Raw genomic sequence first — 43,477 nt, forward strand, 5'->3', positions numbered from 1 at the left:
ATTTCCAGCGCCCCGTATAAAGAACCATGCCCGCCCTTTGCCGTGATTGCTTGACCACCTTCGACAGCGAAACCCGCTGCCCGACCTGCCGCAGTCCACGGGTGACACGGCACCCGGAACTTTGCGACCTGACCATCGCCCACATGGACTGCGATGCGTTCTACGCCTCGGTCGAGAAACGCGACAATCCTGCATTGGCCGACAAGCCCGTCATCATCGGCGGCGGCAGGCGGGGCGTCGTATCCACCGCCAGCGATGTGGCGCGGATCAAGGGCGTCAAATCTGCAATGCCGATGTTTCAGGCGCTTAAACTCTGCCCCGAGGCCGTGGTCGTCCGCCCCCGCTTTGAGGCCTACACAAAAGCATCCCGCGCGATCCGGGCGATGATGGAGGAACTGACACCCGTGGTCGAACCCTTGTCACTGGACGAGGCGTTCATGGACATGACCGGCACCGCCCGCCTGCATGGCGCCCCGCCTGCCGTGATGCTGGCGCGGCTGATCAAGCGGATGAAGGACGAACTGGGGCTGACCGGCTCGATCGGGCTGTCACACAATAAATTTCTGGCCAAAGTGGCATCCGATCTGGACAAGCCGCGCGGGTTTTCGATCATCGGCAGAGCGGAAACAACCGCATTTCTGCGCCCAAGATCCGTGCGGCTGATCTGGGGGATCGGCCCGGCGGCGCAAGCGAGCCTGAACGCGGCGGGCATTCGCACCTTTGATGATCTGCTGCGGTGGGACAGGCGCGACCTGCACGACCGTTTCGGCGGCATGGGTGAAAGGCTCTTTGGTCTGGCACGCGGCGAAGACGCGCGCCGTATCTCGGCGCATACACCGGTCAAGACCCTGTCCAACGAAACCACCTTTCACGAAGATACGGGCGACACCGACATTCTGGACGGGCACATCTGGCGCATGGCCGAAAAAGTCAGCGCGCGGGCCAAGGCCAAGGAAAAGGCCGGGTGCGTCGTAACACTGAAACTGAAGACATCGGATTTCAAGCTGATCTCGAAACGCCAAAGCCTGCGTCACCCCACCCAATTGGCCGATACGATCTATCGGACGGCACGGGCCTTGTTCGATCAGGCGGGCCCGCAAGGCCCCTACCGTCTTTTGGGTGTCGGTCTGTCGGAAATCACATCGGCCAGAGATGCAGACCGCGAAGGCGATCTGCTGGACCCCGATGCAGGCAAACGGGCACGGGCCGAAAAGGCCGCCGACTTGATCCGGGAAAAATACGGTGCAGACGCGATTATCAAGGGCCGCGCACTGCGCTAGCCCAAAGGGTGGTCCACCATCTCCCCTACTCGGCGGCGACCTGCTGTTCGCCGATGTGGCCGATTGCAGCCAGATCGGCAATCACTCCGTCCAGCAGGGCCTTGAAGGCGGCATACCCGTCATGCGGCGCCAACGTGCGTTCATTCATATAAAGGGCACGGTCGATTTCAATCTGAATGGCGTGCTGATTTTTGGCAGGGCGACCATAGTGCTGGGTGTTATAGGCCCCGGCAAAAGGCATGTTTCGCGCCACCCGCAACCCTGCTTTGGCAAAGGCGGCCTCGACCTGTTCAATTACGTCGCCGGACGCCGCAGCGCCAAAACGATCGCCCAACACCACTTCGGGGCGGACCCCGCCCATGGCGCCCACGTTTTCCAGCGCCTCATGCGGCATCGAATGGCAATCGATCAAGATGGCCTGCCCAAAGGCATTGTAACTCTCGTCAAGCAGCGTCTGCAGCATATCGTGATAGGGCCGCCAAGACGTCGCGATACGGTTGTGCGCCTCGGCCAGAGTGATCTTGCCACGATAAATCTGGCGGCCGTTGGCCACGACCCGCGGCACGACACCCAAACCGCTGGCGACACGCGGATTGTGCGGCGTACGGCGCACACCTGCGATCAAGGCCGGATCCAATTCATCCGGCGCGCGGTTCAGGTCAAGATATGCGCGCGGCGCAGTCGCGGTAAGCAAAGGGGCACCGTGATTCGGCGCCGTCGCGAACAGTAAATCTACAAAAGCATCCTCGGATGACCGGATTTCACGTGCATCCAGGACGGCCTGTCCAAGAAACGACGCGGGGTAGTCGCGCCCGCTGTGCGGCGAGGCAAAAACCACGCTGGTCGTGCGTGTGCCGGGGCGAACAAGATCATAAGATGAATGCGACAACTGCGGCTCCTTCCCGATCATAGATAGCGCATAATATGAAATTACCAAAAGCCCTTGATCCCCGTTCCGACTCCTTTTATACACCGCACACCTGACGCGGTTCGCCCCGCGTCCTGTTTCGTTATAGGGCGTGTGGCGAAAAGTGTTGGACATGGATGATTAGCTCAGCGGTAGAGCACTTCGTTGACATCGAAGGGGTCACTGGTTCGATCCCAGTATCGTCCACCATGCATTCGCGGGCCCCTCGGGGTCCAGACATAAACCCAAGGCGCAATCCGCGCGCCGCGACATGAAGGACACGCGACATGAAAGTCCGTAACTCCCTCCGCTCGCTCAAGCAGCGCCATCGCGATTGCCGCGTCGTGCGCCGTAAGGGCCGCGTCTATGTGATCAACAAGACGCAACGCCGGTTCAAGGCCCGTCAGGGCTGAACCTGCGCATCAGCAGCAGAAAACAAAGGGTCGTGCCGGTGGCGCGACCCTTTTTCGTTGCGCAAGGCCTTTTGCTGTCACTGCCTCCGGCAGAAAGTTGACAGGCATCTGCCGTCGTTGCACCGCTTCGGTATGGCCATGATGCAGGCATTGCGCCTACGATAGCGTAATGCTTTCGCACAATACGAAAAGGACCGTTTGACCATGATATTTCGCGCCTTGAAACCGGTAACGCTCGCAATGACGCTCACCCTGTGCGGCTCTGCCGCGTTGGCCCAAGACGCAATTTGCGACGGTGCGGGCCGCAATGGGCAATGGATCGGCGGGGACGAAGCGGGTTCGGATATCGCGACCGTCGGCAATTACCTTGAACAAATGGCGCTGGTGATGGGCGGCAACGAATATGTGTCTCTCTTCACGCTGACCCAAGTGACCGACGTCAGGGTCGAGGCGGCAGGCCGCGGTGCAGGTGATCCGATCATTGATCTGCTTGACAGCACTGGTGGCGTCATCCTGTCAGATGACGATTCAGGCGGCAGCGCGGCATCGCGCGCGGAAACCACCCTTGTGGCGGGAACCTATTGTATGGCCCTGCGCAGTTACGACGGCGGTCCGATGACCGCATTTGTGCGGATCGGCCGGACCGAACATGCCCCCCTTACCGAGGGGACCAGTGCCAATGTCGCGGGCGACGATCTTGGCAGCTGTGAAACAGCCACCTCACTGGGGGGCATTGGCGCAAGCGCCACTGGCTCTGTCGATGAGATCCCCTATTGGGCTTTCACCCTTGAACGTCCGACCGCTGTCAGCATCCGCGCAGAAAACCAGGATGCCGATCCGGTGCTGACCCTATACGGACCGGATGGTGCGCTTATCGCCGAAAATGATGATTTCGACGGGCTGAACCCGCAGCTTGACATGACCGAGCCGCTGGCCGCCGGCACCTATTGCATCGGGGTCACCGCGCTGAACGACACCGCACTGCCGATCTCGGTCAGTGTCAACGCCTATGATCCCGAGACTGCGCTGAACAGCCTTTATGCCCGCGGAGAGGCCGCACCCCCACTTGACGGCAGCGTCGCGTTCACTTCGCTTGGGACACTACAGACACGTCTGCGGCAGGATGTGCAGGCCGCCAGCGACGTGACATGGTTTACCGTGGATGTGGCTGAAAGCAGCCTGTTGCTGGTCGAGGCCATCGCAGCGGGCAATAGTGACCCATGGCTGATCGTTTACGATGATCTGGGGCGCGAGATCGGGCAGAATGACGATTACGGCGACGGCTTGGACAGCATGGTGATCGGCCGCGTCCAGGAAGGCACATATCTTATCGGCGTCAAACGGTATGAAGACGGTCAAGGGTTCATCCGGTTGCTGGTTGAACGGTATGTGCGCGCGACCGAATAGGACGCCCGCATAACCAACAAAAGCCCCCGCCTGTCACATCATGCGGGGGCTTTGCGTCATGGCGACCGGTGGCAACCCAGCGCGCGGATTTTACCGCCCCAACGTATCGGCCAGCAGGCGCGCCAGCGTTGGCTGGTTCAGATAGCCCGTGGCCGGCAGGTTGCGCCGGGTCTGATAGCGGGCGATGGCACTGCGCGTATCGTTGTCAAACTGCCCATCGACCCGGCCCGGATCAAACCCCAGCTGGTCCAGCCTGCTTTCGATCAGCCGCGCCAGAATAGGGTTGATGTTCAGGGCCTCTTCCTCGGAGCGGGCCAGATCGTTGCCTTGTGATTGATCGCGCGGCGGCTCTTGCGGCACGTTTAGTGCCTCGCGCGCTTCTTGGGCGAACAGACCTTCGGGGTATCGGTCCAGGTAGATGCGATAGCCTGCTTCATCCCCCTGCGCGCCGGTTTCCTCCCAAAAGGCACGGTCAAGCCGTTCCGCAGTGGCACGGGCTTCGGCCTCTTCCGCGGCAATTTCGGCTTCGCGCCTGCTGGCCTGCCCGTCAATGCGGCTGATCTGTTCAGCGGTCAGATACCCTGTCTGCGCAAACCCGTTGGTCTGCTGCCAGTTGCGGATCGCACCGCGGGTGCCGGGGCCGAATATGCCATCGACACCGCGTGTGTTGTAATCCAGCAGAGTCAGGTTTTGCTGGATCGCGCGGCGTTCGTTGCGCGAAAGGTTTAACGCATCCTCTGCCAGTTCGGCCATCCGCACAGGGTCGTTTTCGATTTCGTCCAGACGCCGACGTGCCTCGGCGGCATAGGGGCTATTCGGATAGGTAAAGAGGAAATTGCGATAGCTGTCGGCGGTATTCGTCTCTTGGGCGCTCTCCCAGAAACCCTGTGTTGGATCAACGACAGGCGCCTGCACCACAGGGACATCATCAGGTTGAAGGATCAGGCTTTGCGGCACATAACCCTGTGCGGAAAACCGGCGATTGTCGCGCACATAGCCCATGACATTGCGACCGGGGCGGGCGATAGCATCTGACAGAACATCATCGGTCTGGTTGGGCGGGCTGATCACCACAGTCACCCCCTGTGGAATATCCAGTTCACCCAGCCCTTCGCGCAGGTAATCACCCTGCGCATCATTCGCCCCTGTATCAAGGCCCAGCACCAGCACCGCCTGCCCCGGCACGCGCGCCAACACAGCCATCAGGCTGTCCAGCGACACTGCTGTGTTGCCCATCGTGAACAGGTCGGGCTGATCCGCATCGGCGGTCAGGAACCATGTGCGCCCGCCATCGGTGACAAACCGCCCCGACAGGCCCACGACCAGCCGGTCGGCATCGTCCACCTCGGCCAGAAAGTCACCCAGCACGCGCCGGGTATCTCGGGACGATCCGTTCGTCAGCGCGGCAACGACATAGCCGGCATCGCGCAGATCGTCATCCGCCCGGGTCACATCGGCACCACCCGACAGGCGGCGCAATTCCTGATAGCGTTCCACCCCGATCAAAAGGGCCGCATCATCAGCCAGCGCAGGCACGCCCAGCGCCATCAGGGCCGTTGTCAGAAACACGTTTCGCATCAGGGTACTCCTTCGTTCAGGTCTCGTATGTCCGGCGGTCCTCGATCACGAGGCCGTCGCGCGGCAATGTTCCGGGGGCGCAGCATTGCACATCCCCTTTCAGCTTCAGCACATCCTGCACCGCCACAGCGATGGCAGTGGGGTCAAGCCCGTCACCTTCAACCTGCACGATCATCGTATCAGCGTCGCCTGCACGGTCGGCGATCACGCGCGCACGGCCCGCACCGGTTTTCGCAACCAGGTCGGCCACCTGTTCGGGGCGCACGAACATCCCCTTGATCTTGGTGGTCTGGTCGGCCCGTCCCATCCAGCCCTTGATGCGCATATTGGTGCGCCCGCAAGGGCTTTGCCCAGGCATCGCCGCGCTCATATCGCCTGTAGCAAAGCGGATCAGCGGGTAATCGGGGTTTAGCGATGTCACCACAACTTCACCCACCTCGCCCACCTCAACCGGTGTGCCGGTGCCGGGGGTCACGATCTCTACGATCACGCCTTCGTCCACGATCATCCCTTCACCGGGCATCGTTTCATAGGCGATATGGCCCAGATCGGCAGTGGCATAGCATTGCAGGCATGTGATGCCACGATCCGCATAAAACTGGCGCAGCTGCGGAAACAGCGCGCCACCCGACACGGCGGCCTTGGTAATCTGCAGGGTCACGCCCATTTCAGTGGCCTTTTCCAGAATAACCTTCAGGTAATCCGGCGTGCCCGCATAGGCGGTCGTGCCCACATCAACGGCTGAACGCACCTGCAATTCGGTCTGGCCCGTGCCCGCAGGCAACACGGTGGCCCCCACGGCCCGCGCGCCATTTTCAAACATCGTCCCCGCTGGTGTCAGGTGATAGCCAAAGCAGTTCTGCACGATATCGCCCTTGCCGATGCCACAGGCATGCAGGAAACGGCCAAAGCGCCACCAGTCATGGCTGGATCCGCCCGGTTCATAGATCGGACCGGGGGATTGAAAGATATGACTGGGGTGCGTCACAGCCATACCACCGAAAGGGGGGGCCGCTTTTTGAAGTTTGGCCAGATCCGATTTGCGCAGCACGGGCAACAGCGCCAGATCAGCCAGCGATTTAATTTCGACATCCGGCAGGTCAGACTTTTCAGTCGCGCGCAGGCGCAACAACTGTTTTTGCAACAAGGCCATTTGCCGGGATTCACGGCTTTCTGCGGTCTGCGTTTCCAGATCGTCGTAGTGGGTCATCATTGCATTCTCCTGTCCGTCATCATGGCAATTCGGACAAGCAACGCTAGACCCCGCACCGCCTGCTATTCAATAACCAGTCTTGAACTGCCCACACAACGCTTACGCCAGCCAGCGCTTGCGGCGGCGATAGCTGCGCACATCGCGAAACGATTTGCGGCCCTCGTCCGACATGCCCAGATAGAATTCCTTCACATCCGGATTCTCGCGCAACTCGGCTGCCGGTCCTTCCATCACCACGCGCCCGCTTTCCAGAATGTATCCCTGATGGGCGAAACGCAGGGCAACATTGGTGTTTTGCTCGGCCAGCAGAAAGGACACCCCTTCATTTTCATTCAGGTTTTTCACAATTGTGAAAATCTCTTCGACCAGCTGCGGCGCCAGACCCATCGACGGTTCGTCCAACAGGATCGTTTCAGGGCGGGACATCAGGGCGCGCCCAATCGCGCACATCTGCTGTTCACCACCCGAGGTATAGCCTGCCTGGCTTTTGCGGCGCTCGCGCAGACGCGGAAAGTAATCATAGACCATCTCAAGGTCGGCACTGACCGCCCCGGTGCCGTCGCCACGCGTGTAGGCGCCGGTCATCAGATTTTCCTCGATGGTCAGATGCTCGAAACAATGGCGGCCTTCCATCACCTGAATGACACCCTTTTTCACCAGATCGGAGGGCGACAGATGCTGCACCTTTTCACCGCGATAGATGATGGACCCTTTGGTCACTTCACCCCGCTCGGATTGCAACAGGTTCGAAATCGCCTTGAGCGTCGTGGTCTTGCCTGCGCCATTGCCACCCAGCAGCGCGGTAATTCCGCCTTTGGGCACATTCAGCGACACGCCTTTAAGGACAAGGATGACGTGGTTGTAGATCACCTCGATATTGTTGACCTCAAGTAAGGTCTCGGTCTTGGCGCTGTCCAGCATCTTGGCCTCTCTTGGCTATGTCATCTTGCCAGAAATTCTTGGAATACGGGCGGCCGCCAAGGGCCGCCCGCCATGGTCAAATCACAGGCAACCCGGTGTGATGTTGTTTTCCGCTGCAAAGGCGGCGGAATCCTCGGCGATCAGCGGGTCGATCACACTGTCATCTGGCGCGATGAAATCGGTCAGCGGCACCCAGACACCGTCAGCCGCGTTCCACTGCTGCACAAGCCCCTGACCGGACCCACCGTGGTTTTCGCACGAAACCGAGAAGACCGGTCCGATACCACCCATACCCAGTTCTTCCATCCGGGCCTCGGTGATGTCCAGCGCCTCCATGCCGTCGCGAACCATGGTTGCGGTCACTGCGGAAACGCCATGGATGTCCTGTGCATTTGCAATCGCCTCGGCAGCCAGCATCGCGGCATACATGCCCCGCACATATAGCACCGAACCAAGGTTGCTGCCGTCACCCGCTGCATTACCTGCATCGTGGACCAGCGTCTTGATTTCCCCCAGCACGGGATAGTCCTGCACACGGTTCATGTTCAGCGACTTGTAGCCATCAGCGGCCATGCCCGCAGGGGTCACGTCATGTTCGGCACCGGCCCACCAGTTACCGATGAAATTTTCCATCGGGAACCCAATGTTCGCAGCTTCCTGCACAGCAACCTGGTTCATCACGCCCCAGCCCCACATCACAACGTAATCGGGACGTTCGCGGCGAATTTGCAGCCACTGCGATTTCTGTTCCTGGCCCGGGTGATCCACGGCCAGCTGGGTCAGTTCAAACCCGTGCTTCGCCGACAGCTCCTCCAGCGTGCGGATCGGTTCCTTGCCGTAGGCAGAGTTGTGATAGACCAGCGCGATCTTCTTGCCGTCCAGCGATCCACCGTTTTCATCCAGCAGATAATTCACGGCCACAGATGCGGCATCCCAATAGTTCGCAGGATAGTTGAAAACCCAGTTGAACACTTCGCCATTGGCAGCGGACGTGCGGCCATAGCCCATCGTGTGCAGGGGAATGCCATCCGCCGTCGCCTTGGGGATCAACTGATAGGTGATGCCCGTAGACAGCGGTTGATAGATCAACGCGCCTTCACCCTTGGTCGCTTCGTAGCATTCAACGCCTTTTTCGGTGTTGTAGCCGGTTTCGCATTCGATCAGCCGGATCGCTTCACCGCCAATGCCCCCGTCACGGGCGTTCAGCAGGTTGAAGTAGTCCTGATAGCCGTCCGAAAATGGCGTGCCGCCCGCCGCATACGGGCCGGTCCTATAGCTGAGATCAGGAATGACCAGTTCGGCCATCGCAGGTCCGGCGGCCATTGCCCCGGCCAGGGCCATTGCGGCTAGTGTCTTGAGTGTCATCGGTTCTTTCCTCCCATTGGTTGATCCGATTTGTCGTGAACCGGGGTTCGGCCCCGGCTTTTTGCTAATAAGGAAACGGCCAAAGCCGTAGTTTTTCCTTTGTCAAACGCCATATCTGCGCCAGACCATGCGGTTCCTTGATCAGGAAAAACATGATCAGCCCCCCCACGATGACCAGTTGCAGGTGCGCGACAAGATCAGTGGGCCAGCCCAGCAGGTCGACGCCGATCACCTTGAGGGCGACCGGCAGCAACACCAGAAATGCCGCCCCCGCGAAGCTGCCAAAGATAGACCCCAGCCCGCCAATAATTACCATGAACAGCACCAGAAACGACTTCTGGATGCCGAATGCCTCGCCCACCTCGACCGCGCCCAGATAGACGGCAAAGAACAACGCCCCTGCAATCCCGATAAAGAACGACGACACCGCGAATGCGGTCAGCTTGGCCTTCAGCGGGTTCACCCCGATGATTTCCGCCGCGATATCCATGTCACGGATCGCCATCCACGAACGGCCGATCGTGCCCCGCGTCAGATTGCGGGCCAGCAAAGCACAGGCCGTCAGAAACACCAGACAGATCATATATTTCGCCGGAGCAGATGTATTCGCCCCGGTCACTGCAAAACCCCCGACAAACCGTTCGGGCGCATTGATCTGGCCGGATGCAGAGTAATTGTAGAACCAACTGACCTTGTTGAACATCCAGACAAGAAAGAACTGCGCGGCCAGCGTGGCCACCGCCAGATAAAATCCCTTGATCCGCAGTGATGGCAACCCAAACGCCGCCCCGACCGCAGCTGTGATCACCCCGGCAAGCATCACATGAATGACGATGGATACATCGGGAAAGCTGGTCATCAGCTTGTAACAGGCATAGGCCCCCACCGCCATGAACCCTCCCGTGCCTAGACTGACCTGCCCGCAATAGCCCACCAGAATATTCAACCCGATGGCCGCAATCGCATAGATCAGAAACGGTACGAAAATCGCATTGGCCCAATAGTCGTTGATCAGGAACGGAATGACGCCAAAGGCAATCGCCACGACCACCCAAAACCCGATCCGGTCGAACCTGATCGGAAAAGTCTGGCTGTCCGTCTCATAGGATGTCTTGAAATCACCTGCTTCACGATAGAGCATTAGGGCTTGTTCCTTCTCAAAAACAGAGTGACCACAATAACTGCTGCAATGCCGACGGCTACTGAAAGCCAAACTGTCGCCCATGCATCAGAACCCTGAGCGCTGCCAAACCCTCGAAAACGCAAATCGGCATAAGCAACGAATCCAAGCACGACAGCGGCAATCGCTATACACCCGCCGGTGATCAATGCTGCGATGTCAAACCCTCTCAATGATCTTCTCCCCAAACAGCCCCTGCGGACGGAACACCAGAAAAATCAGCGCCAGCATATAGGCAAACCAGTTTTCGGTAGCCCCACCTAGGAACGGCGCGCCGATGGTATATTCAAACAGCTTTTCGCCAACGCCAATGATCAACCCGCCCACAATCGCACCGGGGATCGACGTAAAGCCCCCCAGCATCAGCACCGGCAGCGCCTTCAGCGCGATCAGCGACAGCGAAAACTGCACACCAGATTTCGCCCCCCACATCACACCCGCAACCAGTGCGACCAACCCGGCCAGCGACCAGACCAGCACCCAGATGAAATTCAGCGAAATGCCCACCGACAATGCCGCCTGATGGTCATCGGCCACGGCCCGCATCGCGCGGCCCTGCTTGGTATACTGGGCAAAGGCGATCAGCCCTATTACCAGCACCGCTGCCACGACGGTCGCCACCATGTCCAATTTGTCGATAAAGAACCCGTAGAAATCCTCACCACCCAGACCGGATGTCAGATCCTCCACGAACATGGACCCCCCCTGCGGCAAGCCCAGCGCAAGGGTCTTGATATCCGACCCCCACATCAGATCACCGACACCTTCCAGAAAATAGGCCAGACCAATCGTCGCCATGAACAGAATGATCGGCTCTTGCCCGACCAGATGGCGGAACACGAATTTCTGCACCGCCCAGGCAAAAAACACCATGACCACCAGCGTCAACAGAATCGCAAGAAGCGCGGGCACCTCCCAGCCGAAATTGTGGATGTCCGTGCCAAAAACTGCGTTGATCAAATGGCTGAAAGGCACCTGCCCTTCCATGACCCCGACCAGTGTCAGCGCCGCGAACAACGCCATGACGCCCTGCGCATAGTTGAAGATGCCGGATGCCTTGAAGATCAACACAAATCCCAGCGCCACCAGTGCGTAAAGCACTCCGGCCATCAGGCCGTTGATGACAACCTCGATGCCGTAAAGGAAATCAGCAGACATCAGTCACACCTCGTTCAGTCATGGGCCACCCCCAGATAGGCATCGATCACCTCTTGGTTTCCACGCACCTCTTCCGGCGTGCCGTCCCCGATCTTGCGACCGTAATCCATCACAACCACGCGGTCACTGATATCCATCACCACCCCCATGTCGTGTTCGATCAGGGCAATAGTCGTCCCGAACTCATCATTCACATCAAGGATAAAGCGGCTCATGTCCTCTTTTTCCTCAACATTCATGCCCGCCATCGGCTCGTCCAGCAACAGCAACTTTGGCTCTGCCGCCAGCGCGCGGGCCAGTTCGACACGCTTTTTCAACCCATAGGGCAAACGGCCCACGGGCGTCTTACGGATCGCCTGAATTTCAAGAAAATCGATAATGCGTTCCACCACCGCGCGGTTCGCCACCTCTTCGGCCTGCGCCCGCCCGTACCACACGGCCTGCGCCAACATGCCCGCTTTCATATGGGTCAGCCGCCCGGTCATGATGTTATCCAACACGGTCATGCCTTCGAACAGGGCGATATTCTGGAACGTCCGGGCTATCCCCAAACGCGCCACTTGAAACGGCTTCATTGGCGGCCGCTTTTGCCCGCGAAACCAGACTTCGCCCTCCTGCGGATGATAAAATCCCGAAATAACGTTCAGCATCGATGATTTGCCCGCGCCGTTGGGGCCGATGATTGCACGAATTTCCCCTTCGCGGATATCAAAGGAAATATTCTTGATCGCCTCGACGCCGCCAAAACGCAGCGTTATGCCGCGCATGTCCATCAAGACGCCACCAATGGTGCGACCATCCTCGGTCACATAAGGCTCCATACTGTCCTTCACGCAACACCCCCGTCATCTTGCCAGAAACACTCCCGCCAGAGGCAACGGGATGGGGGGCGGGGCGATAGCGAAGCTGAGCGCCGAACCGTCATTCCGCTGCGACCTGTCGCGCAGGCGCGACAACCGCATCCCGCAAATCCAGCGTCGCCTTGATCTTGCCCTTCCGGCCATCCTCATAGGTCACTTCTGTCTCCGTATAAATCTCGTCCTTACCGGCATACAGCGCATCGATCAGATCGGCGTATTTATCTTCCACTGTCCGGCGACGGACCTTGCGTGTCCGGGTAATCTCGCCATCATCGGGGTCCAACTCCTTGTGCAGCACAAGGAACCGATGCACCTGACAGCCCGCCAGCATCGGATCGGCGGCAACCGATTTATTCACCTCCGCCACATGATCGGAAATCTGCGCCAGCACCTGGCTGTGCTGCGACAATTCCTGATAGCTCGAATAGGCGATGTTGTTCCGCTCGGCCCAGTTGCCCACCGCCGTCAGGTCGATGTTGATGAACGCCACACAATAGTCGCGGCCCGCACCAAACACGACCGCCTCAAGGATATTGGGGTAGAACTTCAGCTTGTTTTCAACGTATTTCGGCGCAAACAGGCTGCCATCGGCCATCTTGCCCACATCCTTGGCGCGGTCGATGATCCGCAGATGGCCGGTGCCTTCCTCGATGAAACCGGCGTCGCCTGTTGCAACCCAGCCTTCGGGGTCCTTGGTGCCGGCCGTGCTTTCGGCGTTCTTGTAATACTCGACGAAAACACCCGGCGAGCGATAGAACACCTCGCCGTTTTCGGCGATCCGCAACTCTACCCCTGGCGACGGAACGCCCACTGTGTCGCTGCGCACCTCGCCATCGGGTTGCTGTGTGATGAAAACCGTCGCCTCTGTCTGGCCATAAAGCTGCTTGAGGTTGATCCCCAAAGCCCGGTAGAAATCGAAAATCTCGGGGCCGATCGCCTCTCCTGCGGTATAGCCCACCCGCACGCGGCTCAGCCCCAGCGTATTTTTCAGCGGGCCATACACCAGCAGATTACCCAACCAATACCGGAATCGGTCCATGCCGCTCACAGGTTTGCCATCCAGAATGGCGGGACCGACACGGCGCGCAACCGCCATAAAATGATCGAACAGCCATTTCTTGATCCGGCTCGCGTCCTCCATCCGGATCATCACGGTGGTCAACTGGTTTTCGAACACCCGCGGCGGGGCAAAGAAATACGTTGGCCCGATCTCGCGCAGGTCGGTCATCATCGTGTCGGGGCTTTCGGGGCAATTTACGCAGAACCCCGCCCACATCGCCTGACCGATGGAAAAGATGAAATCGCCCACCCAGGCCATAGGAAGATAGGCCAGCACCTCGTCGCCCGCCTTCAGATGATCGAATTCAGCGGAGTTTTTCGATGTTTCGATCACATTGCGGTTCGACAGCACAACACCCTTGGGCCGCCCCGTCGTGCCGGAAGTATACAGCATCACACATGTGTCGTCATAGGTGCGCGCGGCAGAGCGTGCATTGACCTCGTCGATGCGTCCCGACGCGCGCCCGGCCTTTTGCACATCCGCATAGCTGGTCATATGGGAATGATCGTATTTGCGCAGGCCGCGCCCGTCCAGATAGATCACATGTTCCAATTCATGCAGGCTGGCGCGCACATCCGCGATCTTGTCCACCTGTTCCTGATCGCCCACAACGGCAAACCGCGCGCCGCAGTGTTCCATCGCATAGGCGACTTCCTCGGCGGCGGCATCCTGATACAGCGGCACCGGCACACAGCCGATCCGCTGCGCCGCGACCATCGCCCAATAGAGCGCGGGGCGGTTGCGCCCGACAATGGCAATATGGTCGCCCACATCCGCGCCCATCGTCAGCAACCCCATGGCCAGCGCGTCGATTTCGGCGGCGGCCTGCGCCCAGGTCCAGCTTTGCCAGATCCCGAATTCCTTTTCGCGGTAGGCGGATTTTGCGCCATGCTGCGCCACGTTCCGGGCCAGAAGGTCCGGAATGGATGTGACTCCGCTGCTGGCACTCTCGTTCATCGCAATGATCCTCCCTCACTGACTTTGCGCCAGCGCCGGGGCGAGTCGCCTCCCCGCGATCCACCCCTTTGAGGTATACTGTGGGCAAGCCCCCCGATCCGTCAAATCATTTTTTGAACAAGCGTTCAGTTAATGGGTTTTCTGATCCAACGCGTCTAAAGATGCCAATGGGCGAAATGAGGGAAGGCTCGTTTGGAGTGCCGAAGGCGAGAATTTTATTCGTATTGCATCGACGTTGCGATCTGAGTTTCCAAACACAAATATCATTCAGGAGTATGGCGAGCGACTCCGTTGGTCTGGATAATCTTCGCATTCTCTCATGTGCGCCAGCGCTCGCTCAGACTCTTTGGGGAACATTTCCGTAGCTAGGTCCCACCATGCGTGCGGAGAGCTTGGGGCAAGTTCGTCAACCGTATCAATGATTTCATTCCGCCAAATTCGAAGCAGTTTAAGAATGACATTGAGCGAGTATGAACGTCCGTCGGAAACAATTTCTGCTTGACCACTGTCGCCACCGCGACCAGGCAGAAGTATCCCATATTCATCGACAGAGGTGGCCAGTAAAATGGAAGACCAATCGGTGTGGAGCATTCGTTCACACGTGGATGGAGCGCCTAGTGTCGGTCTACCCAAGCGTCCCGCATCACCGCCATCGCCTCCAATTATAGTGCCATCCCCTTCATGATGGCCTCCTCCGCCATCCCCGCCTTTAGCGCCCCGTACATTCCCGCCACGTCCGCCCCTACCACCAATTGCAGTTCCGCTGTTCCCTCGAACTTCGGATGATCCGCCATGACCGCCACGAGGGAACTTATCGCGTTCAAGCATCGCCACCGTCCCCACCAATCGCCTTGCCCCTTGCGCCAACAACTTTGGCGTTTCCACCATCGCCACCCTGTCCAAAATGTCCTCCGCCAGATCCTCCCCTTCCACCATAAGCCTCGCCATCAGCATTCTTGACGATTGCATCACCACCACGACCAGCCGCAGCCTTCTGGCGTCTTACGGTGATGATGAAAAACACAATAGCCACGACAGCGCTAATTACTGCTGCCCAAGCTCCGACCCCGGCATTCCACGGTTGTGATAAGAACGTTCGAATGCTCTCAATCAATTTGACACCCCTTAATTCCAATCTATCGCCCTAACGCTACCACAAACGGACAGGTCTCGCTATCTGCTTGGCAACTTGGCTAGAATTCGATTCTCGAAAGTCTGCGCCGCCCCTCCAAACAGATAGTGAAGCTATTGATCCCGAAGTATCGAATCAGCTTGGGGGTTTTCAGCGCATCCTTTGCCCCCTACTCCGCCGCCACCTCTTCCTCCACCTTTTCCACCCGCACCGCTGAAAACTTGAACTCGGGAATCTTCCCGTAAGGGTCCACTGCCGAATTGGTCAGGATGTTCGCCGCCGCCTCTACATAGGCAAAGGGCAGGAATACCATGTCGAGGGCGACCGCGCGGTCGGCGCGGGCCATGACGGTGATGCTGCCGCGCCGTGTGGTCAGTCGCAGCATGCCGCCCGGTTCCACGCCCAACTGACGCAAGGTTGCGGGGTGCAGGGAACAGTTTGCCTCTGGTTCCACGGCATCCAGCACCTTTGACCGCCGCGTCATTGATCCGGTGTGCCAGTGTTCCAACTGCCGCCCTGTCGTGAGGATCATCGGATAATCCGCATCAGGCGTATCGTCAGGTGCGATCACGTTGGCGGGTGTGAACCGCGCGCGTCCATCGGGGCGGGGGAAACCATCTGCAAAGACAATGGGTTGGCCGGGATCGGTGGGCGACAGTGACGGGTAGGTCACGGCGCTGTCCGCTTCCAGCCGGTCCCACGTGATATTGTTCAGCGACCGCATCACCTGCGCCATCTCGGCAAAAACTTCGCGCGGGTGGGCATAGGTCCAGCCAAGGCCCAGCCGCCGGGCCAGTGCGACCGTGATCCACCAGTCTTCGCGCGCGTCACCGGGGGGCGACATGGCAGGGCGCCCCATCTGGACCTGCCGGTTGGTGTTGGTCACGGTGCCGGTCTTTTCGGCAAAGGCCGACGCCGGCAGAATGACATCGGCGAAATTCGCGGTTTCTGTGATAAAGATATCCTGCACCACAAGGTGGTCGAGCTTGGCCAGCGCATCGCGCGCATGTTCAACGTCGGGGTCGGACATGGCAGGGTTTTCACCCGAGATATACATACCCTTGATGTCCCCCGCATGGACCGCGTCAAGGATTTCGGTCACGGTCAGGCCCTTGTTGGGGTTAATTTCGCCTTCCTCCCAGATTCTGCCAAAGGCGTTGCGTACGCGCGGGTCGCCCACGGGCTGATAATCCGGCAGGAACATCGGGATTAGGCCCGCGTCAGACGCGCCCTGCACGTTGTTCTGCCCGCGCAGCGGGTGCAGCCCCGCGCCGGGGCGGCCCACCTGCCCCGTCATCAACGCAAGGCTGATCAGGCAACGCGCATTGTCGGTGCCGTGGATATGCTGGCTGACGCCCATTCCCCAAAAGATCATCGCAGCCTTCGCGCCGGCGAATGTGCGGGCGACATCGCGCAGGGTTTCCGCCGGAATACCGCAGATGCCTTCCATCTTTTCAGGTGCGAAATCGGCAAGATGCTCTTTCTCTGCCTCCCAGTTTTCGGTGTAGGCCTCGATATATTGCTGATCGTACAGCCGTTCTTGCACGATCACATGCATGATCGCGTTCAGCAGGGACACATCGGCACCGGGCCGGAATTGCAGCATATGTGACGCATGGCGTCGCAGCGCCTGACCACGCGGGTCCATCACGATCAGCTTACCGCCGCGTTTGGCGAATTGCTTGAAATAGGTCGCAGCGACGGGATGGTTTTCAATCGGGTTGGCCCCGATGACAATCGCCACATCCGCATTTTCGATCTGGTTGAAGGTCGCAGTCACAGCGCCGGAACCGACATTTTCCATCAGCGCGGCCACGGATGACGCATGGCAAAGCCGCGTGCAGTGATCGACGTTGTTATGACCGAACCCCTGACGGATCAGTTTCTGGAACAGATACGCCTCTTCGTTGGTGCATTTGGCCGAACCGAAGCCTGCGATTTCGCGCCCGCGTCCCTTCAGGCCGTTCGCGGCAACGTCCAGCGCCTCGTCCCATGTTGCTTCGCGAAAGTGCGTTTGCCAGTTGCCGGGATCGACGTTCAGACCCTTGGCGGGGGCATCGTCGCGGCGGATCAGGGGTTTGGTCAGGCGGTGGTCGTGGTGGATATAGTCGAAACCGAACCGGCCCTTGACGCAAAGTCTGCCTTCGTTGGCGGGACCGTTGATACCTTCGACGAATTTGATCTTGTCGCCCTTGACCTTGAGACTGACCTGACACCCAACCCCGCAAAAGGGGCAGATCGATTTCACTTCACGGTCAAAATCGGCGGTATCACCCTGTTGGTTTTCGTCTGTCACAGTGGCGGGCAACAGCGCACCGGTGGGGCAGGCCTGCACGCATTCGCCGCAGGCCACGCAGGATGATGCGCCCATGGGATCATCCATGTCGAAAACCGGATAGGCATCCTGCCCCCGGCCGGCCATGCCGATCACGTCGTTCACCTGCACTTCGCGGCAGGCACGCACGCAAAGCCCGCACTGGATGCAGGCATCAAGGTTCACCGACATCGCCACATGGCTGTCGTCAAGCAGCGGGATGTGGGTGGCGTCTTTTGTGGGGAAGCGGCTTTGGCTGACGCCCTGCTTGCCGGCCATATCCCAGAGGTGGCTGGATTTGTCGTGGGCTACGGCCTGTTCCGGCTGATCGGCGACCAGAAGTTCCATGACCATCCGGCGGGCCTGCTTTTCGCGCGGCTGGTCCGTCGTGACGACCATGCCTTCGCTGGGTTCGCGGATGCAGGATGCCGCAAGCGTCCGTTCGCCATCAATAGCGACCATACAGGCGCGGCAGTTCCCGTCGGACCGGTAACCGGGTGCTGGTTTATGGCACAGATGCGGGATCACAAGGCCCCGGCCATGCGCGACCTCCCAGATCGTTTCACCCGGCTGGGCGGTCACGGTTTGGCCATCAAGTGTGAAAGTGATCGGGTCTGCCATCGGGAATCTCCGCCTAGTGGTTGGGCAGAATAGACCATGCGCCCCAAATCGCCGAAAGGTCAGGGGCGACTGTGATAGGCGTTTTTGCGGCAGCGCACATTTCCGATAGGGAACATTGGTTGCGTTTCGCGGCCCGCAATGTCGATTTCAACCCACACTAGCCTGACAATTCGCTTTCAACATGCGCAAGGTTCGCACGCACTTCGGGGATTGATGGGGCAATCGCGCGCGCGCGCCGCAATGCCTGCCGCGCCCCCTGCAAATCGCCCAGCGCATAGCGGGCATTGCCCAGTCCGAACGGCCACAGCCAGTTTTGGGGCCAACGGGCGCCCCCCCCCTGATACAGCGTCGCAGCTGCCTGAAATTGCCGCGCTCGTTCCAATGCGGCAGCAGCGCTCAGCACGTCCTTCTCTGACACGCTGACCGGCAGTTCATCGGGCGGCAGCACGACCAATCCCCACTGACTTCCCCGCCGCCATGTCCGTTCAAAGACGGCAAAGGGCATCACCATCTGGTCGCGTTGGCCCGAATTCAGGTAAACCTCATCGCGGTCAAAATCATAGCCGGTCACGACACCGTAATGCCAGACAGGCGCAATCCCCAAACCAAGGTTCTGGAACACGATCACCGGATGACCGGCGGCGACTTCGGACAACAGTTGATCAAAATCTCCGATCTCGACGGCAAGCTGCCCCTTGCGCCGCGCACTACCGATCATGTCAGCCAGATAGGTGCCTTCTGCGCCGGGGCTAAAGGCAAGGGCCGCGATATCGTCTTGCGTCACATCATGGCCCGCCCATTGCATGACCATCGCAAGGGATGCGGGTCCGCAATAGAACGCCTCTTGACGGATCAAAGGCACGCCCTGCACTGCGGCGCGGGTCGGGACATCGGATTGCAGGCGCGTGTCGGGATCGAAAGGCGGCGCACAGGCCGCCATCCAGACACATGCCAGCAGACAGGAAACGCGCCGCAGGATAACCGCTAGCGGGCGCAACGGGTAAAGCTGAAGATCCGGGTAAAGCAAAGAATGTCCGTCAGCAGCAAAATGACGAAGACCGTAAACAACGTGCCAACAATGTCGGCACCGGCAGATCCGTCTTCCATTTGCTGCACGATCGTGGCGACTTCGGCATCGGACAGGGCGGCAAGACGCTGCTCCGCCTCTGCGGGGTCGACGCCCTGTTCAATCATCGCCGCCTGCACATCGTCACGCTGCATCGCGTCCAGCAGGAAACTGCGGTCGGCATGAACGGTATATTTTGTAATCGCCGCGTCCGTGCCGATCATTTCGGCCTGCGCCATGGTCACGGCCTGCGTCGCCAAAACCAGCTGCGCGGACAGCACAACGGCAACACCGGTTTTCGTCAAATTCAAAAGCCCCATAGGATCAATTCCTTTGTTTCGATTGCGCCATCCTCGCGCGCAAATCGCATTTTCATTGCGGCGCAGTCTTTAAGAATTTCATCCACGAAGCAACCCTTTGGCAACCTCGGCCCGCCACATGAGCGGGAACCTGTCGGTCTGCCGGTCAAAGAAATGTGGCCGCATTGTTGATCAGCAGGATGCGCAAAATCTCGATTCCGATCAGGGCCACGATGGGCGACAAGTCAATCCCGCCAAGGTCAGGCATGAACCGGCGGATGCGCGAATACAGCGGGTCAAGAATACGTTCCAGCGTATACCACACCTGCCCGACGAATTGTTGGCGGATGTTCAGCACCTCGAACCGGATCAGCCAGCTCATGATGAAATGCGCAAAGATGAAAAAACGGGCGACCCCGAGGATCAACAGCAGGATTTGAAAGATCGATACCATGTTTGCGCAGTCCTTTTTATATGCCCGCCTGATCTAGGGGTTTGCGCCCGATCCGGCAAGTCCGTTGCTTGCCCGCACGGGCACAGACGTGGATTGACGCCAACGCGGCAGAACCCCTGCGCCCGGTCGGAAATGGCAGGACCGACTGCTAAACCATTGCTTGCAAAGGTCCTGCCTGCCGGTGTCTTATCCCCGCAAAGAAAAGCAGGGACAGGCACATGGCAGTCAGCAAGAAACGCATCTGGGGATGGATGGCCTTTGATTGGGCCTCACAACCGTTCTACACGCTTGGCCTGACCTTTATTTTCAGCCCGTATTTCGCCACGGTCGCAGCAGATTATTATATGGCACAAGGCACCGACAGCGGACAGGCCCGTGCCCAAGCGCAAAGCCTGTGGTCATCGGGCCAGACCATCGCCGGGTTGATCATCGCGTTTACAGCACCTTTTCTGGGGGCTTGGGCCGACAGATCAGGGCGCAAGATCCCGTGGATCGCGTTCTTTTCGGTTGTTTACATCATTGCCACATGGATGTTGTGGGGGCTGACGCCGGATGGCAGCCGGCTTGTCTGGACGCTGGTGATTTTCTACATCGGATTTATCGCAGCAGAGTCTGCCCTGAATTTCGTGAATGCCATTTTGCCGTCGTTGGGCACCGACGACGAAATCGGGCGCATTTCCGGCTCTGGTGCCGCGTTCGGCTACTGGGGCGGGGTGCTGGCTCTTTTTGCGATGCTGCTGTTTCTGGCCGAAAACGATCAGGGGGTCACATTACTTGGCATTGCGCCGCTGTTCGGGCTGGACCCTGATATGCGCGAAGGCACGCGATCTGTCGGGCCGTTCATCGCCATCTGGTTCGCCATCTTCATGGTGCCGTTCTTTCTGTTCGTGCGCGACGCGCCCCGCGTCAAGGGTGCCGTGATGCGCGGCGGCACGGTGCTTAGCGAACTGGCCACGACCTTCAAGTCCCTGTTTGTACGCCGCAGCCTTGGGTTTTTCCTGCTGTCGTCCATGTTCTATCGCGATGCGCTGAACGCGCTTTATGCCTATGGCGGGGTCTATGCCCGGCTTGTGCTGGACTGGAGCATCATCCAGATCGGCGTTTTCGGCATCGTCAGCGCGATCACGGCGGCCATCGCCACATGGGTCGGCGGACTGGCCGATCAGCGGTTCGGGCCCAAGCCGGTGATCACCGCGACGGTCATCATGCTGGTCGCGGTCAGCACGATCATCGTGGGCATGTCGCGCGCCAGCCTGTTCGGTATCCCACTGGCCCAAGGGTCACTGATCCCCGACATCATTTTCTATTTTTGCGGCGCAGCCATCGGCGGGGCTGGGGGGGCGGTTTATGCCGCGTCACGCTCGATGATGGTGCGCCACACTCACCCCGACCGCCCAGCCGAGGCATTCGGCCTGTTTGCCCTGTCCGGCAAGGCGAGTGCTTTTCTTGCCCCGGCGCTGATCGCGCTTTTCACTTGGGCGACAGGGAATGTGCAACTGGGATTCCTGCCCGTCATCATCCTTTTCCTGACCGGGCTTTTCCTGCTACGCTGGGTCAACAAGGAAGGAGATCGCGCACAATGGTCCGTTTCGTCATAGCAGCAATTCTTGCCCTTGGTCTGTCAGCCTGTCAGGCAGACGACCCACCGGAAATGGCCCTGTCCACCCAGAACGCAGGCGACACCCGTGTGGCCAAAAATCTGTTTGGCGCGATGCCAGTGGCATCACGGCAACCACCGCAATCATTTGGTGGCTACGCAAGGGGCTGTCAGGCGGGGGCCGCGCAACTGGCCGAAACCGGCCCCACATGGCAGGCCATGCGCCTGTCGCGCAACCGCAACTGGGCGCAGCCCGAAACGGTTGAATTCATACAGGACCTTAGCCGGTTTGCCGCCACCCAGCCGGGGTGGTCCGGACTATATGTCGGAGATATCAGCCAGCCGCGCGGCGGCCCGATGCTGACAGGGCACGCAAGCCACCAGACCGGGCTGGATGCTGATATCTGGATGCTGCCACCACAACGACTGAACCTGAGCGTGCAGGAACGCGAAGAGATTTCTTCGATCTCCATGCGCCGAAATGCCGGTGCCTTTACCAATGACAGCTGGACACCACAGCACGCGGCGATTGTCCGCGCCGCCGCATCAGACCCGCGCGTCGCGCGCATTTTCATCTTTCCCGGCGCCAAGGTGGCAATGTGCAATTCAGCGACCGGCGACCGCAGCTGGCTGAACAAGGTGCGTCCGTGGTGGGGGCATCATTATCATTTCCACGTGCGGCTGAACTGCCCCGAGGGCGCCGCAGGCTGCACCGATCAGCCCCCGCCGCCCAGCGGTGACGGCTGCGCCGAGGCGCAGGGCTGGGTGGACCGTATCCTGAACCCGCCCCCCCCAGACCCAAACGCGCCGCCACCCACCCCACGGGCCGAGCTGACAATGGCCAACCTGCCGGGCCAGTGCCTTGGCGTGCTGAACGCCGACTAGGTGCGGCACAGTCTGTGGCTTCTTGCCCTGCTCTGGGCCGCGCCGCTTTGGGCAGACGCAGTGCTGATCGGGCACTACCACTGGCAATCGGATGATCCCGTGTTTGGCGGCTTTTCGGCGATTGATGTGACCGACGACGGTGCGGGCTTTGTCGCGATCAGTGACCGGGGTGGTTTTACATCGGGACGATTCAAACGCGAACATGGCGTGATCAGGGCGATTGACGCCGCGCCGGTGCAGCCCCTGCGCGGCACCGGGGGCACCCCGATTGCCGCAGGCGAAAACGACAGCGAAGGTCTGGCCATTGGCGCGGATGGGCAGGTTTTCATTTCATTCGAGGGTGTGCATCTGGTGCGGCTGTTCGACAGCGCATGGAGCAAATCAACCCCTCTGCCCCGCCCGCGAGACTTTGCCGACATGCAGGCCAACGCCTCGCTCGAGGCGCTTGCGATTGGCCTTGATGGTGCGCTTTATACCATGCCGGAGCGGTCAGGGCGGGCAGACCTGCCGTTTCCGGTTTACCGGTTCAAGGACGGGCGCTGGGACCAGCCATTCCACATTCCACGACGCGGGGCATTCTTGATCGCAGGTGCCGATATCGGCCCGGATGGGCGGCTTTACCTGCTGGAACGGGACTTTGCAGGGATCGGTTTCCGCAGCCGCGTGCGGCGGTTCGATCTGACGGGTGGCCGTGAAGAAGCGCTATTGCAGACAAGCACGGGCACCCACGGCAATCTGGAAGGTATCAGCGTCTGGCAGGATGCTTTTGGGCTTCGGCTGACGATGATCGCCGATGATAATTTCCGCTTCTTCCAGCAAACAGAAATCGTCGAATATCGATTGACGGATTGACACACGGGGGTTAATTCACCCCGTCCCCGATCGGGGGCCAAGTGCCGCACCCTTGTCAAAACGGAAACATCTTATGACACGTATCCTTCCCGGCGTTCTCGCCATGGCCACCATTGTCGTGGCCTCCAATATCCTTGTGCAATTCCTGATCCTTGACGGCTTTCTGACCTGGGGGGCGTTCACCTATCCGCTGGCGTTTCTGGTCACGGATGTGATGAACCGGATTTACGGGGCATCAGCCGCGCGCAAGGTCGTGTTTTCCGGGTTGGTCGTGGGGATCATCTGTTCTCTGATCGGCAGCCAGATCATGCTTGAATTCGGACCTGCTGTGCCCTTGCGGGTTGCGATCGGGTCCGCAACCGCCTTTGCCGTTGCGCAATTGCTGGATATTTCCGTGTTCAACCGGTTCCGCGGCGGGGTGTGGTGGAAAGCACCACTGGTCAGCACGCTGGTCAGTTCAGTCGTCGACACGGCGATCTTCTTTTCCATCGCTTTCGCCGCTTTCTTCAATGGCTTCAGCGCGCTGGCCACCGAGCAGATCATTTGGGCACAGGACGCTGTACCCTTCCTGAGCGTGGGGCCGCTGGTGCCGCTTTGGGTGTCGCTCGCCGTTGCGGACTGGGGTGTCAAGATTGCCGTCGCATTGATCGCTCTGGTGCCGTTTCGCCTTATTGTGGGGCAGCGGGCGCAGCCGGTCACTTAATCGCTATCGCTGGTATATTTTTACTTGAAATATACCAAATCTGTGCGACCTTGCTTTCAGGCGAAATATTTGAAAGGAGGTGATCCAGTGCATCATGAGGTATTGGAGAAGTGTGTCGGGACAACTTATGGGGGTCAAAGCTAGGGCAGCCCTTGGCTGAGAACACCATAAGGTGGTGATCCTAACCGACCCACCTCCGTAATTCAGGAAAGGGCTATCCCACCGCCGGGGTAGCCCTTTTTTGCGGTCGAAAGGCAGTTTCGACCGCGTGGGGCAAAACGTTTGGCGCAGCCAAATGTGGCCCCACCCCTTCGCAATTCACGCGTATTTTGACGGTCGGCGTCGCGTCGGATACATGTCGGACAAACGTCGGACCCCAACGCACGGTGGCGCAGGTGAAAATCAACGATCAGATCGAAATCGCGGATTGGGAGCTGACCGAAAGCTTCACCCGCGCGTCCGGCCCCGGCGGGCAGAACGTGAACAAAGTGTCCACGGCGGTTGAGTTGCGGTTCGAGGCGGAACGATCCCCCAACCTGCCCGACCCGGTGAAACGGCGGTTGCGGCGACTGGCGGGGCGGCGGTGGACGACGGACGGGGCGATTGTGCTGTTCGTCCAAGACACCCGCAGCCAGGCCCGCAACCGGGAACTTGCGCGCGACAGGATGGCCGAGCTGATCCGGGCCGCCACGGTGGTGCCGAAACGGCGAGTCGCGACGAAACCGACTTATGGCTCGGTGAAGCGGCGGTTGACGGGGAAAAAGCAGCGCGGCGAAGTGAAGGCGTTGCGGGGGAAGGTAGAGGAATGACCATGCTGATCTATCAACTGGACCAATCAGGCGACGGCGAGGTCGGCGGCCCCGCCCCCGACCGCCTTATCGCGGGCGATCCGGTGTTCACGACCTGGAATGTCGAGGACCGCGACGGGCTTTATTGCGGCATCTGGCGCAGCACGCCGGGCCGCTGGCGGATTTCCTACGACGAATGGGAATACTGCCGCATCCTGTCGGGCCGGTCGGTGATCCATGGGTCCGACGGATCGCGGCTAGAGGTCGGCCCCGGCGACAGCTTTGTCCTGCGCCCGGGGTACACCGGGGAATGGGAGGTCGTGGAGACGACGGTGAAGGAGTATGTGGTGCGGGTGTGAGGGGTAGGGTGTGTGCTTTGCACATACCAACCGAAAATTAGGCTGCGATCTTGCTCATACGCTCCCGAAGTAGGCTTCCAATTTGATTGTTGACGCCCTTGATGACCAACAGCGACCGGACATGATCATAGCCAAAATCATCTATAAGCTGGACGAAAGAAGAATTAACAAACGAAGAGGTAACGTTCGAGATTCCTGAAAAATCGAGAGTGACCTTAGTGCCTGCCTTAAAACACGAGGAGACATGCTTATAGATAACGATACCTTGATCATTCGTATCGCAGCCATTGACTAAATTTTTGACGCTCATCACCATTCGAAGTCTCCGTCATTTTCCTCTTCAAATTCAATAACATCAGTCTGTATATTGAACTCAATCATTGTTCCCGGGCAGAACCCTTGAACATCATATGGCACAACTGTTAAAGAATTTCCACTTTTTCGGAACGTCACCGCACCTTCACGTGAACGAACCGTTAACGCACCACCGAGGTGTTCAAGCACATTTTGCCTCAGGTAGTATAACCCCTGACCCCGGTTCTGTGGTGTGCTCTGTGATGAAAAACCTTCATCAAATGAGCGAATGATCGCTTCGTTGTCTGACAGTTGAGGCTCAATTCTTCGGACGGTTTCAGGAATTCCTTTCCCAAAATCTGCGACAACGATCTGTAAATTCTTCTTCTGCGGATACCATTGAGCAAAGACACTGCCAACGTCGAAAGCGCTATGATCATTGATGTTGTTGAACAATTCAGACATGCAGGTCTGAAACTCAGCCAAACCAGCCATCGGAACGCCTGAAATGTCGCTCAACCAAGGCGCAAAGGTATTATGTATCCACGCATGACACTCCTTATGGTGCAACTCGATGAGCGGCTGGGTGGTGACGCGAGGAGCACTATGCTGCGACAGCTTTTCTCGAAGGTGCTGCTGAAAGAACAACGAGTCGTCCAAGAATTTGATGCACTCTTTGTTCGTATCCATACCAGAGTAGCTTACTTCGCAGCCCTGACGCAGCAGGAAACGTGTCAGGTTGCTTAAGAAGACAATACCCGAAGGGAACGCGAAGTTCATTCTTGAAAAATCGAATTCAACAGCATCCGGCACAGACTCAAAGGTTCCAAAATTCTCTTTAATGAAGAGAAAAAGTCTAGCGGCCTCAAATTGCCTCGGGAGTTGAACAGTGATCACTTTTTTATCCTCAAAGTTGACCTCCAGTAATCCCAACCAACCTAAACCACAACCTCCACCCGCTCCTGCTCCCCCACCCCGAACACGCGCTTATAACGTGCGATCTCTTCCACCGGCCCCATCGCCTTGTTGGGGTTGTCGCTCAGTTTCACCGTGGGGCGGCCCTCGGCGCTGATGGCTTTGCAGACGAGGGAGAACGGCGCCAGTGCGTCGCCCTTCACCAGCCCTTTGAAATCGTTGGTCAGCATTGTCCCCCAGCCAAAGGACACCCGCACGCGGCCTGCGAATTGGGCTTGCAGTTCGATGATCTTGTCCACGTCCAGACCGTCCGAGAAGATGACCAGTTTCTTGGTCGGGTCCTCTCCCCTCGACCGCCACCAGTTGATCGCGTTTTCCGCGCCGGTCGCGGGGTCGCCTGAATCGACCCTGATCCCGGTCCAGCCCGCCAACCAGTCGGGCGCGCGGTCAAGGAAGCCTGCCGTCCCATAGGTGTCGGGCAGGATGATCCGCAGGTTGCCGTCGTGTTCGTCCTGCCAGTCGGCCAGCACGTCGTAGGGGGCCTGCCGCAGGGCGTCGTCGCTGTCGGCCAAGGCGGCATAGACCATGGGCAGTTCGTGGGCGTTGGTGCCGATCGCCTCTATCTCTCGCATCATGGCGATCCGGCAGTTGGAGGTGCCGGTAAAGCTGGTGCCCAGCCCTTCCATCATGGCCTGCACGCACCAGTCCTGCCAAAGGTAGGAATGCCGCCGCCGCGTGCCGAAATCGGCGACGCGCAGCCCGTCGATGGGCCGCAGTTTTTCGACCTTTTCCCAAAGTTTCGTCATGGCGCGGGCATAAAGCACCTGCAGTTCGAACCGCCCCATGTCGCGCAGCACGGCCCGGCTGCGCAGTTCCATCAGCACGGCAAGGGCGGGGATTTCCCACAGCATCACCTCGGGCCAGGAGCCTTCGAAGGTCAGTTCGTATTGCCCGTCGCGTTTTTCCAGGTGGTAGGGCGGGAGCCGCAGATTTTCGAACCATTCCATGAAGGCAGGCGTGAACATCTGGCGCTTGCCGTAAAAGGTGTTGCCACGCAGCCAGGTGGATTCCCCGCGGGTGAGCGAGAGCGAGCGTATGTGGTCAAGCTGTTCGCGCAATTCGCCTTCGTCCACCAGATCGGCAAGGCGGATGGATTTGGTGCGGTTGATCAGCGAAAAAGTGACCTGCGTGTCGGGGTGGTTGCGAAAGATCGACTGGCACATCAAAAGCTTGTAGAAATCCGTATCGATAAGCGACCGGACGATGGGGTCGATCTTCCATTTGTGGTTCCAGACGCGGGTGGCGATATCGACCATGATGTGTCCCCTTTGGTTTGCGGTGTTAGAGCAAGCACCCGTGTCAGAGGCAAGAGGCAGCGCCTATCCTTTTTGGGCGATGCGGCGTTGATGAATTTTTTTACCCCGTTTTTTCATCTGCCAGAACAGCCAGCCCTTAACTCGCCAGGAGAATGGTTTCAGATCACGTAGCACATCGAGCGCAACCGTATCGACATCATAGAACGCCGCCTTGCGCAGGGCACGCCGGATCAGGTGCCAGCGTTCCGGCGACAACGGGCCGAAATAATCCTGATTGCGGTGAAGAGTGCGCAGATAACACGCTGCTTCCTCTGCCGGATCAGTGCTTTGCGTCAATTGCGGCGCAGCACCCGCCGCGACGATGTAACCCTTGCTGACGATGCAACCCGGCTGTTCTTCGAACCAGCCTTTGTGGTCAAGGCCATACAGACGACAGTAAAAATCGCCGTCTTCATCAACCTTCAAATCTGTGCAGATCGGCCCGATCTTGCGGAAAACATCGCGGCGAACCCAAAACCCACAACCAAGCCCCGGCATCCGGGACACAAGCGGCACATTGACATCGACCAGTCCGGTCGTCAGGCCGCGCAATTTCTTGACGCGCATACTGTATAGCGGCGCATCGATGCTGGTGATGGTGCCCATGTTGGAAAATCCAAAGTCGGCATCGCTTTGCATGACGGCGGCCATGACCCGTTCGGCGTAGTCACCCACCATGACGTCGTCATCGTCCAGAAACAAAATAATGTCGCCAGATGCCGCATCGACGCCAAAGTTGCGCGCGCCGCCGGCGCCTTTATCGCCAGCGTTTGCCAGGACCAGAAGCCGCGGATCGCTTACCAGATCGGCGAGCGCCCCAGCCGCCGTGTCAGAATGGTCATCGACCACGATCACCTCTGCGTCATCGGGGCAGGCATCCAATGCTGACCTGACTGCGCGGGGCACAAGCGTGGCACGGTTGTATGTCGGGATCACAATCGAGATCGACAGCGTCATCGCATGACGACCCCCGCCGCCGTCATCCCGGCTTTGGCGGCATCAAGGGATCCGTCAAAGTCAATCGCGCGACACAGGTCAAGCCGGACCGCGACATCGAACCCCAGTCTTGCGGCGTCCACGGCGGAATAATTCACGCAGAAATCCGTGGCCAGGCCGACAAGCGTCAGCCGGTCGATACCGCGCGTGCGCAGATACCCTTCCAGTCCCGTGGGCGTGGTGTGGTCGTTCTCGAAAAACGCGGAATAGCTGTCGATTTCGGGATTGAACCCCTTTCGGATGATCAGATTGGCACGATCCACCGTCAGATCAGGGTGAAACTGCGCGCCTGTCGATCCCTGAATGCAGTGGTCGGGCCACAGAACCTGCGGGCCGTATGGCATTTGCATCATGCTCATCGGTTCCGCCTCATGCGTGGACGCGAACGAAGAATGCCCTGCCGGATGCCAGTCCTGCGTCAGGATAACCGCATCGAAATCGTTCATGGCGGCATTGATTCCCGGCACGATGGCGTCGCCTTCTGCCACGGCCAGCGCACCGCCGGGGCAGAAATCATTTTGCACATCGATCACAAGCAGGGCGTGGGTCATGGTGGCTCCGGTCTCTGTTTTCTCATCATGACAAGTGGTAGCGCGATGATTGCACATATGGAAGGGACAGGCGGGGTTGCCCCCTTGCCCCGTTTTGCCTATGCGGTGCCTTTTTCCGGGCAGGATCAGAGGCAGACATGGCGCGCTTGGGCATCGACTTTGGCACATCCAACACCGCGGCCGGGGTGATTGCCGCAGGTCGTCCGCATCTGATCGAGGTAGAGCCGGGGCGCACCACGCTGCCCACATCCGTATTCTTTGATCATGACCGCAAGGTCACGACCTATGGCTCCGTCGCCAATAGCGCCCTGATCGACGGTCGCGAGGGGCGGTTCATGCGTGCGCTGAAATCGGTGCTGGGCACGCCGTTGATGCGCGAACGCCGCCAGTTCGGCCATGAACGACTGACACTGCTCGACGTGGTTGCGCGGTTTCTGCAAATGATCCGAGAACGGGCCGAGGCCGCGACCGGCGACACCTATGACCGGGCCCTGTCGGGTCGCCCCGTCCGGTTCCATTCCGCCGATGATGCCCGTAATGCGCAGGCTCAGGTCGATCTGCGCGCGGCCTATCATCTGGCGGGATTCAGCGACGTGCAATTCATGTATGAGCCAGAGGCCGCAGCCCTGGCCAGTGGCCCGCTGGCCAGGGGTGAACTGGGGCTGATCGTGGATATCGGTGGCGGAACCTCGGATTTTTCGGTCTTTGAACGGAACGGCGACGCGACGCGCATCATCGCCAGCCATGGTGTGCGGATCGGTGGCACTGATTTTGACCGTGCGATCAGCATTGCCCATGTCATGCCGCTGTTGGGGCGCGGCGCGGACGTGCGCAATGCGCTGGGGACAGGCACGCATACGGCCCCGAACGCGATTTTCAACGATCTGGCGACATGGCAGAAAATCCCGTTTTTGTATACGCCCGACAATCGCCGCATGGTGGCTGATTTTGTAAAATTGGGCGTCGATGCGGCACTGTTTGCGCGGCTGAACACCGTGCTGGACATGGAACTGGGCCACGATATCGCATTTGCAGTCGAGGCGGGCAAGATCAGGCTGAACGCGCATGACGTGACGGATGCAGGCATTGACCTGCGCGAGATCGAAAAGGCGCTGTGGGCACGGCTGACCAAGGCGCAGATGACGGCAGTGCTGGCAGATCATGCCACGCGGATCAGCGATTGCGCCAGCCAGACCGTTGAAATGGCCGGTGTCACGCACGACCGGATTGCCAAGGTCGTCTTTGTGGGCGGTTCCAGCCTGTTGCATGTGGTCGAAGCGGCGATGGTATCACTGTTCCGCGATGCGACTCTGGAACGGGCCGAGGCGTTTACCGCCGTGGCCGACGGTCTGGCCATTGCCGCATCGCGTGACTTGCCCCTTTGACCGGACAGGCGTATTTGACGCTACATGTATACTGTCGCCGCACTTTACCACTTTACCCGCTTTGCCGATCACGCCGCCCTGCGTGATCCGCTGCTGACCTTGTGTAAAACCCATGGGATCAGTGGCACCCTGCTGCTGGCCGCAGAGGGGATCAACGGCACGATTGCAGGCAGCCGCGCGGGTATTGACGCCGTCATCGCGCATATCCGCGCCCTGCCCGGTTGCACCGGGCTGGAGTGGAAGGAAAGCACCGCATCCACCCCACCCTTCCACCGCATGAAGGTGCGGCTGAAACGTGAAATCGTGACCATGGGCCAGCCCGATGTGGACCCGATTGCGCAGGGCACCGGCCATTATGTTGACCCCACCGATTGGAACGACCTGATCAGCGCCCCTGATGTGGCGGTGATTGACACCCGCAACGATTACGAGGTGGCGATCGGCACCTTTGACGGGGCGATTGACCCCCAGACGAAATCCTTTGGCGAGTTTCCGGCGTGGTGGGAGGCGAACAAGCACCGGTTCCACAACAAGCGCATCGCGATGTTCTGCACCGGCGGGATCAGGTGCGAAAAATCGACAAACTACCTGATGGGTCAGGGGGTCGAGGATGTTTATCACCTCAAGGGTGGCATCCTGAAATACCTTGAGGACGTGCCGCAGGCAGACAGCAGATGGGACGGGGAATGTTTCGTCTTTGATGCCCGCGTCAGCGTGGGTCACGGCCTGACGGAAGGGCCGCACATTCTATGCCACGCCTGCCGCCGCCCGCTGTTACCATCAGATCGCAACCATCCCGCCTATGAAGACGGTGTCGCCTGTCATCACTGCGTGGATGAAACGACCGAGGCCGACAAGGACCGGTTCCGCGAACGGCAAAAGCAGATCGCGTTGGCAAAAAAACGCGGCACGCATCACATCGGCGGACTATAGTGGCCGACCTGCCATCGCAGGCACTGGCACTGAGCATCGGGGTGGCCAGCGGGGTCGCGGCCTATCTGGCGGGTCTGCCCCTGCCATGGATGCTGGGGCCGATGATCGGCAACACCGTCGCGGCAATGCTGCGCGCACCTGTCGCAGGGCCGCTGCGCTTGCGGCCATGGGTGATGCCGGTGATTGGCGTTTTGCTGGGGTCCAGCGTCACTGCGGGAATATTCGGGCGGCTGGGGTCATGGGGGATCACGCTGGCGCTGCTGCCTGCCTTTCTGGCGATCGCGGCGGCGCTGTCCTATCAGGTTTATCGCCGCTTTGGGGGGTATGACCCTGTCACGGCTTTTTATGCCGCAATGCCCGGCGGGGTGAATGAAATGCTGATCCTCGGGACCGAGGCGGGTGGCAATGAACGCCGCATCGCACTGGCCCATGCTGCGCGCATTCTGCTGGTAATCTGCTTTGTCGCTGTGTTCTTCGGGTTGTTCCTGGGGGTGACATCGGGTGGCGGGGGTGCTGTCTGGGTGGGACTGGATGCGCTGGGCATGGCCGATTACCTGATCCTTGGCTTTTGTGCCGTTGCCGGGGCCTGGGCGGGAAAACACCTGCGCCTGCCTGCCTCTGCCATCTTTGGCCCTATGATTCTCAGCGGGATCGCCCATGTCACAGGTTGGGTTACTGTCGCGCCGCCCAGCTTGCTTGTGATTGCCGCCCAGATCACCGTCGGCACCATCATCGGCACAAGGTTTGTCGGGGCCACGCTGCGGGAATTGCGGCGCGATCTGGGGCTGGCCGCGATTGTCACGCTGGTCATGCTAGGGGTAGCGACAGGTTTTGCCGCCGCTTTGAGCCGGATCAGCGGGGTGCCGCTGGAACAGGCGTTTCTGGCCTATTCGCCCGGCGGGCTGACCGAGATGTCGCTGCTGACGCTCGCGCTGGGGCAGGATGTGGCCTATGTGTCGATCATGCACATTATCCGCATCACACTTGTGATCGGCTCGGCACCCTTCGTCTTTGGCCGGATCATCGGGCGACGCCCCTTGCCGTAGGGACACACCCGCAATAAACGGGGCCGAACGCAACGCCGGAACGGATGCCCGCCATGACAGATGTCAATTCAGTCGAAGACAGCAGGATTTATCAGGACGATGATCTGATCCGGTCGCTTGTGGCGCACTACCACAGCCCGCTTTACGTTTTTGACGCGGCGGCGATACGCGCCAACTGTCGCAAGGTAAAGGATGCCGTCCCTTACGCCCATCTGCATATCCGCTATGCCTGCAAGGCGCTGTCATTGCAGGCGGTGCTCAAAATCATGCTGGACGAAGGTATGTGGATCGACGCGTCATCCATCAACGAGGTGCACCGCGCCCTAATCGCAGGTTTCACGCCGGAACAGATCTATTACACCGGCGAAGGCGCAACGCTGAGCGTGTATCGCGACCTTGTGGCCCGCGATGTGCTGGTGAACTGCACGTCGATCGACCAGATCCACCTGCTGGGGCAGGCGGGCGGCACCCGCTGTTCGATCCGCATCAACCCCGGCGAAGGGCATGGCGCCAACACGCAGACCAACACCGGCGGCCCATCCAGCAAGCATGGCATCTATTTCGACCAGTTGGACGCGGCCAAAGCGGCGGCGGCGCAATATGGTATCCGCATCACGGCGATCCATTCGCATATCGGGTCGGGCACCGATCTGGGCCATTGGCTGCGGATCAAGGACAAGACGCTGGATTTCGCGCGCGGCTTTCCCGATCTGGATACGGTCAATCTGGGCGGTGGCCTGCCGGTGGTGTATAACAAGACCAACGACCAGCCCATGCCGATCCGCGAATGGGGGGCGGCGCTGACGCAATCCATGCAGGAATTCTCTGCCGAAATGGGCCGCGACATCGAACTGCAACTGGAACCGGGGCGGTTTCTGGTGGCCAATGCCGGTGTCTTGCTGGCCGAGGCGCAGGCGGTCAAATCAACCACCAATCCCGACGGGTCAGAGGGCTTCAATTTTGTCATCGTCAACACCGGGTTGAACCACAACATCCGCCCGGCACTTTACGGCAGCTATCACCCGATCCGGTTCATTGCGCCCAACCGCGAGACCCGCAATGCGCCACGCGAATACGTCATCGCGGGATACCTGTGCGAAAGCGGAGATGTTTTCACCGTGGATGCGGATGGCAATCTGCGCCCGCGCGTCATGGACGGGATCAAGGTCGGCGACATCATGGTGATGGCCGGTGTGGGGGCCTACGTGCATGCGCTGAAAAGCGAATACAACTCCATGAACCTGCCCGCATCGGTGATGATCATGGAAGACGGCACGACGCGGATGATCGAACGGCGCGGCACGTTGGAAGACATCATGCGCCGCGAGGTCGAGGTGTATCAGGACGAGAACCCACCAGCAGTTTGATCCAGCGCAAGGTTTGGCCCGTCTGACCGCGCCATAAACAGCGTATGAAACAGATTGATCGCCTTTCCGCCCTTGGGCTTTTTGACGCGCGCGTGCCGCGCTATACTTCTTATCCTACAGCGCCCGTGTTTTCGCCTGCGGTGGGTGCGCCGGAACAGGCTGCAGCCTTGGGGGCACTGCCACCTGATGTGCCTGTGTCGGTCTATCTGCATATCCCGTTTTGCGAACGCCTGTGCTGGTTCTGCGCCTGCCGGACGCAGGGCACGCAGACGCTCGCCCCGGTTGAAAGCTATATCGACACGCTGGAACAGGAACTGACGCTACTGTCTGGTGTGTTGCCCAAAGGGTTGCGCATGGGCCGGATGCACTGGGGCGGCGGCACGCCGACGATCCTGCCACCCGACCTGATCAAGCGACTGGCCCAAGCGGTCAAGGCGGCGATTCCGCCCACGGATGATTGGGAATTTTCGGTCGAAATTGACCCCACGATGGTGGATCGCGACAAGATCGCGGCGCTGGCCGCAGCGGGGATGAACCGCGCCAGCATCGGCATTCAGGATTTTGACCCCCAAGTGCAGGCCGCCATCGGGCGCGCGCAACCCTTTGAGGTCACACGCGATTGCGTCGATGACCTGCGCGCGGCTGGGATTACCTCACTGAATGCCGATCTGGTTTACGGACTTCCCTATCAGGATGCAGCCCGGATCAGCGACACGATAGACAAGGTTTTGTCCCTTGCGCCCGACCGGATCGCGCTGTTCGGTTATGCGCATGTGCCGTGGATGGCCAAGCGGCAAAAGCTGATCAAGGAAGAAACCCTGCCCGACGATCTGGCCCGCTATCATCTGGCCGAACTGGCCGCCGACAAATTCCTGAACGCCGGGTTCAGCGCCATCGGCATCGACCATTTCGCGCGCCCCGGTGACGGGCTGGAAACGGCCATGCGCACGGGCCACTTGCGGCGGAATTTTCAGGGCTACACCGCCGATACCTGCCCCACACTGATCGGGATCGGCGCGTCGTCGATTTCACGCCTGCCCACGGGATACGTGCAGAACGCTGCTGCGACACCCGCCTATACCCAGCGGATCGCGGCGGGCCAGTTGGCCGGCGTGCGCGGGCATGTGATGACGGACGATGACTTGCTGCGTGCCCGCGCCATTGAAATGCTGATGTGCGATTTTCGGCTGGACCGGCGGGTGCTGAGCAATGATGAGCTGGATGCCACCTGTGCTGAAATTGCCGCGCAATATGGTGATCTGGTGGAACTGACTGATGAGGCGCTGACGATCCGCCCCGCCGGTCGAGCCCTGACGCGGATTATCGCCAGCGCCTTTGACGCGCACAAGCCCGAAGGCGTGCGCTATAGTCAGGCGTCGTAATCAGAAGTCCAGATTCTCGACGTTCAGCGCGTTGTTCTGGATAAACTCGCGGCGTGGTTCCACCACGTCGCCCATCAGCTTGGTAAACAGATCATCGGCTTCGGCGACGTCTTCGACCTTGACCTGTAGCAGCGTGCGCGCGTCGGGGTCCAATGTGGTTTCCCAAAGCTGGCTGGGGTTCATTTCCCCCAGCCCCTTGTAGCGCTGCAACGAAAGGCCCTTTTCGCCTTCTTCCAAAATCGCCTTGAGCAGGTCAAGCGGGCCGTGGATCAACTGGCTGCGGTCCTTGCGCACCAGTGTCGCGGGCAATTCGTAAACATCCTGCAAGGCTTGCGTGAACGTGCCCGTGCGCCGCGCCTCGCCTCCGCGCAGGATAGCGCCATCAAGCGTGCGCACTTCTTCAACACCGCGCAGGATTCGGGCCAACCGCACACCATGGTCCTGCGTGATCCGGCCCTGCCAGCCACGTTCCCATTCCAGCGCGATCAGGTTCAGCCGCTTTGCAACCTTGTCAGCGACGCCTTGCAGATTTTCTGTGACAGCACCGGGCGCAAAGGCCCCGGCAATCGCTGCCTGTTCAAGGATGTGGCGCGGATAATGCGTTGGAAATGCATCAAGCACGCGCTTCAATTGCCGGGCATCTTCGACTACGCGGCGCAGATCGGCACCGCTGATTTCCTCACCGTTGCCCTGCCGCAGCATGGCGCCGTCGATCCCCTGTTCGATCAGGTATTCTTCCATCGCGGCCTGATCCTTGAGGTAGACCTCGGACTTGCCACGCGACACTTTGTAAAGCGGCGGCTGCGCGATATACAGATACCCCCCCTCGATCAGTTCTGGCATCTGCCGGAAGAAAAAGGTCAACAGCAGCGTGCGGATGTGTGCGCCATCGACGTCGGCGTCGGTCATGATGATGACCTTGTGATAGCGCAGTTTGTTGATGTTGAATTCATCGCGCCCAATCCCGGTACCCAGCGCCATGACAAGGTTGCCGATTTCCTGTGACCCAAGCATCCGGTCGAACCGGGCGCGTTCCACATTCAGGATCTTACCCTTAAGCGGCAGGATCGCCTGCGTGCCCCGGTCGCGGCCCGTCTGTGCGGACCCGCCGGCGCTGTCACCCTCGACCAGAAAGACTTCGGTCTTGGCGGGGTCTTTTTCGGAGCAGTCCTTGAGCTTTCCCGCAAGGAAATTCACATCCATCGCCGTCTTGCGGCGGGTCAGTTCGCGGGCCTTGCGCGCCGCCTCGCGGGCTTGCGCGGCTTCTACGATCTTGCCCACAACAATCTTGGCGATCTGGGGATTTTCCTCGAACCATTCGGCCAGCTTCTCACCGACGAGGTTTTCAACGGCAGGCCGTACCTCGGAACTGACTAGCTTATCCTTGGTCTGGCTGCTGAATTTCGGGTCCGGCACCTTGACCGACAGAACGCATGTCAGACCTTCGCGGGCATCGTCGCCGGTAAAGCTGATCTTTTCCTTTTTGGCGATCCCGCTCGACTGCGCATAATTGTTGATGGTCCGCGTCAGCGCGCCCCGGAAACCGGCCATATGGGTGCCGCCATCGCGCTGCGGAATGTTGTTGGTAAAGGGCAGCACCATTTCGTTGTAGCTGTCGTTCCACCACATCGCGACCTCGATCCCGATGTCGTCACGTTCGCCGGTGATAAAGATCGGTTCAGGCAGGATCGACGATTTGGACCGGTCCAGATATTTGACAAATTCCTTGACCCCGCCTTCATAGAACAATTCGGTACGCAGCTGTTCGGCAGGCCGTTCATCGCTGACGATGATCCGCACACCGGAATTCAGGAACGCCAGTTCGCGCAGACGCTTTTCCAACGTGTGAAAATCAAAGTCGCGATTGCTGAAGGTGTCGAGACTGGCAAGAAAGCGCACTTCGGTCCCTTTGCGACCGTTGGCATCGCCGACCACGCGCAGAGGTTCAACCGTGAAGCCGCCCTCGAACCTTGCATAATGTTCCTTGCCGTTGCGCCAGATGCGCAGTTCAAGGTAATCGGACAGGGCGTTCACTACGGATACGCCAACACCGTGCAGGCCGCCTGACACCTTGTAGGAATTGCTGTCGAATTTGCCGCCCGCGTGCAACTGGGTCATGATAACCTCGGCTGCGGAAACACCTTCGCCCTTGTGCATATCGACAGGAATACCGCGCCCGTTATCGCCCACCGTGACAGACCCGTCATCGTGAATGATCACATAAACATGGTCGGCATGACCGGCCAATGCCTCGTCAATACCGTTGTCCACGACCTCATAGACCATGTGGTGCAGACCAGAGCCATCGTCAGTGTCCCCAATGTACATGCCAGGGCGCTTGCGAACAGCCTCCAAGCCTTTGAGAACCTTGATGGAATCTGCGCCGTATTCTTCTTGGTTTTGATTGTGGTCGGCCATGTGGTCTTTCCCGTAATTCTATACGCAAAATATATGCTTTTCAGAGCGGGATGTCACGCAAATGGCACAATATTTTGTGGATCGGCAGGACTTTGACGTCAGGGGGATTTTCACCCCGAAAACAGGGTTTGAACACGTCAGGTAAATGCAATCACGACGCCCACGCCAATCAGCAACCAGCCTGCGGTAAGGTTCATCCGCCGAACGGCAAAGGTTGATCTCAACAGCCCCCGTACCCGGTCCACCGAAGCGGCCAGAAACAGGTTGCCGGCCAGCGGAATAATGAAGCTGAGAAAGCAGATGATTGCGATATCTGCCGCAGTCGCCTGTGTCAGGTCAAAGAACCCCGGTAGCACCCCCATGTAGAACAGGATGGCCTTGGGATTGCCCAGAATAACGGCCAGCCCGGCCACGAACCCGGCCCACATGCCCGGCCGCGTCAGGCGACTGTTGCGTTCAAGTGACAGGTCAGCGTGCCGGATCAACGCGGCCCCCATGGCGATGAACACCGCCACTGCAACCCATTGCAGCACCGTCATGAAGCCTGCGAATTCCGTCACCAGCCACGTCAGCCCGAACACGGCGACCAGGGGCCAGATCACATCGCCCACCACAACGCCCAGCGCCAGCGGCCAGGCTGCCTGAAACCCGCCCGACAGCGACCGCGCCAACAGCGCGACCCAGACCGGCCCCGGTGTCATGAACAGGATCAACAGCGCGCCAGCATAAAGCCCCATTTGCGCAAAGGTGATCGTCATATCTTGGGCAGGGTCAGGCTGCCATCGGGGTTCAGTGGCCAGAACGGGTTGTGCGCCAGTTCCCAGACATGTCCGTCGGGGTCGGCATAATAGCCGGAATAGCCGCCCCAGAATACCTTTTCAGGGGCTTTCAGTGCCGTAGCCCCGGCTTCGATGGCGGCTGCAAATGCGGTGTCCACCTCTGTCTCAGTCGCGAAGTTCTGGGCCAGTGTCATGGCCCCGGTGCCAAGCGGCACATCGGGCCGCCCCTGATCGCTGGCCAACGCATCGCGGCCAAACAGGCCCAGCGCCATGCCGTTGATCTGGTAAAAGGCGACCTCGCCCTCGTCTGCTGTCGGCGTCCAGCCCAACGCGCCGTAAAACGCCTTGGATCGGTCCAGATCAGCCACGCCAAGGGTAATCAGGGTCACACGTTGCGGGGTCATGGCGCATCCTTTGTGCTGACGGTCGATGTGCCGTCGCTATCCGTCACTTCGACATATTGGGCGCGGTCGCCCAGTTCGGTGAATAATTCCGGCCCGGTGCCGGTCATAAAGGCCTGCGCACCCACAGCGCAGATTTCATCATAAAGCGCGGCACGGCGCATGGCGTCAAGATGGGCTGCGACCTCGTCCAGCAAAAGGATCGGCGGCGCCCCGAAATCGCGGGCAAGCGCGCGGGCATTTGCAAGGATCAGGCTGATCAGCAGCGCCTTTTGTTCGCCGGTGGAACAGTCGCGGGCCGCCACGCCCTTGTCGGTAAAAACCGCATCGAGATCAGCGCGGTGCGGACCGATCAGGGTGCGCCCGGCGGCCATGTCGCGCCGACGGTTCGCGGCCAGCGCGTCGGCCAGATCATCCAGGATCGGGCCGGGGGATGCCAGACCCAGCGATGCCGTGGGAAAGGCGGTTTGTGCCGCATCCTGCGCTGCGGTCAGTTCGGCGATGGCCCGCTGGCGGTTGGACACAATCTGCGCGCCGGCCTCGGCCATTTGCGTTTCAAGCACACCATACCAATGCGGGTCGCGCACCATGTCTTTCAGCAGGCGGTTGCGTTCGCGCATCGCCTTTTCATAGGTCAGCACAGCGTCGGCATGGCCCGGCTCAAAGCTGAGCGTCATGCGGTCGAGAAACCGGCGGCGCCCATCGGCACCTTCGATCCACAGCCTGTCCATTGCCGGCACCAGCCACAGGATACGGGCGATCCGGCCAAGGGCCACTTGCGGCGCAGTCTTGCCGTCGATGCGCAATTGGCGGGGGCTGCCGGCCTCGGCCCATGTTTCAATCTCGTGGGTGTGTTGCAGAGACTGAAGGTGGGCTGTGATTTTCCAACCCAGCGCCTCTGGCCTGCGGGTCAGATCGTCGGCAGCGGCCCGGCGCAGCCCGCGCCCCGGTGACAGCAACGAGATCGCTTCCAGCAGGTTGGTCTTGCCCGCACCGTTGGGGCCAAAAATGGCCATCGGACGCGGATCAATATCCAGCACCGCGCGTTTGTGGCTGCGGAAATGCGAAAGCGTCAGTTGTGTCAGCGCGAGCCGGGTCATCGGTACCGCGAAGATTTTTCGCGAAAAATCTTGGCCCCTGTCACACGCGCATCGGCATGACGACATAGACCGCCGACATGTCATTGCCTTCGCGCATCAAGGTCGGATCACCCGAAGAGTTGAACATGAAAACAGCGTTCTCACGATCCACTTGGCTTGCAATTTCCAACAGGTATTTCGCGTTGAAACCGATCTCCAGCGGTTCGTCGGAATAGGCCACGGCCAACTCTTCCTCGGCAGCCCCGCTGTCAGGGGCATTGACCGAGAGGATCAACCTGTCTTCGTCCAATGAAAGTTTCACAGCACGCGACCGTTCTGATGATACAGTCGCAACCCTGTCGACGGCCTTGGCAAATTCGGATGCGTCAACTTCCAACCGGCGGGTGTTGCCTTGGGGGATGACCCGTGTGTAGTCGGGGAATGTCCCGTCGATGACCTTGGACGTCAGGGTGATGTCGGGCGTCGCAAACCGAATCTTGGTTTCAGACACGGATACCGCGATCTGCATATCGTCGTCTTCCAACAGCTTGCGTAATTCGCCCACTGTTTTGCGCGGAACGATCACGCCGGCCATATCCTGGGCCCCTTGCGGCAGATCGGCGTCGATCCGGGCCAGCCGGTGCCCGTCGGTCGCCACGCAACGCAGCACCTTGCCGCCGTCGCCATCGGCCACATGCATATAGACGCCATTCAGGTAATAGCGGGTTTCTTCGGTTGAAATAGCAAATTTTGACTTGTCAAACAGACGCCGCAATACCGGGGCCGGGGCTGCAAAGTTCGCGGCATACTCTGACGACGCCATGACGGGAAAATCTTCCTTGGGCAGCGTGGCCAGCGAAAAATTCGACCGCCCCGCCTCGATTGTCAGCCTGCCGCTGGTGCCGTCTTCTGTCAGGGTCACAAGTGCCCCGTCGGGCAATTTTCGCACGATTTCATTTAGCGTCACCGCGCTGACGGTCGTGGCACCGGCGCGTTCGACCTTGGCGGGCGCTCGGTCCACGACCTCTATGTCCAGATCGGTCGCGCGGAAATGCACGTCATCACCTGATGCCTCGATCAGCACGTTGGCGAGGATCGGGATCGTATTGCGCCGCTCGACCACCGACTGCGCCTGCGCAACCGCCTTAAGAAGAACCGCGCGTTCAATGCTGAATTTCATGTCCCATGCTCCGCATATCTTGGTGGCCGGGGCCGCCGGGACGCAAAATCTACTGCATTTTCCCGGTTGCTCAAGCGTTTTGTTGGACTGTCGACGAAGGGCGGGCCAGCGTCAAGCGTTGGCGCTATTCCTCGAGCGCGCGGCGCAGCAATTCCAAGTCATCCGCGATTTGGCTATCAAGCGTCCTGAGTTCTTCGATCCGGCGGACACCGTGCATCACTGTGGTATGATCCCGACCGCCAAATCGCCGCCCGATTTCAGGCAGTGACCGCTTGGTCATCTGCTTGGCCAGATACATCGCAACCTGCCGTGGTCGGGCATAATTGCGCACCCGCTTGGGCCCGATCATGTCAGACAGCCTGATGTTGTAATGTTCAGACACCTTGCGCTGAATTTCCTCGACCGTGACCTTGCGGTCAGATGCCTTGAGAACATCGGACAGGCAATCTTGCGTCAGCTCCAGGGAAATTTCCCGTCCTACCAGCGATGCAAAGGCAAAAAGCCGGGTCAAAGCGCCCTCAAGCACACGGACGTTGGTGGAAATACGGTGCGCCAGAAATTCCAGGACGCCATTGGCGATCTGCACATCGGGGTATTGACTGGCGTAGAAATCGACCTTGGATTGCAGGATACCAAGGCGCAGTTCGTAATCCGTCGGATGCAGATCAACGACCAGACCGCATTGCAGACGCGATTTGATCCGTTCCTCAAGATCCTTGATTTCGCCCGGCGCGCGGTCGGCGGAAATGATGATCTGTTTCTGGCCGTCCACCAGCGCGTTGAATGTGTGAAAGAATTCTTCCTGCGTGCTGTCCTTGCCACTGATAAACTGCACATCATCGACCATCAGAACATCGACTGACCGGAACAGCTGTTTGAAATCCATCATCTTGCGTTCGCGCAGCGCCGTGATGAAGCGATACATGAACTGTTCGGCTGACAGGTAAAGCACGTTCAATTCCGGCGACCGCTGCTTCAACTCATGTGCGATGGCGTGCATCAGATGGGTTTTACCAAGACCCACACCGCCATATAGAAAAAGCGGGTTGAACGTCACAGGTCCGCCTTCGGCGACACGGCGGGCGGCTGCATGCGCCAGTTCGTTCGGTTTGCCGACAACAAAAGTGTCAAAAGTGAACCGCGCATCCAGCGGCGCACCTGCCACATCATCGGCCTGTGTCGTTTTCGCGGCAGGTCGCAGGGTTGGTTGCGGCACCTGACGCGCGGCGGTGTGGACCATGAACTTCAGCCTGTCCACGTCTTGGCCGTGTTTGTTCAGATGATAGATGATCTGGTCGCCAAAGTTCTGCGATACGTAATTTCCGATGAAATTCGTTGGCACGTGAAAAGTCGCGACCCCGCCGGTAAGCTGTGAGAACTCCAGCGGTTCAATCCAGTTTGAAAAGTTATGCGCACCCAATGCACCGCGTAGCGCATCCAAAACCCTGCCCCATACATCGTTCGTCATCTTGTCCCCTTGCCCGCCTACGACCGCTTTGCCACACAACCGGGCCATAGCCCGTCATCACGTCACATCGGTTCAGACAAAAAGCATCGGTTCACCCAGAGTGTCCCCACCGGGCGGCATGCCTTTCACCAAATCCATAGGCCCGGTGACAAAGCGTGCAAAAAACAGCACGCAAAACCACCTTGCGGCAGATTTCAGGACCACAGACAACACAAATGCCAAGGAGCAGCCCCCAACATATGCGCAGACACAAAATGGCAGCGTTACATGGGTTACCCATGTCACTCTACGTCAACTTCGCATGAAGTCCGGCATCGACGTTTCTGGCAAACTGGACAATGTAATCCTGTCCTTTGGCCTTCAACTTGTGCCGTTCTCCTCCATGTCCCCCCGGAACGATGTGAATCGCATAGCTAAACTAGCAAGCTGAACACGCTTGCTTCAACACAACATCGCGCTTGACTCGGAGATTGCCGGAAAAGAATCTGCGCCCCCCAAAAATTGATGCAAAAACTCATCACACCCGGCAGAACAAATAAAAAACGCGCACCGAACCGAT

The 43,477-nt window shown here is 59.4% G+C and carries 39 protein-coding genes and 1 tRNA gene; 15 read left to right on the forward strand and 25 right to left on the reverse strand.

Annotation, left to right across the window (positions count from 1 at the left end; genetic code table 11):
• The first annotated feature begins 26 nt into the window (after positions 1-26).
• On the forward strand, positions 27-1,280 hold the full coding sequence (locus ACTG4B_RS10690; protein WP_439155693.1) for a DNA polymerase IV: 1,254 nt from the start codon (positions 27-29) through the stop codon (positions 1,278-1,280).
• Positions 1,281-1,305: 25 nt separating this feature from the next.
• On the opposite strand, the gene ACTG4B_RS10695 is transcribed toward ACTG4B_RS10690, so the two are convergent.
• Positions 1,306-2,169: an N-formylglutamate amidohydrolase gene (locus ACTG4B_RS10695; RefSeq protein WP_439155694.1), complete on the reverse strand. Its 864-nt coding sequence runs from the start codon at positions 2,167-2,169 to the stop codon at positions 1,306-1,308.
• A 153-nt stretch (positions 2,170-2,322) separates the two neighbouring features.
• Here ACTG4B_RS10695 and ACTG4B_RS10700 point away from each other — a divergent pair.
• The 3 genes from ACTG4B_RS10700 (at position 2,323) to ACTG4B_RS10710 (ending at position 4,007) form a co-directional block, all read left to right on the forward strand.
• Positions 2,323-2,397 (forward strand) — tRNA-Val (locus ACTG4B_RS10700).
• Positions 2,398-2,474: 77 nt separating this feature from the next.
• The gene (gene ykgO / locus ACTG4B_RS10705) at positions 2,475-2,600 is read left to right on the forward strand and encodes a type B 50S ribosomal protein L36 (RefSeq protein ID WP_010141322.1); all 126 of its coding nucleotides are present in this window, start codon (positions 2,475-2,477) and stop codon (positions 2,598-2,600) included.
• Positions 2,601-2,804: 204 nt separating this feature from the next.
• Complete coding sequence (locus tag ACTG4B_RS10710) at positions 2,805-4,007, forward strand: ABC transporter substrate-binding protein (protein ID WP_439155695.1); 1,203 nt, start codon at positions 2,805-2,807, stop codon at positions 4,005-4,007.
• A 90-nt stretch (positions 4,008-4,097) separates the two neighbouring features.
• On the opposite strand, the gene ACTG4B_RS10715 is transcribed toward ACTG4B_RS10710, so the two are convergent.
• The 13 genes from ACTG4B_RS10715 to ACTG4B_RS10775 all read right to left on the reverse strand — a co-directional run bounded on the left by ACTG4B_RS10715 (position 4,098) and on the right by ACTG4B_RS10775 (position 20,185).
• Entirely contained in the window at positions 4,098-5,585 is a 1,488-nt protein-coding gene (locus ACTG4B_RS10715) for a peptidoglycan-binding protein (protein ID WP_439155696.1), read from the reverse strand.
• A 16-nt stretch (positions 5,586-5,601) separates the two neighbouring features.
• Positions 5,602-6,798, reverse strand: a complete 1,197-nt coding sequence (locus ACTG4B_RS10720; RefSeq protein ID WP_439155697.1) for a phenylacetate--CoA ligase family protein — start codon at positions 6,796-6,798, stop codon at positions 5,602-5,604.
• A gap of 99 nt (positions 6,799-6,897) precedes the next feature.
• A complete protein-coding gene (locus ACTG4B_RS10725) occupies positions 6,898-7,719 on the reverse strand; it encodes an ABC transporter ATP-binding protein (RefSeq protein WP_439155698.1) in 822 nt (273 codons plus the stop codon).
• An 81-nt stretch (positions 7,720-7,800) separates the two neighbouring features.
• Positions 7,801-9,084: an ABC transporter substrate-binding protein gene (locus ACTG4B_RS10730; RefSeq protein WP_439155699.1), complete on the reverse strand. Its 1,284-nt coding sequence runs from the start codon at positions 9,082-9,084 to the stop codon at positions 7,801-7,803.
• Positions 9,085-9,148: 64 nt separating this feature from the next.
• Positions 9,149-10,225, reverse strand: a complete 1,077-nt coding sequence (locus ACTG4B_RS10735; RefSeq protein WP_439155700.1) for a branched-chain amino acid ABC transporter permease — start codon at positions 10,223-10,225, stop codon at positions 9,149-9,151.
• Between the two features lie 198 nt (positions 10,226-10,423).
• Positions 10,424-11,422 (reverse strand): branched-chain amino acid ABC transporter permease, encoded by a 999-nt coding sequence (locus tag ACTG4B_RS10740; protein ID WP_439155701.1) that lies wholly within the window; start codon positions 11,420-11,422, stop codon positions 10,424-10,426.
• Between the two features lie 14 nt (positions 11,423-11,436).
• Positions 11,437-12,243, reverse strand: coding sequence for an ABC transporter ATP-binding protein (locus ACTG4B_RS10745; protein WP_439155730.1), 807 nt, complete (start codon positions 12,241-12,243; stop codon positions 11,437-11,439).
• A gap of 100 nt (positions 12,244-12,343) precedes the next feature.
• Positions 12,344-14,299, reverse strand: a complete 1,956-nt coding sequence (locus ACTG4B_RS10750; RefSeq protein WP_439155702.1) for an AMP-binding protein — start codon at positions 14,297-14,299, stop codon at positions 12,344-12,346.
• A gap of 820 nt (positions 14,300-15,119) precedes the next feature.
• The gene (locus ACTG4B_RS10755; protein WP_439155703.1) at positions 15,120-15,413 is read right to left on the reverse strand and encodes a hypothetical protein; all 294 of its coding nucleotides are present in this window, start codon (positions 15,411-15,413) and stop codon (positions 15,120-15,122) included.
• A gap of 187 nt (positions 15,414-15,600) precedes the next feature.
• On the reverse strand, positions 15,601-18,366 hold the full coding sequence (gene fdhF / locus ACTG4B_RS10760; protein WP_439155704.1) for a formate dehydrogenase subunit alpha: 2,766 nt from the start codon (positions 18,364-18,366) through the stop codon (positions 15,601-15,603).
• A gap of 157 nt (positions 18,367-18,523) precedes the next feature.
• A complete protein-coding gene (locus tag ACTG4B_RS10765) occupies positions 18,524-19,393 on the reverse strand; it encodes a PA2778 family cysteine peptidase (RefSeq protein ID WP_439155705.1) in 870 nt (289 codons plus the stop codon).
• Positions 19,351-19,752 (reverse strand): PA2779 family protein, encoded by a 402-nt coding sequence (locus ACTG4B_RS10770; RefSeq protein WP_439155706.1) that lies wholly within the window; start codon positions 19,750-19,752, stop codon positions 19,351-19,353. Before ACTG4B_RS10770 ends, ACTG4B_RS10765 begins: the two co-directional genes overlap by 43 nt.
• Before the next feature lie 145 nt (positions 19,753-19,897).
• A complete protein-coding gene (locus tag ACTG4B_RS10775; RefSeq protein ID WP_439155707.1) occupies positions 19,898-20,185 on the reverse strand; it encodes a YggT family protein in 288 nt (95 codons plus the stop codon).
• A 218-nt stretch (positions 20,186-20,403) separates the two neighbouring features.
• On the opposite strand from ACTG4B_RS10775, the gene ACTG4B_RS10780 reads away from it, so the two are divergent.
• From ACTG4B_RS10780 to ACTG4B_RS10805, 6 genes are all read left to right on the forward strand, one after another.
• Positions 20,404-21,783, forward strand: a complete 1,380-nt coding sequence (locus ACTG4B_RS10780) for an MFS transporter (protein ID WP_439155708.1) — start codon at positions 20,404-20,406, stop codon at positions 21,781-21,783.
• Positions 21,765-22,667: a penicillin-insensitive murein endopeptidase gene (gene mepA / locus ACTG4B_RS10785; RefSeq protein ID WP_439155709.1), complete on the forward strand. Its 903-nt coding sequence runs from the start codon at positions 21,765-21,767 to the stop codon at positions 22,665-22,667. The genes ACTG4B_RS10780 and mepA overlap by 19 nt, the downstream gene beginning before the upstream one ends.
• A complete protein-coding gene (locus ACTG4B_RS10790; RefSeq protein WP_439155710.1) occupies positions 22,668-23,519 on the forward strand; it encodes an esterase-like activity of phytase family protein in 852 nt (283 codons plus the stop codon).
• A gap of 73 nt (positions 23,520-23,592) precedes the next feature.
• Positions 23,593-24,222, forward strand: coding sequence for a queuosine precursor transporter (locus tag ACTG4B_RS10795; protein ID WP_439155711.1), 630 nt, complete (start codon positions 23,593-23,595; stop codon positions 24,220-24,222).
• A gap of 395 nt (positions 24,223-24,617) precedes the next feature.
• Positions 24,618-25,031, forward strand: a complete 414-nt coding sequence (arfB, locus tag ACTG4B_RS10800) for an alternative ribosome rescue aminoacyl-tRNA hydrolase ArfB (RefSeq protein ID WP_439155712.1) — start codon at positions 24,618-24,620, stop codon at positions 25,029-25,031.
• Entirely contained in the window at positions 25,028-25,369 is a 342-nt protein-coding gene (locus ACTG4B_RS10805; RefSeq protein WP_439155713.1) for a cupin domain-containing protein, read from the forward strand. The genes arfB and ACTG4B_RS10805 overlap by 4 nt, the downstream gene beginning before the upstream one ends.
• Positions 25,370-25,406: 37 nt before the next feature.
• Here the strand turns inward: ACTG4B_RS10805 and ACTG4B_RS10810 are convergent, their stop codons facing one another.
• The 5 genes from ACTG4B_RS10810 to pncA form a co-directional block, all read right to left on the reverse strand.
• Complete coding sequence (locus ACTG4B_RS10810) at positions 25,407-25,685, reverse strand: STAS-like domain-containing protein (protein ID WP_439155714.1); 279 nt, start codon at positions 25,683-25,685, stop codon at positions 25,407-25,409.
• Positions 25,679-26,560, reverse strand: coding sequence for an ATP-binding protein (locus ACTG4B_RS10815; protein WP_439155715.1), 882 nt, complete (start codon positions 26,558-26,560; stop codon positions 25,679-25,681). The genes ACTG4B_RS10810 and ACTG4B_RS10815 overlap by 7 nt, the downstream gene beginning before the upstream one ends.
• 41 nt (positions 26,561-26,601) lie before the next feature.
• A complete protein-coding gene (pncB, locus tag ACTG4B_RS10820; protein WP_439155716.1) occupies positions 26,602-27,894 on the reverse strand; it encodes a nicotinate phosphoribosyltransferase in 1,293 nt (430 codons plus the stop codon).
• Between the two features lie 63 nt (positions 27,895-27,957).
• Positions 27,958-28,890, reverse strand: a complete 933-nt coding sequence (locus ACTG4B_RS10825; RefSeq protein ID WP_439155717.1) for a glycosyltransferase family 2 protein — start codon at positions 28,888-28,890, stop codon at positions 27,958-27,960.
• Complete coding sequence (gene pncA, locus ACTG4B_RS10830) at positions 28,887-29,480, reverse strand: bifunctional nicotinamidase/pyrazinamidase (protein ID WP_439155718.1); 594 nt, start codon at positions 29,478-29,480, stop codon at positions 28,887-28,889. Before pncA ends, ACTG4B_RS10825 begins: the two co-directional genes overlap by 4 nt.
• A 137-nt stretch (positions 29,481-29,617) precedes the next feature.
• On the opposite strand from pncA, the gene ACTG4B_RS10835 reads away from it, so the two are divergent.
• The 5 genes from ACTG4B_RS10835 to hemN are packed head-to-tail and all read left to right on the forward strand — an operon-like array spanning position 29,618 to position 35,593.
• Complete coding sequence (locus tag ACTG4B_RS10835) at positions 29,618-30,865, forward strand: Hsp70 family protein (protein ID WP_439155719.1); 1,248 nt, start codon at positions 29,618-29,620, stop codon at positions 30,863-30,865.
• A gap of 24 nt (positions 30,866-30,889) precedes the next feature.
• Positions 30,890-31,798, forward strand: a complete 909-nt coding sequence (gene trhO / locus ACTG4B_RS10840) for an oxygen-dependent tRNA uridine(34) hydroxylase TrhO (protein ID WP_439155720.1) — start codon at positions 30,890-30,892, stop codon at positions 31,796-31,798.
• On the forward strand, positions 31,798-32,844 hold the full coding sequence (locus ACTG4B_RS10845) for an AbrB family transcriptional regulator (protein ID WP_439155721.1): 1,047 nt from the start codon (positions 31,798-31,800) through the stop codon (positions 32,842-32,844). Before trhO ends, ACTG4B_RS10845 begins: the two co-directional genes overlap by 1 nt.
• Positions 32,845-32,897: 53 nt before the next feature.
• The gene (lysA, locus tag ACTG4B_RS10850) at positions 32,898-34,211 is read left to right on the forward strand and encodes a diaminopimelate decarboxylase (protein ID WP_439155722.1); all 1,314 of its coding nucleotides are present in this window, start codon (positions 32,898-32,900) and stop codon (positions 34,209-34,211) included.
• Positions 34,212-34,255: 44 nt separating this feature from the next.
• Positions 34,256-35,593 carry an oxygen-independent coproporphyrinogen III oxidase gene (hemN, locus tag ACTG4B_RS10855; protein WP_439155723.1) on the forward strand — a complete coding sequence of 446 codons (1,338 nt, stop codon included), beginning with the start codon at positions 34,256-34,258 and terminating at the stop codon, positions 35,591-35,593.
• On the opposite strand, the gene gyrB is transcribed toward hemN, so the two are convergent.
• The 6 genes from gyrB to dnaA all read right to left on the reverse strand — a co-directional run bounded on the left by gyrB (position 35,594) and on the right by dnaA (position 42,918).
• Positions 35,594-38,011, reverse strand: coding sequence for a DNA topoisomerase (ATP-hydrolyzing) subunit B (gyrB, locus tag ACTG4B_RS10860; RefSeq protein ID WP_439155724.1), 2,418 nt, complete (start codon positions 38,009-38,011; stop codon positions 35,594-35,596).
• Between the two features lie 137 nt (positions 38,012-38,148).
• Positions 38,149-38,769, reverse strand: coding sequence for a LysE family translocator (locus ACTG4B_RS10865; protein WP_439155725.1), 621 nt, complete (start codon positions 38,767-38,769; stop codon positions 38,149-38,151).
• Complete coding sequence (locus ACTG4B_RS10870; protein ID WP_439155726.1) at positions 38,766-39,194, reverse strand: VOC family protein; 429 nt, start codon at positions 39,192-39,194, stop codon at positions 38,766-38,768. Before ACTG4B_RS10870 ends, ACTG4B_RS10865 begins: the two co-directional genes overlap by 4 nt.
• Positions 39,191-40,291 (reverse strand): DNA replication/repair protein RecF, encoded by a 1,101-nt coding sequence (recF, locus tag ACTG4B_RS10875; protein WP_439155727.1) that lies wholly within the window; start codon positions 40,289-40,291, stop codon positions 39,191-39,193. Before recF ends, ACTG4B_RS10870 begins: the two co-directional genes overlap by 4 nt.
• Before the next feature lie 40 nt (positions 40,292-40,331).
• On the reverse strand, positions 40,332-41,450 hold the full coding sequence (gene dnaN, locus ACTG4B_RS10880) for a DNA polymerase III subunit beta (RefSeq protein WP_439155728.1): 1,119 nt from the start codon (positions 41,448-41,450) through the stop codon (positions 40,332-40,334).
• Between the two features lie 124 nt (positions 41,451-41,574).
• Positions 41,575-42,918 carry a chromosomal replication initiator protein DnaA gene (gene dnaA / locus ACTG4B_RS10885; protein ID WP_439155729.1) on the reverse strand — a complete coding sequence of 448 codons (1,344 nt, stop codon included), beginning with the start codon at positions 42,916-42,918 and terminating at the stop codon, positions 41,575-41,577.
• Between the last annotated feature and the right edge of the window lie 559 nt (positions 42,919-43,477).

It is taken from the genome of Yoonia sp. (assembly GCF_965660735.1).
Classification (GTDB): domain Bacteria; phylum Pseudomonadota; class Alphaproteobacteria; order Rhodobacterales; family Rhodobacteraceae; genus Yoonia.

Excerpts from the sequence above, each read along its gene's own strand:
- ACTG4B_RS10690 (WP_439155693.1), top strand. The coding sequence starts at position 27 with ATGCCCGCCCTTTGCCGTGATTGCTTGACCACCTTCGACAGCGAAACC.
- ykgO (WP_010141322.1), top strand. The coding sequence starts at position 2,475 with ATGAAAGTCCGTAACTCCCTCCGCTCGCTCAAGCAGCGCCATCGCGAT.
- ACTG4B_RS10710 (WP_439155695.1), top strand. The coding sequence starts at position 2,805 with ATGATATTTCGCGCCTTGAAACCGGTAACGCTCGCAATGACGCTCACC.
- ACTG4B_RS10715 (WP_439155696.1), bottom strand. The coding sequence starts at position 5,585 with ATGCGAAACGTGTTTCTGACAACGGCCCTGATGGCGCTGGGCGTGCCT.
- ACTG4B_RS10720 (WP_439155697.1), bottom strand. The coding sequence starts at position 6,798 with ATGATGACCCACTACGACGATCTGGAAACGCAGACCGCAGAAAGCCGT.
- ACTG4B_RS10725 (WP_439155698.1), bottom strand. The coding sequence starts at position 7,719 with ATGCTGGACAGCGCCAAGACCGAGACCTTACTTGAGGTCAACAATATC.
- ACTG4B_RS10730 (WP_439155699.1), bottom strand. The coding sequence starts at position 9,084 with ATGACACTCAAGACACTAGCCGCAATGGCCCTGGCCGGGGCAATGGCC.
- ACTG4B_RS10735 (WP_439155700.1), bottom strand. The coding sequence starts at position 10,225 with ATGCTCTATCGTGAAGCAGGTGATTTCAAGACATCCTATGAGACGGAC.
- ACTG4B_RS10740 (WP_439155701.1), bottom strand. The coding sequence starts at position 11,422 with ATGTCTGCTGATTTCCTTTACGGCATCGAGGTTGTCATCAACGGCCTG.
- ACTG4B_RS10745 (WP_439155730.1), bottom strand. The coding sequence starts at position 12,243 with ATGGAGCCTTATGTGACCGAGGATGGTCGCACCATTGGTGGCGTCTTG.
- ACTG4B_RS10750 (WP_439155702.1), bottom strand. The coding sequence starts at position 14,299 with ATGAACGAGAGTGCCAGCAGCGGAGTCACATCCATTCCGGACCTTCTG.
- fdhF (WP_439155704.1), bottom strand. The coding sequence starts at position 18,366 with ATGGCAGACCCGATCACTTTCACACTTGATGGCCAAACCGTGACCGCC.
- ACTG4B_RS10770 (WP_439155706.1), bottom strand. The coding sequence starts at position 19,752 with ATGGGGCTTTTGAATTTGACGAAAACCGGTGTTGCCGTTGTGCTGTCC.
- ACTG4B_RS10775 (WP_439155707.1), bottom strand. The coding sequence starts at position 20,185 with ATGGTATCGATCTTTCAAATCCTGCTGTTGATCCTCGGGGTCGCCCGT.
- ACTG4B_RS10780 (WP_439155708.1), top strand. The coding sequence starts at position 20,404 with ATGGCAGTCAGCAAGAAACGCATCTGGGGATGGATGGCCTTTGATTGG.
- mepA (WP_439155709.1), top strand. The coding sequence starts at position 21,765 with ATGGTCCGTTTCGTCATAGCAGCAATTCTTGCCCTTGGTCTGTCAGCC.
- ACTG4B_RS10795 (WP_439155711.1), top strand. The coding sequence starts at position 23,593 with ATGACACGTATCCTTCCCGGCGTTCTCGCCATGGCCACCATTGTCGTG.
- ACTG4B_RS10805 (WP_439155713.1), top strand. The coding sequence starts at position 25,028 with ATGACCATGCTGATCTATCAACTGGACCAATCAGGCGACGGCGAGGTC.
- ACTG4B_RS10810 (WP_439155714.1), bottom strand. The coding sequence starts at position 25,685 with ATGGTGATGAGCGTCAAAAATTTAGTCAATGGCTGCGATACGAATGAT.
- pncB (WP_439155716.1), bottom strand. The coding sequence starts at position 27,894 with ATGGTCGATATCGCCACCCGCGTCTGGAACCACAAATGGAAGATCGAC.
- ACTG4B_RS10825 (WP_439155717.1), bottom strand. The coding sequence starts at position 28,890 with ATGACGCTGTCGATCTCGATTGTGATCCCGACATACAACCGTGCCACG.
- pncA (WP_439155718.1), bottom strand. The coding sequence starts at position 29,480 with ATGACCCACGCCCTGCTTGTGATCGATGTGCAAAATGATTTCTGCCCC.
- ACTG4B_RS10835 (WP_439155719.1), top strand. The coding sequence starts at position 29,618 with ATGGCGCGCTTGGGCATCGACTTTGGCACATCCAACACCGCGGCCGGG.
- trhO (WP_439155720.1), top strand. The coding sequence starts at position 30,890 with ATGTATACTGTCGCCGCACTTTACCACTTTACCCGCTTTGCCGATCAC.
- lysA (WP_439155722.1), top strand. The coding sequence starts at position 32,898 with ATGACAGATGTCAATTCAGTCGAAGACAGCAGGATTTATCAGGACGAT.
- hemN (WP_439155723.1), top strand. The coding sequence starts at position 34,256 with ATGAAACAGATTGATCGCCTTTCCGCCCTTGGGCTTTTTGACGCGCGC.
- gyrB (WP_439155724.1), bottom strand. The coding sequence starts at position 38,011 with ATGGCCGACCACAATCAAAACCAAGAAGAATACGGCGCAGATTCCATC.
- ACTG4B_RS10865 (WP_439155725.1), bottom strand. The coding sequence starts at position 38,769 with ATGACGATCACCTTTGCGCAAATGGGGCTTTATGCTGGCGCGCTGTTG.
- ACTG4B_RS10870 (WP_439155726.1), bottom strand. The coding sequence starts at position 39,194 with ATGACCCCGCAACGTGTGACCCTGATTACCCTTGGCGTGGCTGATCTG.
- recF (WP_439155727.1), bottom strand. The coding sequence starts at position 40,291 with ATGACCCGGCTCGCGCTGACACAACTGACGCTTTCGCATTTCCGCAGC.
- dnaN (WP_439155728.1), bottom strand. The coding sequence starts at position 41,450 with ATGAAATTCAGCATTGAACGCGCGGTTCTTCTTAAGGCGGTTGCGCAG.
- dnaA (WP_439155729.1), bottom strand. The coding sequence starts at position 42,918 with ATGACGAACGATGTATGGGGCAGGGTTTTGGATGCGCTACGCGGTGCA.